Source organism: Dyadobacter luteus (assembly GCF_003383615.1).
In the GTDB taxonomy this organism is placed as follows: Bacteria; Bacteroidota; Bacteroidia; order Cytophagales; family Spirosomataceae; genus Dyadobacter; species Dyadobacter luteus.
The window spans coordinates 1-57,671 of record NZ_QNUL01000018.1 but is presented as its reverse complement, the minus strand read 5'-3'; the positions used below and the strand labels follow the sequence as shown (position 1 = coordinate 57,671).

At 42.7% G+C, this 57,671-nt stretch carries 45 protein-coding genes (1 of these 45 running past the window's edge); 18 read left to right on the top strand and 27 right to left on the bottom strand.

Annotated features, from left to right (window positions below):
- The 6 genes from DSL64_RS19450 to DSL64_RS19425 all read left to right on the top strand — a co-directional run.
- Positions 1-619, top strand: partial view of an ATP-binding protein gene (locus tag DSL64_RS19450; protein WP_115832600.1) — the end only. 812 nt of this gene lie to the left of the window's left edge; the window shows 619 of its 1,431 coding nt (coding positions 813-1,431); its start codon lies off the left edge, out of view; the stop codon is at positions 617-619.
- Positions 620-639: 20 nt separating this feature from the next.
- Positions 640-1,320: a response regulator transcription factor gene (locus DSL64_RS19445; RefSeq protein ID WP_115832599.1), complete on the top strand. Its 681-nt coding sequence runs from the start codon at positions 640-642 to the stop codon at positions 1,318-1,320.
- Between the two features lie 241 nt (positions 1,321-1,561).
- Positions 1,562-4,918, top strand: a complete 3,357-nt coding sequence (locus tag DSL64_RS19440) for a SusC/RagA family TonB-linked outer membrane protein (protein ID WP_229217151.1) — start codon at positions 1,562-1,564, stop codon at positions 4,916-4,918.
- Between the two features lie 35 nt (positions 4,919-4,953).
- Positions 4,954-6,438, top strand: a complete 1,485-nt coding sequence (locus tag DSL64_RS19435; RefSeq protein ID WP_115832597.1) for a RagB/SusD family nutrient uptake outer membrane protein — start codon at positions 4,954-4,956, stop codon at positions 6,436-6,438.
- Positions 6,439-6,452: 14 nt separating this feature from the next.
- Positions 6,453-7,379 (top strand): zinc-binding metallopeptidase, encoded by a 927-nt coding sequence (locus DSL64_RS19430; RefSeq protein WP_115832669.1) that lies wholly within the window; start codon positions 6,453-6,455, stop codon positions 7,377-7,379.
- A gap of 28 nt (positions 7,380-7,407) precedes the next feature.
- Entirely contained in the window at positions 7,408-8,718 is a 1,311-nt protein-coding gene (locus tag DSL64_RS19425) for a DUF4302 domain-containing protein (protein WP_115832596.1), read from the top strand.
- A gap of 70 nt (positions 8,719-8,788) precedes the next feature.
- Here the strand turns inward: DSL64_RS19425 and DSL64_RS19420 are convergent, their stop codons facing one another.
- The 5 genes from DSL64_RS19420 to DSL64_RS19400 form a co-directional block, all read right to left on the bottom strand.
- Positions 8,789-10,129 (bottom strand): RagB/SusD family nutrient uptake outer membrane protein, encoded by a 1,341-nt coding sequence (locus tag DSL64_RS19420; RefSeq protein WP_115832595.1) that lies wholly within the window; start codon positions 10,127-10,129, stop codon positions 8,789-8,791.
- A 35-nt stretch (positions 10,130-10,164) separates the two neighbouring features.
- A complete protein-coding gene (locus DSL64_RS19415) occupies positions 10,165-13,242 on the bottom strand; it encodes a SusC/RagA family TonB-linked outer membrane protein (RefSeq protein ID WP_115832594.1) in 3,078 nt (1,025 codons plus the stop codon).
- 255 nt (positions 13,243-13,497) lie between these two features.
- Positions 13,498-14,262 carry a glycosyltransferase family 2 protein gene (locus DSL64_RS19410; protein WP_115832593.1) on the bottom strand — a complete coding sequence of 255 codons (765 nt, stop codon included), beginning with the start codon at positions 14,260-14,262 and terminating at the stop codon, positions 13,498-13,500.
- Entirely contained in the window at positions 14,250-15,524 is a 1,275-nt protein-coding gene (locus DSL64_RS19405) for a glycosyltransferase family 4 protein (protein ID WP_115832592.1), read from the bottom strand. The genes DSL64_RS19410 and DSL64_RS19405 overlap by 13 nt, the downstream gene beginning before the upstream one ends.
- A 101-nt stretch (positions 15,525-15,625) precedes the next feature.
- Positions 15,626-16,432: an FkbM family methyltransferase gene (locus DSL64_RS19400; protein WP_115832591.1), complete on the bottom strand. Its 807-nt coding sequence runs from the start codon at positions 16,430-16,432 to the stop codon at positions 15,626-15,628.
- A 115-nt stretch (positions 16,433-16,547) separates the two neighbouring features.
- Here DSL64_RS19400 and DSL64_RS19395 point away from each other — a divergent pair, with 115 nt between their 5' ends.
- The 3 genes from DSL64_RS19395 (at position 16,548) to DSL64_RS19385 (ending at position 20,394) form a co-directional block, all read left to right on the top strand.
- A complete protein-coding gene (locus DSL64_RS19395; RefSeq protein WP_115832590.1) occupies positions 16,548-17,759 on the top strand; it encodes a glycosyltransferase family 4 protein in 1,212 nt (403 codons plus the stop codon).
- 26 nt (positions 17,760-17,785) lie between these two features.
- Complete coding sequence (gene wecB, locus DSL64_RS19390; RefSeq protein ID WP_115832589.1) at positions 17,786-18,886, top strand: non-hydrolyzing UDP-N-acetylglucosamine 2-epimerase; 1,101 nt, start codon at positions 17,786-17,788, stop codon at positions 18,884-18,886.
- A gap of 86 nt (positions 18,887-18,972) precedes the next feature.
- Positions 18,973-20,394 carry a lipopolysaccharide biosynthesis protein gene (locus DSL64_RS19385; protein ID WP_115832588.1) on the top strand — a complete coding sequence of 474 codons (1,422 nt, stop codon included), beginning with the start codon at positions 18,973-18,975 and terminating at the stop codon, positions 20,392-20,394.
- 15 nt (positions 20,395-20,409) lie between these two features.
- On the opposite strand, the gene DSL64_RS19380 is transcribed toward DSL64_RS19385, so the two are convergent.
- Complete coding sequence (locus DSL64_RS19380) at positions 20,410-21,294, bottom strand: FkbM family methyltransferase (RefSeq protein ID WP_115832587.1); 885 nt, start codon at positions 21,292-21,294, stop codon at positions 20,410-20,412.
- Between the two features lie 298 nt (positions 21,295-21,592).
- Between DSL64_RS19380 and DSL64_RS19375 the strand changes: the two genes are divergently transcribed.
- Positions 21,593-22,237: an FkbM family methyltransferase gene (locus DSL64_RS19375; protein ID WP_115832586.1), complete on the top strand. Its 645-nt coding sequence runs from the start codon at positions 21,593-21,595 to the stop codon at positions 22,235-22,237.
- Here DSL64_RS19375 and DSL64_RS19370 read toward each other — a convergent pair.
- Positions 22,234-23,205 (bottom strand): GNAT family N-acetyltransferase, encoded by a 972-nt coding sequence (locus DSL64_RS19370; RefSeq protein ID WP_115832585.1) that lies wholly within the window; start codon positions 23,203-23,205, stop codon positions 22,234-22,236. The genes DSL64_RS19375 and DSL64_RS19370 overlap by 4 nt on opposite strands.
- Positions 23,206-23,537: 332 nt before the next feature.
- Here DSL64_RS19370 and DSL64_RS19365 point away from each other — a divergent pair, with 332 nt between their 5' ends.
- The 4 genes from DSL64_RS19365 to DSL64_RS19350 all read left to right on the top strand — a co-directional run bounded on the left by DSL64_RS19365 (position 23,538) and on the right by DSL64_RS19350 (position 27,156).
- On the top strand, positions 23,538-24,158 hold the full coding sequence (locus tag DSL64_RS19365; protein WP_115832584.1) for a response regulator transcription factor: 621 nt from the start codon (positions 23,538-23,540) through the stop codon (positions 24,156-24,158).
- An 87-nt stretch (positions 24,159-24,245) separates the two neighbouring features.
- Entirely contained in the window at positions 24,246-24,776 is a 531-nt protein-coding gene (locus tag DSL64_RS19360) for a TrmH family RNA methyltransferase (RefSeq protein WP_115832583.1), read from the top strand.
- A 148-nt stretch (positions 24,777-24,924) separates the two neighbouring features.
- A complete protein-coding gene (locus DSL64_RS19355) occupies positions 24,925-25,344 on the top strand; it encodes a histone H1/H5 family protein, HCT subfamily (protein WP_115832582.1) in 420 nt (139 codons plus the stop codon).
- 117 nt (positions 25,345-25,461) lie between these two features.
- Entirely contained in the window at positions 25,462-27,156 is a 1,695-nt protein-coding gene (locus DSL64_RS19350) for a lamin tail domain-containing protein (RefSeq protein ID WP_158547951.1), read from the top strand.
- Positions 27,157-27,161: 5 nt separating this feature from the next.
- On the opposite strand, the gene pgeF is transcribed toward DSL64_RS19350, so the two are convergent.
- Positions 27,162-27,923 carry a peptidoglycan editing factor PgeF gene (pgeF, locus tag DSL64_RS19345; RefSeq protein WP_310587859.1) on the bottom strand — a complete coding sequence of 254 codons (762 nt, stop codon included), beginning with the start codon at positions 27,921-27,923 and terminating at the stop codon, positions 27,162-27,164.
- Positions 27,924-28,114: 191 nt separating this feature from the next.
- On the opposite strand from pgeF, the gene DSL64_RS19340 reads away from it, so the two are divergent.
- Positions 28,115-29,095: a glycosyltransferase family 2 protein gene (locus DSL64_RS19340; RefSeq protein WP_115832579.1), complete on the top strand. Its 981-nt coding sequence runs from the start codon at positions 28,115-28,117 to the stop codon at positions 29,093-29,095.
- 46 nt (positions 29,096-29,141) lie between these two features.
- Here the strand turns inward: DSL64_RS19340 and DSL64_RS19335 are convergent, their stop codons facing one another.
- On the bottom strand, positions 29,142-29,657 hold the full coding sequence (locus tag DSL64_RS19335; RefSeq protein ID WP_115832578.1) for a DinB family protein: 516 nt from the start codon (positions 29,655-29,657) through the stop codon (positions 29,142-29,144).
- A gap of 192 nt (positions 29,658-29,849) precedes the next feature.
- On the opposite strand from DSL64_RS19335, the gene DSL64_RS19330 reads away from it, so the two are divergent.
- Complete coding sequence (locus DSL64_RS19330; RefSeq protein WP_115832577.1) at positions 29,850-31,082, top strand: metallophosphoesterase family protein; 1,233 nt, start codon at positions 29,850-29,852, stop codon at positions 31,080-31,082.
- A 39-nt stretch (positions 31,083-31,121) separates the two neighbouring features.
- Here the strand turns inward: DSL64_RS19330 and DSL64_RS19325 are convergent, their stop codons facing one another.
- Positions 31,122-31,331, bottom strand: a complete 210-nt coding sequence (locus DSL64_RS19325) for a hypothetical protein (RefSeq protein WP_115832576.1) — start codon at positions 31,329-31,331, stop codon at positions 31,122-31,124.
- A 205-nt stretch (positions 31,332-31,536) separates the two neighbouring features.
- Between DSL64_RS19325 and DSL64_RS19320 the strand changes: the two genes are divergently transcribed.
- Positions 31,537-32,997: a gluconokinase gene (locus DSL64_RS19320; RefSeq protein WP_115832575.1), complete on the top strand. Its 1,461-nt coding sequence runs from the start codon at positions 31,537-31,539 to the stop codon at positions 32,995-32,997.
- Between the two features lie 101 nt (positions 32,998-33,098).
- Here the strand turns inward: DSL64_RS19320 and DSL64_RS19315 are convergent, their stop codons facing one another.
- The 16 genes from DSL64_RS19315 to DSL64_RS19240 all read right to left on the bottom strand — a co-directional run bounded on the left by DSL64_RS19315 (position 33,099) and on the right by DSL64_RS19240 (position 54,721).
- Entirely contained in the window at positions 33,099-34,703 is a 1,605-nt protein-coding gene (locus tag DSL64_RS19315; protein ID WP_115832574.1) for a PepSY-associated TM helix domain-containing protein, read from the bottom strand.
- Between the two features lie 3 nt (positions 34,704-34,706).
- Positions 34,707-34,988, bottom strand: coding sequence for a hypothetical protein (locus tag DSL64_RS19310; protein ID WP_115832573.1), 282 nt, complete (start codon positions 34,986-34,988; stop codon positions 34,707-34,709).
- Complete coding sequence (locus DSL64_RS19305) at positions 34,978-35,289, bottom strand: hypothetical protein (protein WP_115832572.1); 312 nt, start codon at positions 35,287-35,289, stop codon at positions 34,978-34,980. Before DSL64_RS19305 ends, DSL64_RS19310 begins: the two co-directional genes overlap by 11 nt.
- 2 nt (positions 35,290-35,291) lie before the next feature.
- Positions 35,292-36,503, bottom strand: a complete 1,212-nt coding sequence (locus DSL64_RS19300; protein ID WP_115832571.1) for a PepSY-associated TM helix domain-containing protein — start codon at positions 36,501-36,503, stop codon at positions 35,292-35,294.
- 3 nt (positions 36,504-36,506) lie between these two features.
- On the bottom strand, positions 36,507-38,873 hold the full coding sequence (locus tag DSL64_RS19295) for a TonB-dependent receptor (RefSeq protein ID WP_115832570.1): 2,367 nt from the start codon (positions 38,871-38,873) through the stop codon (positions 36,507-36,509).
- 71 nt (positions 38,874-38,944) lie between these two features.
- The gene (locus tag DSL64_RS19290) at positions 38,945-41,305 is read right to left on the bottom strand and encodes a TonB-dependent receptor (protein WP_115832569.1); all 2,361 of its coding nucleotides are present in this window, start codon (positions 41,303-41,305) and stop codon (positions 38,945-38,947) included.
- A 283-nt stretch (positions 41,306-41,588) separates the two neighbouring features.
- Positions 41,589-43,907, bottom strand: coding sequence for a TonB-dependent receptor (locus tag DSL64_RS19285; protein WP_158547950.1), 2,319 nt, complete (start codon positions 43,905-43,907; stop codon positions 41,589-41,591).
- A 140-nt stretch (positions 43,908-44,047) separates the two neighbouring features.
- Positions 44,048-44,761 carry a DUF4198 domain-containing protein gene (locus tag DSL64_RS19280; RefSeq protein ID WP_115832567.1) on the bottom strand — a complete coding sequence of 238 codons (714 nt, stop codon included), beginning with the start codon at positions 44,759-44,761 and terminating at the stop codon, positions 44,048-44,050.
- Between the two features lie 26 nt (positions 44,762-44,787).
- Positions 44,788-45,213 carry a DoxX family protein gene (locus DSL64_RS19275; RefSeq protein ID WP_158547949.1) on the bottom strand — a complete coding sequence of 142 codons (426 nt, stop codon included), beginning with the start codon at positions 45,211-45,213 and terminating at the stop codon, positions 44,788-44,790.
- A gap of 288 nt (positions 45,214-45,501) precedes the next feature.
- The gene (locus DSL64_RS19270) at positions 45,502-46,050 is read right to left on the bottom strand and encodes a hypothetical protein (RefSeq protein WP_147300386.1); all 549 of its coding nucleotides are present in this window, start codon (positions 46,048-46,050) and stop codon (positions 45,502-45,504) included.
- 69 nt (positions 46,051-46,119) lie between these two features.
- Entirely contained in the window at positions 46,120-48,471 is a 2,352-nt protein-coding gene (locus DSL64_RS19265) for a TonB-dependent receptor (protein WP_115832564.1), read from the bottom strand.
- 269 nt (positions 48,472-48,740) lie between these two features.
- Positions 48,741-49,145: a c-type cytochrome gene (locus DSL64_RS19260; RefSeq protein WP_115832563.1), complete on the bottom strand. Its 405-nt coding sequence runs from the start codon at positions 49,143-49,145 to the stop codon at positions 48,741-48,743.
- A 219-nt stretch (positions 49,146-49,364) separates the two neighbouring features.
- Entirely contained in the window at positions 49,365-50,546 is a 1,182-nt protein-coding gene (locus DSL64_RS19255) for a PQQ-dependent sugar dehydrogenase (RefSeq protein ID WP_115832562.1), read from the bottom strand.
- 85 nt (positions 50,547-50,631) lie between these two features.
- Positions 50,632-51,645 carry an aldo/keto reductase gene (locus DSL64_RS19250; RefSeq protein WP_115832561.1) on the bottom strand — a complete coding sequence of 338 codons (1,014 nt, stop codon included), beginning with the start codon at positions 51,643-51,645 and terminating at the stop codon, positions 50,632-50,634.
- 151 nt (positions 51,646-51,796) lie between these two features.
- Entirely contained in the window at positions 51,797-52,423 is a 627-nt protein-coding gene (locus DSL64_RS19245) for a DUF6934 family protein (protein WP_115832560.1), read from the bottom strand.
- 24 nt (positions 52,424-52,447) lie between these two features.
- A complete protein-coding gene (locus DSL64_RS19240; RefSeq protein WP_115832559.1) occupies positions 52,448-54,721 on the bottom strand; it encodes a GH92 family glycosyl hydrolase in 2,274 nt (757 codons plus the stop codon).
- Positions 54,722-54,986: 265 nt separating this feature from the next.
- Here DSL64_RS19240 and hslU point away from each other — a divergent pair, with 265 nt between their 5' ends.
- Positions 54,987-56,387: an ATP-dependent protease ATPase subunit HslU gene (gene hslU, locus DSL64_RS19235; protein ID WP_115832558.1), complete on the top strand. Its 1,401-nt coding sequence runs from the start codon at positions 54,987-54,989 to the stop codon at positions 56,385-56,387.
- Between the two features lie 187 nt (positions 56,388-56,574).
- Here the strand turns inward: hslU and DSL64_RS19230 are convergent, their stop codons facing one another.
- Positions 56,575-57,546 carry a phosphotransferase enzyme family protein gene (locus DSL64_RS19230; RefSeq protein WP_115832557.1) on the bottom strand — a complete coding sequence of 324 codons (972 nt, stop codon included), beginning with the start codon at positions 57,544-57,546 and terminating at the stop codon, positions 56,575-56,577.
- Positions 57,547-57,671 lie beyond the last annotated feature (125 nt).

Genomic DNA, 57,671 nt, shown 5'->3' with positions numbered 1-57,671 from the left:
GGAGGAAGAGCGTAAAAGATTCGCCAGGGAGTTGCACGATGGTATAGGGCAAATGCTTACAGGGCTTAAACTCCATGCTGAGAAATTGAGGCAGGTCCAGTTTCAGGATGAAAAACAAAGAAAGCGGTTTGACCAGCTTGTTAGTCTTATTCAGGACACAATTCAGACCACAAGACAAATTTCTTATAATCTGATGCCATCCGTACTTGCGGATTTTGGGCTCAATTCTGCTTTAAAACTTCTATGTGAACAAACGGCAGAGTCCACAGGTCTTCAAATTCGATATCAATCGAAAGTGAGTAGTCTGCCATTGAATTCTCAAATTGAGATCGGCTTATATCGTATTGCTCAGGAAGCGCTGAACAATGCAGTGAAGCATGCTGCTGCGGACAATATCACTATTATATTGGAAGAAAACCTGAATTGTGTCATCTTGCAGATTCAGGATGATGGGAAAGGTTTTTTAATTTGTAATTTGAAAAGCAAACAGGGTTCTGCTCTTTCTCAGAACGGAATTGAAAACATGCGGACACGGGCAAAACTGATGTCCGGAGACTTGGAGATTACCTCTGATCCTCTGAAAGGTACGCTATTGAAAATTTCCGTATGCCCTGAATAACGATTGAATATACTAAACCCATGTCCATTCGAATTTTAGTTGTTGATGATCATTCCGTTGTCAGACAGGGAATTATAACTCTTCTGGAAGATGAGGATGATATTGTGATTGCAGGAGAAGCTTCAGATGGTGATGAAGTAGCCGAAATGATAGATCAGGTTAATCCTGACGTCATTCTGCTTGATCTCACCATGCCTCGTAAATCCGGAATAGAAACGATCAGAGATATTGTTCCCGTGTATCCGAAAGTTCGGATTCTGGTTTTCAGCATGCACAACAATCCCGATTATATTCTTTCGGCCATGCATCACGGTGCATACGGGTATCTGGAAAAAGATACCAGCCAGGATGAAATACTCAGGGCAGTACGAAGTGTGGCCCGCGGAGAGTTTTATTATCCTCCCCATGCATCATCGATTATTATTAAGAGTCTGATACAGCATAATTCATTTACACCTTCCACAGAAGCCGCCGCCGGAGAACCAAAAGAAACATCTGTATGGAAACTGATCACACCCCGTGAGCAGCAAATACTTAAATGTCTGACCGAGGGGTTGAGCAGCAAAGAAATCGGAGAGCGGTTTGATATCAGCGCAAATACTGTCGCCAATCAGCGGGCCAGTATTATGAAAAAAGCCAACGTCAAAAATACAGCAGAGCTTATCGGCCTCGCCTTACGTACTTTGCCAAGGTCTGTGTGAGTTTAGTGGTACAAAATAATAATTGGTGTTTGAGGTAAATCTGAAGAACTTTTTTAGGATATTTAGCTTATAGTCAGCCTATTTTATAGGTTGACTTTTATATGTAACCACTTTTGTGGAACATAAGTACGCCACCCCTCTCATTATTTGTAGTTTTATATGTATAATTGAGTGCTTTAACGTAAGTTTTGCAATCAATTATAGCAGCCCATTCTTATAGCGTATACTCTATACATCTCGTATGAAAGTTTTTTATCGGATTTGCAGTCAGGACTGGTCGCGTTTTGCCATGATGCATGCGCTTTTACTATCTGCCTTTATTTTTTCCGGTTTTTCAGTTTGCACGGCTCAGGTTATTCCTGTGAAGGGAACTGTTAAAAGTACAACCGGTGAAGTACTGATCGGGTCAACCATCAGAGTGAAAGGAACTCAAAATGGGACAGTCACCAACTCAGAAGGACAATATACGCTGGAAAACGTTGGTACAGGAGCCACTCTTGTTGTCACGATGATCGGGTACGTAACGAAAGAAGTACCGGCAGCGCGAGTTGTCAATATTGAACTAGCCGAAGATGCCGTAGGTTTGCAGGATGTGGTCATTACAGGGTTTCAGCAAATTGATAAAGATAAATTTACAGGTTCGGCGGTTACTCTGAAATCAGAAGACGTGATTATTGATGGCTTACCTGACGTAAGTCGAATGCTTGAAGGTCGTGCTGCCGGAGTTTCTATTCAAAACGTGTCGGGTACCTTTGGAGCGGCCCCCAAAATACGCATTCGCGGTGCAACTTCGCTGAATGGCGCTAATAAACCATTATGGGTGGTGGATGGAGTTGTATTAGAAGACATTGTTAATATTTCCAACGATCAGCTTTCCAGCGGTGATCCTACTACGCTTTTGGGCTCTGCTGTGGCTGGATTGAATCCTAATGATATTGAAACCTTTGATATTTTGAAGGATGCTGCCGCAGCGGCTCTGTATGGTGCCAGAGCCATGAACGGAGTAATTGTGATTACAACCAAAAAGGGTAAAAGCGGGCGTCCGGTTATTTCCTATTCAGGAAATTTTAGTACACAGCTAAAGCCATCTTACAGGAATTTTAATATCATGAATTCTGGTGATCAGTTATCCGTCCTTGGAGAATTGGAAAGGAAAGGATACCTGAATACAGATATTTTATCGGCGTCGGATTACGGGATTTATGGCAAGTATTACAGTCTGGTTTCAGGAGACGATCAAGGAAATTTTCCGGTTCAGAATACTCCTGAAGCGAAGAAGGCATTTCTTCAGAGGTACGGAATGGCTAATACGGACTGGTTCGATGTTCTCTACAAGCAAAATCTTGTGCAGGAACACTCCCTGAGCGTTTCTTTCGGAACAGATAAGTCGCAGTCCTATTTCTCTACCAGTTTTTTGAATGATAACGGTTGGACAATTGCAGATAAAGTGAGTCGGTATACGCTCAACTTTCGAAATACCTATAAGATGTCAGATCGTATTACATTGGGTTTCTCCACACTTGCGTCTATCAGAAATCAGCAGGTACCTGGTTCACTCAACCGTGTAAGTAATCCGGTAGAAGGGCGTTTCGATAGAGATTTTGACATTAATCCTTTCAGTTATGCACTCAATACGAGCAGAACGCTGACGGCTTATGACGAAAATGGTAACCTTGAATTTTTCAGACGTAACTATGCGCCTTTTAATATTATCCACGAACTGGCAAATAATAAAATACATCTTAATGTTGCAGACATCAGATTGCAAGGAGATTTTTCCTTCAAAATTACGAAGCATTTGACCTACGATTTCCTCGGTGCACTGCGTTACATTCAGACAGGAAGAGAACATCGGATCTCTGAAAATGCGAATATGGCGAATGCATATCGCGCCGCAGATAATGCTACTATTGCTGATCGTAATAAATATTTATATAGAGACCCTGACGATCCTAATGCTTTTCCGGTAGTGGTACTGCCAAGCGGTGGGTTCTACAATCGGAACGAAGATCAGATGAAGTTTTACAATGTAAGAAACAACCTGAGATACAACCGCACATTCGCCGAGAGGCACAATATCAGTTTGTTGGCAGGGCAGGAGGTGAAGTTTACAAATCGCCAGAGCTTCAATTCAACGGGTTATGGATTTCAGTATGAGCAGGGAGGTACTCCATTCGTAGATTACCGTATTCTGAAACAAACAATAGAAGCTAACTTTCCTTACTATGGGTTGAGGGAGGATTATGAGCGTTTCGCTGCATTTTATGGTAGCGCCGGTTATACCCTTGACGATAAGTACAATTTTACGGCCTACCTGCGCTACGATGGATCTAACCGTTTCGGTAAATCTGCTGCAGCACGATGGCTGCCAACCTATACGGTGGCAGGTTCATGGAATTTTGACAGAGAGAATTTTCTAAAGAAATTTAAGTGGCTTAGTATGGGGCGCCTGCGCGCAAGCTATGGTTTGTCCGCAGATACAGGTCCGGCTGCCAATGCTGCTGTATTGTTTAAAAGCCTGATTACCAATCGCCCGTTTGCCAATGAAAAGGAATCAGCTTTACAGCTTGAAGCCTTGGAAAATACCGAGCTGACATGGGAAAAGCTATACAGTGGGAATGTCGGTCTGGATTTAGGATTATTTGCCAACCGTATAAATCTTACCATGGATGGATACGTCCGTCAGAGCTTTGATCTGATAGATTTTATCCGGACGTCCGGAGTAGGAGGCCAGATACAAAAGGTGGCCAATTATGCAGATATGGAATCAGCAGGCGTCGATTTTTCACTTGGTGGTGTGGTAGTTAAAAAGAAAGGGTTCAGCTGGAATACAACGATCAATTTTGGTTATTCGCAAACATTGATAACCAATGTCAGCAATGATCCGGGGATATTCGACCTGGTAAAAGCGGAAGGTGCGAACGTGAAAGGGCGGCCTGTAAGAAGTTTATTTTCCATTGATTACAAATCGCTTGATCCTTTGTCGGGGGTGCCAATATTTGTAAATGAGAATGGAGAACAGAGTTCGGATGTATATCTGCAGGATCAGAATGTGAGGTTTTTGAAGTATGAAGGACCTGTTGATCCGCCATTTACAGGAGGTTTTAATAATACTTTTAATTATAAGGATTTTACTCTTAATGTTCTTTTGACAGGACAGGCAGGGAATAAAATCAGAATGAACGCGCTTTACCCCAAAGCATTCAGCGATCTGGATGCCACTCCAAAAGAATTTGCAGACCGTTGGGAGATGTCGGGTGAGGAAGAAGTTACCAACGTCGGCGCAATAAGCGATAAGCTTTATCAGCAGTATCTGGCAGGAACTTATCCCTACAATATTTATAACTATTCACCGGAGCGCGTGGCAAAAGGTGATTTTGTAAGATTGAAATCTGTCTCTCTTGCCTATAGGGTTCCATTGACAACTGTACAAAAAATAGGATTGTCAGCAGCGAGTCTTCAGTTTTCTACGAGCAATCTGGCATTACTCTATTCTGATAAGAAGTTGAAAGGTCAGGATCCGGAGTTCTTTAATGCCGGAGGTGTTGCTCAGCCGCTTCAGAAGCAATTTACCCTCGCATTAAAGCTTACGTTGTAACAAAAACTGGACATGAGTACAAATCCGCTTGAAAAATGAAGAAGTCTATCCTATATAAAATACAGAAAGTAGCCGGAGTATTTCTGCTAGTGTCGCTGCTGACGGGCTGTGAAGAATTTCTCTCCAAAGAACCTGACAGTACACGCGCATCAATCTCAACTCCGAAGCAGGTTTCCCAGCTTTTGACAACGGCATATCCTAACTCCGGATACGTTGTCATGGCTGAATCCATGAGTGACAACATTGTGGATAAAGGAGTGGGCGAAGATGACAAAACGAACCGCTTCTCATTTCTTTTTCAAGAGGTAGATGCGACAGTGGGGACCTCCGATGCACCAGATAGTTATTGGGCAGAATGTTACCGGGCTATTTCAGTAAGCAATGAGGCACTCCAGATTATCAGGAATTCGCCCGATCCCTCTCAATTCAGCGCTCAGAAAGGGGAAGCATTGGTTGCGAGAGCATATGCTCACTTCATGTTGGTCAGTTTTTTTAGCAAATTCTACAATGGACAAACAGCTTCCAGTGATCCGGGAATCCCCTATGTAACTGAGCCGGAAAATGTCGTTATAAAGAAGTATGAACGCAAAACAGTAGCCTATGTTTACGAAATGATTGAAAAGGATTTACTGGAGGGGCTGCCATTGATTAGTGATGGATCCTATACTGTTCCGAAATATCATTTTAATCTGGCCGCTGCTAATGCATTTGCTGCTCGTTTTTATTTGTTTAAAAAGGATTATGCAAAGGTTCTGCAATATACCAATGCTGCATTTCCTGGAAGCTCGGTGGTAGATAATCTCCGTCCCTGGAATACTACCATGGAGAGTATGTCACCTGATGAATTACAAACTATTTATTCTCAGGCAACTCAACGAGCCAATCTCCTCTTGGTCGAAACGGCATCCCTGATAGGTCGTTTTATGCCACGATATCGTTTTGGACTTTCCTTTGGAAAACAGCGAGAAATATTTGCTTCGGATGCGATTGCAGGTGCAACAGCCAACTGGTCGTACCCCGTATACTACCAGGGAGATAACAATTATTTTGTACCGAAATGGTATGAGTATTTTGTGAGAGAAACAGTAAATGCTGAAACTGGTATTCCCTACGTGATGCTACCATTGTTCACGGCTGAAGAGGTTTTGTTTAATCATGCGGAAGCAAGCGTGTACCAGAATCAGACAGCTGCCGCACTCGCTGATCTGAATTTGTTTCTGAGTAAAAGAATATCAGGATATAATGCTGCCGAGCATACGGTTACGGCAGCGAAATTAAGTAGCTATTACGGAACGAATAATCTTGCAAATAATTTGTTGAATGCGATTCTGGATTTTAAAAGAGTTGAGTTCCTGCAAGAAGGTATGCGATGGTTCGACTTACAGCGATATGCTATCCCTGTAACGCATACGGACAACGTAGGAAATGTTATCGCATCTGTGACTGCGAATGATCCGAGGCGAGTATTCCAATTGCCACAAAGTGCCACATTGTCAGGTTTAGAGTTGAATGCCAGATGAGAAATACTATGAAAATGAAAAGACTTTCAGGGCTGTTTTTTTCTTGTTTATTACTGATAGCCAGTGTTGTCATGATTTCCTGTAAGAAGGAAGAGATTGGTAATGTCGACAACATCCCGGGACTAGGTGGAGACGACTGGGCTAAAACTCCTGTAGATGACTGGATATTTACGAATATTACAACCCCGTATAATATAGCGGTCAAGTATAAGTGGGATCAGTTCGAATTTGATAATGTAATCAAAACTCTCGTTCCGGCTGATGAAGCACAAGTCATCCCATTGCTGACGAGTATAGATAAAGGTTGGGCCAAGCCGTACGTTGAGGAGGCCGGGAAAGTCTTCTTTAACAAATATTCGCCCAAACTATTTGTGCTTTCAGGAAGTGTGGAGTACAATCTGGATGGTTCTGTGACGGGTGGTCAGGCTGAGGGTGGACGCAAGATTGTGATGATGGGGATCAACCGTTTCAAAATTAAAGGTATGTCCGGGTATTCTGCTGCGACGGATTCAGTGTATGCTAAGTTTTTTATTTTCCACGTCATTCAGCACGAGTTTGGTCATATTCTGCATCAAAATAAAAACTATCCTCAGGAGTATAAGACAATTAGTGCAGGTAAGTATTATGGTGCTAACTGGATCAACTATAATGACAGAGATGCGCAAAGGGACGGCTTTATATCAGCCTATTCCGCTTCAAATTTTGACGATGATTTTGTGGAAATGATCGCTGTGATGCTCATGGAAGGAAAAGATGGGTTTGATAAAATTATCAACTCAATTCCCGAAGGTACTACAGCTAAAGGTACTACCCGTGCGCAGGCACAAGCTGCATTACGCCAGAAGGAAGCGATGATCGTTGCTTATTACAAAAACTCATGGAGCATCGATTTTTATGCATTACAGAAGAAGACGCGTGCGGCAATGGTCAGCATGTTCTAAGATAAATTTGTTTTAAAATATCTGGTAAATGAAAAATTCTATCATATATCTACTCCTGGTTTCAATAGGATTTTGGTCCTGTGAAAATAAGGATGAGTCCGTATTTGAAAAAACAGCTGATGAGCGTCTCAACGAAGCCTTGGGGACGTACGAAACGCAATTGGCAGGATCGACTTATGGCTGGAACGCGGTTATATATCCTGGCAATGGAGGTAGTTATGGTCTTTACATGAAATTCAATGACCAGAATAGGGTTACGATGTATTCAGACTTTAAAGACGAATCTGCAAAAACTTCGAAAGAAAGCAGCTATCGGCTTAAGGCGATGCAAACACCTACATTGATTTTTGATACGTATGGTTACCTGCACGTCCTTGCAGATCCGGACAGCGATGCCAATGGCGGTTCTGACGGTGTAGGATTGGCTTCGGACTTCGAATTTGCCATCTTTCCGGATTCCATTTCGGCGGATCGTATGGTTTTTGTTGGTCGTAAAAATGGAAGCAGACTTGTACTTACCCGTGCTACTCAGGCGCAACAGACAGCCTATAACAATGGAGCTCAGGCATCCGCAATGGCATTCAATAATATCTCAAAGTATAAAGTTTACTTTAAGAGAATAACCATCGCCGGAGTAACTTATGAAATTACAGTAGGTCAGGATACGAGGTCATTGAAAATGACATGGCTGGAAGGTACCACTGTCAGAAACTTTAACACAACTTACTACTTTACGTCGGAAGGGTTGAGGTTTAAGAATTCGTTGGTGAATGGCTCTACTACGATCAGTGGTTTTAATAATGTCACCTGGGATACATCTCGTTCACAGGTTTCAGTCTCGGTAAATGGGGCAACATCTGTAATTGGCACAGCTATAAGGCCTTTGGCAATTGACCTGAATGCTGCGAGAAGATGGTATAATGCCCCTGTTTCCACAGGTGGAGAGTGGCGTTCTGTTTCAGGATTCCATGTGAATGGTGTTGACGATGCCTTTGGCCTTAGAGCGCTTACATCCGATTCATTTCCTTACGTCGTCTATCTTTACATCCCGGCTTACGGTTCTAACTACGATTTATTTGCCCCTGCTTTTTTTGAAGATGGAAGCTTATCTCTACATTATGGCAATGCGGTTAGAACACCAAGTTTTCCTGCCGATGGTCGTATCGTTTTCTCTGAACGTGGCACCTTAGGAGATGTCCCTACAACGGGTCCTGTAGCTCAAATGGCTGCTCAGTTGTACGAATCCACCGGCTACTACCTTATCCAGACATCCGAAAAAACCTATGACATGGTGAATGCCAAGGATGCTACAGTTTGGATCAACTGGTTCAGGATATAGATTTGGAATATATAGGGCACAAAAAAACACGCTTCATAACGAGGCGTGTTTTTTGCATTCAGAGTAATTTTTAGTATCCTTTATTCTGCACGATTCCTGATGCATCTACCTCGCGCTGAGGTATCGGCAACACCAGAGAATTGGCGTCATAAGCAAGATTGTCAGAGTTCTGTTTCAAACGTTTCAGGTCATGAATACCTTGTCCTTCGTGGGCTAGTTCAAGCTTACGTTCTTTCAGTATAATATCTAATGTAGGAGCAGTAATGGCAGTGAGACCAACACGTCTGCGAATCAGATTAAGATCTGCAGCAGGCGTTGCACCAAGCTGTGATGAAAGTCTTTGATTGGATTCAGCGCGGGTGAGATAAAGCTCGGCTAAGCGGAAAGCTGGAATATTCTTGAATTGTAACATCCATTTACCACTTCTTACAGCTCCTGACCCCTCGTAAAACAACTTCAGACGTGCATCTGCTGCTTCGTAAAGGTTAAGGTGTTTGGTCTGCACGGACACATCCCCGTCGCGTCCTCCATACTGGGGAATTGACCAGAAAAGCTGCATGTCGTTGTCTCCGTCCTGATCACTCACCTGAATAGCGAAAATGTCTTCTACAGAGTTGGCAGCGTTATTGAAAGCAGCTGCGTAAGTTGTAGTTAGTGCCATTCCATTCGAAGTAGCGAGTGAAATCCCTTTGTTAGCAGCAGCCAGTGCCTTCGCATAGTCCGCTTTTTGAAGGTAAATTCTTGACAAATAGGCATTGGCCGCAATCTGGTTCAGATAGATCCCATTGGTTTCAGGCAGTAAGCTTTCAGCTTCTACAGCATCCTGAATGATTTGTGCATAAGTTGCTTCTACAGAAGCTCTTGTTACAATTTTTCCAGGTTCTGCTGCAATAGTTGGTTCCAGCACGAGTGGGAGTCCGGGATTGGAACCTGTGTTGCCTGCACTGTAAGGTAAAGCGTATAGTTGAACAAGCTCGAAATAGGTAATAGCACGCAAGAGCAGAGCTTCTCCCTTTACACGATCCTGATCTGCTTCGTTTACTCTGTCGATAGCGCTCAGAACATTGTTCGCAATATTGATGGTTTTGTAGGATTCCAGCCAAATATCACGTACGAAGCTATTATTTACCAAAATTGATTTCCGGTACACATCTCGTGGCTGGTTGTAGGTACCTTCCCAGGCTATCTCGCTATTGGAAGCAAGAAGTTCAGAAAATAACGCCATGTCGCCGCCGAGTACAAAGGCGTCGCTGATTGCGTCGTAAGCTCCGGCCAGGGCTCTTTTAATGTTGGTGTCGGAATTGAGTACAGTTTCACTATCTACCTCCTGTTGCGGCAACAGATCAAGCTTTCCGGCGCAGGATGAAAGAAGGAGCATGGTACCTAGTATGATTGCATTATATCTTTTCATAGTCTGATATTTTCGGTTGTTAACTTTGTTCAGGATTAAAGTCCGAGGCTTAATCCAAATGTCAGGGATTTGATTTGCGGAGCAGCGTAAAAATCACTACCCTGGTTACGGTTACCTGCACGGTAGTCGGTGTTTACCTCAGGATCCCATCCCGGATATTTGGTGAAAGTGAGCAGGTTTACACCCGTAACATATAACCGAAGTGAACTAAGTTTCATTTTCTGCAATACTGCCTGAGGTAATTTGTAGCTCAGGGTAATATTTTTAAGACGAACATAGGAAGCGTCATACACGTATCTGCTGGAAGCAGATGTACCATTTCCTCCTGCAAGACGAAGTTGTGGCTCATTGGTGATATCACCTGGTTTCTGCCATCTGTCCAGCGTTTCAAGAGTCTGGTTGTCGTACCAGTCAAAGCTGGAAGTCATAAATCCGCCGGCACCATTGGTTACCTGGTTTCCGAATACCCCCTGAAACAGGAAGCTTAGCTCTACGCCCTTGTATCCCACTGTATTGGTAATCCCGCCGATCCAATCCGGATTAGGATTCCCTACTACGAAATTACCGGCAGCGTTGTAGTCGTTGGTTGTTTCTCCGTTTTCTGTATAATACAAGGCATCTCCGTTTGCAGGATCAACACCTGCATATTTCGGGCCGTAGAATACGCCGATCGATTCACCCACAATAAGGGAGTTCAGGAACCTTCCGTCGTTACCTGGCAGCAGCTGAGTTTCTCCATCCAGTTTGGTAAGCTTATTGATGTTTCTGGAAAGATTCAAACTGGTTGTCCAGGTTACTGGCCCGCCACTAAGGTTGGTAGAGTTCAACACAAACTCAACTCCTTTGTTTTGCATAGAACCGATGTTGGCTGTTTGTGTCGCAAATCCGGAAGTTCCGGCAACAGGTACATTGTAGATCAGATCCTTGGTGTCTTTTACGTAGTAATCGATTTCCCCTGAGAGACGGTTTTTGAAAAGACCAAAGTCAAGACCGAAATCAATCTGGTTTGATTTTTCCCATTTCAGATCAGGATTGGCCAACTGTGTGGGAACAAGTCCTGATGAACCGCCATATTTAGATCCTCCCCAAAGTGCCAGTTGTTTGAAATCTCCGAATCCGTCAGCATTCCCGGTGATACCCCAGCTACCTCTCAGTTTAAGGAAACTGATTGTATTGTTTGTAGCCAGGAAGGATTCTTCTGAAATCACCCAGCCTCCCGATACGGCAGGGAAGAAACCGTATTGGCTGTCTTTTCCGAATTTGGATGAACCATCAACACGCCCGCTTACAGATAGCAGGTAACGATCGTTGAATTTGTAATTGGCTCTTCCGAAGTAAGAAAGGAAGGACGATTCTGTTGAGGTAGAATACCCCGCTGTAATTTTTCCGGCACTTTCAATTTTCTTCAGGTCATCAACAGGGAAATCTTGTCCTGTTACTGAGTTACGGTCATCTTTATAGTTCTGGAAAGACATACCAGCTGTCAGGTCGATGCTGTGCTTGTCTTTCAGGATATTATAGTTGAAATAGTTGTTCGTGTTGTAGTTAACTGTACGATAAAAATAGCTTGAACCTTGTCCGTTAACAGATTGTCCTACCTCAGTTTTTACACCTGAAAAAATATCTTCATCCTGGTTTAATATATCAAAACCGAATTCAGTTCTGAACGTAAGCCCTTTGACAATGTTGTAGGCAAGATAAGTGCTCCCGATATTTCTGTAACCGGTTGTCTGGAATTTCTTGTTGCCCAACTCCATCAAAGGGTTGTAATAGGTTGTTACCGGGCGGTCGTTGATCTCACCGGCAGCATTACGTACAGGTGTAATCGGTGCCAATGCGATGATCTGCATAGGGGATGCAAACTGGTTGTCTTGCGCCAAACGGTTTGCAATGGTTCTCGACAGACCCATGTTGAATCCGATTTTCAGACGCGAATTGATATCGTGATCAAGATTGATACGTCCTGAAAGTCTTTTGAAGTCGTTACCGATCAGAATACCGTCCTGATCATTGTAACCCGCGCTGATGTAAAATCTGGTTTTTTCATTTCCGCCGGATGCATTGATGTCAAATATCTTGGTTCTGGACGCGTCGTTAAATGCCAGTTTCTCCCAGTTGGTATTTGTTTGCTGCGTTCTCCAGTCCGTTCCTCCTGAATATCTGTCCAAACGTCCTTCAGCTGATTCAAGCCATGAGTCTTCATATTGAGCAGGATCTGTAGAGTTAATACCTTCCAGTGCATCAGAGTTAATGGCTGCTTCACGGAGCAATTCCACATATTGCTTCGCATTCAGGAATCCGCGTAAATGCGTTGGTTTGTTGAAACCATACTGAACATTGGCTGTAAGGCTTGTTTTACCTGATTTACCCTTTTTCGTAGTAATCAAAACTACACCATTCGCAGCTCTTGATCCGTAAATAGCTGCTGCTGATGCATCTTTTAGTATTTCAAAAGATTCAATATCGTTGAAGTTGATATCTGCCAGAGGGTTTCCCGAAGGTGCCGGAGAATTACCTGATGTGGCTGATCCTGCAAGTGCGGAAGAGTTTACAGGTATACCGTCAATTACGTACAATGGATCATTAGATGCGCTGATCGAACCAGTACCGCGGATACGTACTTTGATGCCTTCACCCACCTTGCCGCTATTGGATTCTACAAATACACCTGCTGCACGGCCTTGCAGTGCCTGATTGAAGTTAGGAACAGGAGTATTCTGGATATCCGCACCTTTAATACTGGCGATATTCCCGGTCAAATCTCTTTTGATTTGCGAACCAAATCCGGTAACCACAACCTCGCCTAAACTTCTGGAATCTGAGGTTAGTTTTACATCGATTACACTGCGGTTACCTACCAGCTCTTCTTTTGAAACCATACCTACAAAGCTGAATATCAGCGTTGCATTGGGCGAGCTTACCTGAAGAGAATAACGTCCTTCAGCATCACTCTGACTACCATTTGTAGTTCCTTTTTCCTGAATTGTTACACCCGCCAGCGAAGTTTCATCCTCCGATGTGACGATTTTTCCACTCACCGAAAATGATTGTCCATACCCATAGAGGCACGTGATCAGGAGACAGAAAACTGTTATAATAAAGGTTTTCCTCATAATTGTTAAATTTGGTAATTAGGATTTGTTACGGAACAAATGTAGTGTTAATGTTAGACTCGCGAAATATTTGTCTTTTATTATTTAGATTGTAACGAATAAAAATTGTCAGTTAAATAATATTTGTGCAAGCTTTTCAGGGAATATTCTTGTATTAGTACAATACTGATCCATACAAGCGTATATACACCTGCCCGAATCGGGGGGTATGGAAGGTAGCTAATCGTTGTCTGGATGATGTTTAGGGATAGTATTTTACCAATACTTCCCATTTTTCTGTACAAAGCGATAACCCCGCCAGAAAATAAAAAAATGATTAAATAGGGTAGGGAAGAGACCGAAGTGTTTACGGAGTACTTTGAAGCGATCGGTGAGGGAACGTTTGTGGTTTTGTACAGATGTGCCGCCCAGAAGGTACTTGCAGAGTACAAAGTGGAGCGAAACAATGGTGTCCGCCTTTTTCAGACAAGTAATTTCCCAGTCGATATCGGCGCTGAGGTTATTAATGTCATATTCGGGAGCGAGCGATTTTTTGACAATGAATGCCTGATGACAGACTTTCATACCAAACTTGAAATCTTGCCAACGCAGATTTGTTGGTAAGTCGTGAGGTGTAAATTTACTGCGAAGGCCCACTTCGCTACCATCCTCCCGAACGAACATCGCATCACTGTAACATATGTCAGGATCAGAATGGAGTTGTTTATTCAGTTTCTGTAATACCTCCTCATCGTACACTTCATCTCCTGCATTCAGGAACCAGATATACTGCCCCGTAGCAAACCGAAGGCCCTTGTTCATCGCATCGTATAAACCTTTGTCACGTTCAGAAACGATGCGGGTAATAAAATCATATTGCTGAGCAATGGCGAGCGTGTTGTCTTTGGAGCCACCATCTATGATCATGTATTCCAGTGATGCAGGATCAATGTGAGCTAACGCACGCTGAACGCTTTCTAAAGTTCGATCCAGGTATTTTTCCGCGTTGAAGGTGATCGTGACAATCGTTAGGAGTGGCATTGCGAAGCGGTTTGGTTGTTCAACATCACTTCATACAATTGGCTGTATTGGCTGGTAATAGTTTCTTCACTATAGGTATGTATCACTTTTTGGCGTGCTGCTATGGAAACCGATAGGTCTGCGTTTTTTTTCAATATCCAATCAATTCCAGCTGCAAGAGAGTCTGCAGATTTGAGATCTGCTACATATCCGTTGTCGAGATGATCAATCATTTCGGGAATGCCGCCTGTCGCAAATCCCACAGCTGGTGTGCCGCATGCCATCGCTTCCATAATGGTATTTGGAAGATTATCTTCCAAAGAAGGGACTATAATCATATCAGCCGCATTGTAAACATTCACCATTTGCGCCGGCTCCGTAATTTTTCCCAGATAATGAACCGGTACGGGAAAGGTGTCAAAACTATTGTTGCCCGACTTTCCGAAGATGAGCACTTCGAGATCCTGTCTTTCGGTATTATACTGCTCCATCGCCTTTTTGAAATAAACAAAACCCTTTCTTGGATCCTGGGTATTGGCACCAGCGAAGAGAATCAGCTTTTTATCAACTGGAAGTCCCAGTTTTTTTCTGATTTCATTCTTGTCGCCACGGGCAAAAAAATCAGTATCAATACAATTGGGTATACAAACTGATTTCAGATTTTGGGTTAATGCCGCCTGTCTGGTCAGACTGGTAAGCCAGTTGCTGGGTGATACTAATGCCAGATTTACATTTTTATATAGCTTCGCCTTTTCTTCAAACTGAGAAAAGGAAATGTCATAAATATCCGGTTTGGCAAGATATGGACAATATTGGCAATGCGTCAGGTAGTTATCGCAGCCCCTGCTGTAATGGCACCCACCGGTGAAAGACCACATGTCATGCAACGTCCACACAACCGGTTTGCCCAAAGCAAAAAGCTTGTCCAGCGAAGTCATGGACAAAAATCCGAAATTGATCCAATGAAGATGAATAATATCTGCCTGTTGTACAAGCGGATGTTGGCTGATATCTGTTCCCGCAGCGGCTGGAGAAAATGCGAAACGTACGCTGCTGTCTTTTTCCTGAGGATAAAAATAGAGCCGTTCTTCAACAAACCTTATAAATGACTTACGCGATTCCCATTTGGAAGTATTCAGATCTGTGACGTGTTCTTCAGGGTTTTTAACTCCCGGAATCAGCATATAAGAATCTTCACCATTCCGAAGTAAAGCGCGGTGCAAGCGCGTGGCAGCGACGCCGGCCCCTCCTTCAAGGTGAAAAGTACTTAAATGCAAAATCATAAATGAACAGGCTAAACAGGGATGTATCTGCTGTACGAATGGTGCAAAATTAAACAGATATAATGATTATTTTTTTTCCATCTGTCAGATGAGCAAGCAGACTACTCGCGCCATCCGAATATATTGAGTTGCAAATCCATCACATCATTTCCCCGGTAACGATGATTCACAAAAGGTTTGTTTCGGTGCTGATTGGTGTCGATAAAATACCTGAAGCCGTTTTCTTCAAAAATCTGAATGGTCTCTGCCAGTCCCTGCGGATTGCCTATATAAGAGTGGAATTCAACGAAAAGATTTTTGACATGACTCAGTTGGTCGCGGCAATCCTTTAGCACTTCCTGTTCGGCACCTTCAATATCTATTTTCAGAAAATCGATCTGCTTTTCTGCCATCAGGAAATCTTTCAAACGAACTGAAGCAATTTTCTTCTTAGCAGCGGTAGAATAAATAGAAGAAGAATCAGCAGATTCACTGCCAAACATGATTCCGTCCTCATTGGTCCAGACGGCCTTGTCCACAATCCGGACATCCAGAATGCCGTTCGTTTTGAGATTTTTGCTTAGTAATGAAGCGATTTCAGGTTCGGCTTCAAATGCCGTAATGCGTGCTTGCGGGAACAACTCTTTGAAATACAGAACACTCATGCCGATATTGGCTCCGCAATCAAGAATAACGGGAGATATATGATCAGTTTTGAAAAAATAGAACTCGTCGGCATAAATTTCCTTGTACTGCCACAGGAACGACATCACATCAGGTACTTCAAAAGTGTGCTTGTCGAACTTTACAACGGTTCGCTGGTGTCTTTTTGCATCGCCATATTTCAAGAGAAGTTTGATAAATTCTCTGTCGCGGGCGGTACGTAACGCCTGAAAAGGTTCTTTTAGTAAATAGCGCAGCCAGTACATGAAATTGGATTAGGCATTAAATTTCAGGGCGAAGATAGGGCAAAGATTGAAGCTGTCCTTAAAATTACTTTCGTTTGTGTACTTTTGCACCCACTATCCAATTTTGATCTGGCACATGCGTGTTTGTTTTGTAATGGCGGGTTTGCCGCACTATTTCACTTTGATTCTGAATAAAATGGTTTCTGAATACGGAACCGATCTGATTCTGATCAAACCCAGCCAGAAAAGCAAAGCAGTGGGTTCAGGTGTGAAAGAGGCGGATTCGGCCACGAAGTTCCGGTTGATTGAACTTCCCGAATACAACACATGGTATGGCAAGCCATTTTTTAAAGATCTTATTCCTACTCTGGAGGAAGTAAAGCCGGATATTATTGTGATGTCAGCATGGCCTTACTTTCTGCAATTAGTGCTTAATCCTTTTTTTTATTCCAGACTCAGAGGGATAGGGGCAAAGCTGATATGTCGCGATATTCCATTTAACATTTCGTATTGGGGTAAAAGCAAAGAATACTACTATTCAGGACAGAACCTGACCGAAGATCTCCAGACTGAGGGCAAAAACTGGAAAGGATATCTGGCCTTTTATTTGATCACCTGTCTGCGCAAAATTTACCTGCCTCTGGCCGATGCGCATATCAATTATTTCGATGAAGCCCGTAATATCACCGGAAGCTATGGTGTGCCCGACGAAAAAATATTCATTGCTGCCAATTCTCCTGATACAGATGAGTTGCTGGCTACTTATGAAGAGGTATTAAAACAACCAGAGATCCTTCCTTACAATCCGCATCGTATTATCCATGTGGGGCGTTTGGTGAAATGGAAAAGGGTAGATATGCTTATTGAGAGCATTAAAAATATGTCTGCTGATTTACCTGAGTCTGAATTGGTGGTAATCGGTTTTGGTCCTGAGGAAGAAGCTTTGAAGAAACTGGCTTCGGAACTGGGTGTTGCTGATCGCGTCCGGTTTATTGGCGGGGTATATGAATCGCTTACCCTGGGGCGTTACCTGCATACCTCGTCTGCATATGTGTTGGGAGGAATGGGTGGATTGTCCATTAACGACGCCATGTGCTTTGCCAAACCTGTGGTATGCTCGGTGGCAGACGGAACAGAGAAGCGGTTGGTGAGAGAAGGCTATAATGGTTATTATTTTAAAAACGGAGACCAGGCAAGTCTTGACGATTCCATCAGGAAACTGTTGAAAGATGCCGAAAAGGTCAGAATCTTCGGCGAGCGTTCTCTGGAAATTATTAAAAAAGAAGTAAACATTCACACGGTACTACGGGAATACAATGTTGCATTTCAATATGTGATGAAACATTAGTTTTTCCGGTTATACGATATCAAAAAATGAAAATTCTCAGCATCGTTGGCGCTCGCCCTAATTTCATGAAGGTGGCTCCGCTCCACAGAGCTTTTTTGAAACATCCTCAGATCGAATCAAAGATTGTTCATACAGGGCAGCACTACGATTCCAAAATGTCGGATGTGTTTTTCAATCAGCTTGAATTACCTCGCCCGGATTACTTCCTGGGTGTGGGAGGAGGTTCACATACACAGCAGACGGCAAAAATTATGGTGGAGTTTGAGCAGGTGATGCTTGCCGAAAAGCCGGATATCGTACTTGTAGTAGGTGATGTGAATTCAACCATTGCCTGTGCAATGGTGGCTGTGAAGGAACACGTGCCGGTTGTACATGTGGAAGCTGGATTACGAAGTGGTGACCGTCGTATGCCTGAAGAAATCAACAGAATCATGACAGATGCTATTTCTGATGATCTTTTTGTAACGGAAAATGCAGGGATAGTAAACCTTAAAAGAGAAAGTATACCTGACGAGAAAGTGCATTTCGTAGGAAATGTAATGATCGATTCGCTGGTACATTACCGTGAAAAGGCTTCTCAATTGAACCTGCTTCAGGAGCTGGGAATCGAGTCGGGGGAATATGTGCTGGTAACCATGCACCGCCCAAGCAATGTGGATGATGCTGAAGGTTTGAAAAATATCCTGGCAATTCTGAAAGATACGGCTGCGAGAACTAAAGTGCTTTTTCCGGTTCATCCGCGTACGCTGAAAAATATAGAAACGAACGGTCTGTTGGCAGAGCTGGAATCTATCAACAATGTAACTTTAATGGAGCCACAAGGTTATCTGGAATTCCTGCACCTTATGGCCAACGCAAAGCTTATTGTAACGGACTCAGGTGGAATTCAGGAAGAAACCACGTTTTTGAAAGTGCCTTGTATCACATTCCGTGCGAGCACGGAGCGCCCCGTTACTGTTGAAATGGGAACTAACTATTTGCAAAGCGATCTTAATCCGGCTTCAGTAAAAGAATTGGTTGGTGCAGTGCTGGATGGGAAGTCCAAAAAAGGTGAAACTCCTCCATTGTGGGACGGACACGCTGCGGAACGTATCGCGGCTATATTGTTACAGAAATACGCTAAATAGAGCCTGAGGTGGGAATAGTTGTTCGTCAGAGTCTAAAGGCAGGATTGGGTTCGTATATAGGAGTAGGGATTGGAGTCATAAATCAAATGTTTGTGTCTACCAAATTCCTGACTGTGGAAGAGTTGGCGCTTTCCAGGCTTTTATTTGAAAACAGTTTACTTTTTGCTGCTTTTGCACATCTCGGAACGCCGTTTATAGTTGATAAGTTCTTCTCCCTTTTCAAAAGTGATGACGAGCAGCACAGAGGTATTCTTGCGTTTCTGCTTTTTATGCCTTTTGTAGGGGTGTTGTTGTTTACTGCAACCTACCTTTTTTTTACCCCTGAAATCAAAGGATACTTTGCGGAGCAGTCGCCAATGATCCTTCAGTACCATTTTCTTGTGGTACCGCTCACTGCTTTCTGGATATATATTACCGTTCTTGAATCCTATTGCAGAAACAATGCGAGAATCGCCATTCCTAATTTTATCCGGGAGGTATACCTGAGACTTTCCAACATGTTGCTGGTTCTGATCTATGGACTAGGCTGGATCAGCTTCAATGTGATGTGGGGACTGATGATCGGTACTTATGCGCTGGCAGTTGTATTATTGCTGGTCTATATCAAAAAACTGGGAAAGCTTTATCTCCGGTTGCCCGATCGCAATTTTCTGAATGGTAAGCTTCTCAAGCAAATGCTGGGCTACGGTAGTTTTACAATTTTGGGAGGGATCGGAGTTAATCTGGTTTTGTTTATTGATAAATCCATGCTGGCAGGGGAGGAAGGGCTGATAAGTACCGGTATTTTTATTATTGCCGCCAGTATTGCTTCTATCATTGAAATTCCCAGAAAAGCCATCGCACAGATTTCTATCCCACTTTTGGCAAGTGCCCTGGTCAGAGAAGATCATAATCATATCCGCACCATGAACCAGAAATCGGCGTTAAACCAACTCATCGCAGGTGGCTTCTTTTTCCTGTTGATCTGGGCAAGTATCGATGATATTTTTTATCTTATTCCCAAAGGAGAAACCTACAGCCAGGGAAAATATGTAGTGCTGCTGCTAGCAATTGTGAAGGTTTTTGATATTGCTACCGGACTGAATTCCGAGATTATTATGTATTCCCGCTATTTCAGATGGTCTACATTGTTCATTATCACTACTGCCATTCTGGGTGTAACATTCAATTTATGGCTTATTCCTTTGTACGGTTTCATTGGTGCCGCGCTGGCTACAGTTTTTACCACACTGGTCTATTCCGTTACAAGGATGACATTCGTATGGATGAAGTTTGATGTAATGCCGTTTACTGCAGGAAGTTTCAAAGTAGCGCTTATTCTGGCTATTTTATATGGATTAACGCTTCTCGTACCCCATTACGACAAAACAATGGTTTCGGCCATGGTAGCACTGGTGGTACGTTCGGGTATAATATCCCTGCTTTTTGCTGTGGCCGTGATAGGACTTAATGTCTCTGAGGAGATTAATGGTTTGGTAAAAGGTTTACAGCAGCGGTTTTTGAAGTAGCAATGAGATTTAACTTTAAATCGTTAAATCTCCTATTTTGATTTTTGCGCCGCTCTTCAGTCTTTGACTTACAAATTCTATGTTTCTGATGTAAATTGTATTATCAGGGTTCGGCTTAGAAATTGCTGTAATTGTTCTGTGGTAAGGGTCATAATCATGCGGAACAAACCCTGCAGAGAGTAGCTTGTTATGGATATAATCCTGTCCGAACTGGTATTGATCTGACAAGCCATTTGTTTCCATTACAATTACATTCAGGACTTTGTTTTGTAATGTTTCTGTTGCTCCGTTAATCACATTGGCTTCAAAACCCTCCACATCAATTTTAAGAAAATTGGGGGTCAAACCTTTCATAAGATTGTCAAGAGAGTTGACGGGCACTTTCATGACAGAGCCTGAGAAATTTTTGCTGTCAGTAATAACATGATTGATAGCATCAAGAGAATTGGAAAACGTTAACGTTTCTTCTTTGTCGCCCACACCCATGTTGAAAAGCTTTGCTTTCTCAGTCAGGTTATTATAAACGATGTTTCTACGTAAACGATCAAATGTAGAAGGGATGGGTTCAAACGCGAGGGATTGTGCTCCGCTAACTCCTGATGCCAGGACAGAATATACCCCAATATTGGCTCCGATATCAACGAAAGTATCTTCGGAGCGTAGATAATGCATTAAAAAGAGCATTTCTATATGATCATACAAACCAGTGTATATCTGTAGCTCTGCACTTGACATTCCCTTTTCAACCACGAGTGAAGTACCCGATACAAATGGGTATACCATCGGATGTCTATGGAGCCGAATCATGAGCCCCCTTTTGAACAACGTAAGTAGTGCCTGTACTTTTCTTTTCTGGTTCAAAGGATGACCAAGTACGGTCTTTATGGTTTTGATCTTCATGGCTGTTATAATAAGGCGATCGTTGGCGTTGAGCTTTGATTTTAAAGCGGGCAAAGTTACTGAAAATCCTCACATTGGTTGCATTGGTATTCTCTTATATACTTAGGTCGTTTTTGCTGAGTTGGCATGTGCCTTGGAAGTGGTGATATGAGTGGAGAATAGTTTATTTACGTGTTTTTATTGATTTTTTTACATATAGTATTTAGCGGCAGTAAATACCTTGCTTAAGGCATTTATCTTTGCCGGTTCTTAAAGAATAGAGTGTTCAGTTTTAAATTTTGTCAGGTAAAAGAAGGAAATGATTCGGTCTATCAAAAATGTAGTTTGGAGTGGGCTCAGAGCTATTGGTCTGGGAGGAAGTTTTCAATTGGGGATAGACAGTGCCCTTACAAAGTATGGTTGGTTCAGAAGCTACCATTCAGGACGCTCGGAAGATGCTGGTGGTAATCCTCTACCGTGGTATACCTATTCTTTCATTTTGTTTTTAGAGCCACGAATTAGAAAAAGCTTTCAGGTTTTTGAATATGGATCAGGAAATTCTACCCGCTGGTATGCTTCCAGGGTAGATCGCATCTCGGCGGTGGAGCATGATAAAGAATGGATCAAAATTGTGAGCACACTTATTCCGTCTAATGCGAAAGTGATACCGGCAGAATTAGGTGACGAGTATGTTCAGGCAGTAGGTCAGGAGAAAAAGCTTTATAATATTATCGTAGTCGATGGCAGAAAACGGGTAAAATGTACTGCTTTCGCAGTGGATTATCTTACTCCTGATGGCGTGCTTATTCTTGATAATTCAGAGCGTAGCTGGTATCAGGAAGCCAAGGATCTGATGGAGAAGAAAGGGTTCAGAAAAATAGATTTTTATGGAATGGCTCCTATCGTCGGTCATGAAACGTGTTCTACGGTGTTTTACAGAGAGGGCAATTGCTTGGGAATCTAATTCAGCCGGATACAAAAACTTTTCTTCACACTCCGCACGCCACCAATATTCTCTTTAAATCGAATCAGGCTTGCTTTCTCTCTGCCGGATTGATCCAATGAGGTGCCAAGATCAAGGATTTCTATTTTTTGTTGCTGACAGTATTGATACACACAATTCACCAGCATAACGGTAGGGCTATACTTGTTGAACTCAGGAAGGCTATCGATAAGAAAATTATAGAGTATCCGGCTATTGACACGTATAGTAACAACCATTGCAATTATTTTTCCGGCGAGTTGCACAGAAAAAGTCCGGACATGGTTTGGGAAATGAACTATTAAAGTCGTCAGCTGAGATTGACTCAGGGGTAACACATAGCCTTTTACCTGCCGGCAATAACTCAAAAACTGATAGATTTTTCCAGGATCTGAATCGGTGTCCATTTGTGCTATGAGTGCAGACCGTTCGCACTTTTTTAACCTGCGATGCTCAGCAGGCACAATAAGCTCACGAAAATGTTGTGCTGATACGGGAATGTGATGATTGATTTTCTCTTTGCTACATCTGAAACCGTTAGTTGCGTACAGGCTGGCTATTACTTCTGCATGAGGTTCGGAGTAACAATATGCATAGTGGTTGATCTGTAGGTTTTTAACTCTTCTGAAATTCAATTGCTCAATGATTGATTTGATAAAATAATCTATTTCCTCTTTCGAGCAATCATCCTGGCATTGAATACTACCAAACGGAGCGGATGGAGCAGAATGGCAGAGCCCGTCGAGAGGAGCAGTACACTGGAAAATAGCAATTGGGGTAGGATAAGTATTTCGATAAAACTGAAAATAAATAACCGGCTTTCTAGTCTGAGCAGTAAGGTGGGTAGTAGTTAAATAGAGAAAAATATCGAACTCAACTTTATTTTTTTCTATATTCCCATTGGAAATAATTTTATAGTAATTATTTTTAAGGTTCTTATATTCAGGCATATGTGTGTGAGTGTGCGTGTAGTCATCCTGTTATTTGCGAAAAATCAGGTCCGTTGAATGGAACGATGTACGGATTGGCCTGGTTGTCGTTATTAAATTTACGTAAGTTGAATTTGTTCGTCACAGGTATAGCACAGATACTAAATTTAAAATAATTCTGTTAATTATGGTGTCTATTGTTATTTTTGTGTAAAATGAGAGCGAAACAGGCGTTGGAGCACACTTTTGACGGCTTCGTAATTTTCCTTTTTAAGATCTATCAGATGGACAGCTTACGCTGAATTAATAAAATAGAAAGAAGTCCCTTTATTTATTTGCATCTAACCCGTTACATGAAACACATACTTATTGCCGAAGATCATGCTGTTGTAAGAATTGGTACCAAACATTTGTTACAGTCCCTTATACCGGATTCCGAAATTGCGGATGTTGAGGATTTTGATGCACTGATCAATGAACTTGGTGTGAAACAATACGATTTGCTGATACTTGATATCAATATCCCTGGTGGTAATAATACCAAGATGGTGGAAGCGATTCGTACGAAATCCCCATTAACACGAATTCTTATGTTCTCCAGCTATGATGAGCAACTCTATGGGTTGTTGTATCTGCAGGCTGGTGCAGACGGGTACCTATCCAAGGATGCTCCTGAGGAAGAATTTAAAGCAGCTGTATTGAGTGTACTGAATAACAAAAAGTACATGAGTGAAGAAATGCAGCAAATGAACATTAACAGACTTATCAATCCGAAGGAATTCCTGCCGGATCCTATTGTGAGTTTATCACCAAGGGAAACGGATGTAATGAATTTGCTTAAGGAAGGATTAGGCACTGCTAAAATTGCTGAAAAACTGAACCTCCAGTTATCAACTGTCAGCACCTATAAAGCCCGTATATTCGAAAAGCTCGGTGTTAAAAATATCGTTGAGCTGATCACGAAAATAAAGTAGAACAATACATTCTGCAATGAATATCGATAACCCTGTCTTAGTATAGGGTTATTTTTTTATACCCGTATAATTTGAAAATAAGGTTACATGAGAAAGTTAGAGGTTGATGAGATGGACCGGTTGTCGGTAGAGGAATTCAGGGAAGCTGACAAATTTCCCTATACAGTTATATTGGATAATATACGAAGTCTCAATAATATAGGGTCCTTTTTCAGAACAGCAGACGCGCTAAAAGCTGAAAAGATCATTTTGGGTGGCTACACACAGCAGCCACCTCACAGAGAGATTACGAGAAGTGCACTGGGAGCTGAGTTGTCTGTTGCATGGGAAAAAGCGGAAGACGTTACAGTGGCAATAGCTGGTTTGCAGAAAAAAGGTTATAAGGTGCTGGCAGTAGAACAGGCCGAGGGTAGTACTTTACTGGAAAAGTATGACTTTATTGTCGGTGGATCTTACGCTTTCGTTTTTGGAAATGAGGTGGAAGGGGTTTCTGATCAGGTAATGGCAATCGTAGATGGGTGTATTGAAATACCTCAGTTCGGTACCAAACATTCTTTCAACGTTTCCGTGTCGGCAGGCATCGTATTGTGGGAATTTGTGAAAAAAAATATAACATAAATATAACACAGAAAATTTGGAATTAATGTTACATTGAGGTGTAATTGCATGTTGAATTAAACGGTTTCGAACAGAATGCTAATCGTTTCAGTATCAGCAATTTTTCGCCAGCCTTATTATTCATTTACTGGAATTTAAATTTGAAATCATGAAATCCGCGACAAAAAAGTTAACTTCTGAGCTTGCTGAAACATTATCTGTAAAAATCGATTCTGTAGCATCTGGTTCCAAAAAGATAAAGAAATCGATTGAGAAAGCTGCGGCTAAATTGGCAAAGAAGGTAGCGAAGTTTGAGAAAGAGACAGAAAAAGCCAAGGCAAAAGCTGCGAAAAAAACTGAGAAAAAAACGAAAGATAAAAAGGAAACCAAGAAGGGCAAGAAATCGGTAAAGTCTGAAAAATTGGCTGCTCTCGTAGCTGCTGCAACCAGCAAAGCGCCTGTTGCTGCTCCTGCAAAACCAGCCGCTGCTCCGAAAGCAGCTCCGAAGGCTCCTGCCAAGGCTACTCCTGCTAAGCCTGCAGCGAAAGCTCCCATAGCTGCCGCTGAGAAGCAGGAAGAAGCGAAATAATCATTTTCTGACGATATGATGGGTCAATCTGCTTAGGTGGGTTGACCTTTTTTTATATATACTTGTGTTTGTTACCGACAACTGTCCTTTACGTATCTACGTTAAATGGGTTTCGGTATGGCAGCAATCATTCTGCGATTAGTAATCGCCCTCGTTCTGTGCCCGTTGTTTAGTTCGGGGCAGGCCTATCAATCGGTCATTATTACGGAAATTATGGCGGATCCGACACCTGTTATCGGACTGCCCGAAGTGGAATATATTGAAATCTACAACAACTCTGATAATTCCATTTCCCTTAAAGACTGGAAGCTGGAGATGGGAAGCAGATCAGTGAAGCTACCGGATTCAATTATTCCTGCCAGCTCATACGTCATCGTTTGTCATAGAAATAACAGTCCAGTTCTGCTACCGTATGGTGCTGTGGTAGGGCTGAACACATTTTCACTCACCAATGATGGGATGTTATTGTCTTTATTTAACGTGAAAAACCAGCTCGTTTATTCAGTAACGTATCAGGCCAGGTGGTGGGAGGCAGGCAAAAGAAATGGTGGGTACGCGCTTGAAATAGTGGACGTTGGCCATCCCTGTGGGGGACAGGAACTCTGGCAAACATCTGTCAATGAAACCGGTGGCACGCCTGGTAAGCCCAATAGTATACAAAAGCAGCTGATTGATATTTCGCCTCCTGTATTGGAAAGAGTCGATATTTCGGGGAATAAAGAATTTTCACTGTTTTTTAATAAAAAGCTGGATAGTCTCAATGCTGTCTCGGCTGCGATTATTGAATTTGCCGGTAGAAAAATTATCCGCAGAGAAGTTCATTTACCAGATTTCAAGACACTGACTTTTGTACTGGATGAGCCTATACTGGCTGATCAGGAATACAGGCTGACTATCAGGAATCTTGCAGATTGTGCCGGAAATATCTTGCGGGACGAGGAACGAATGATAGCCTTGCCGGTGGACGCAGATTCTGCTGACGTGGTCATTAATGAGATTCTTTTTAACCCATTCGAAGGTGGGGTAGATTTTGTTGAATTTTACAATACCTCGTCCCGACATGTTACGCTTAAAAACTGGTCATTAGGATCGAGGAGATCTGATAATTCTATTTCATATGTGACTATAACCGATCAGAATGTCGTGCTGCCAGCTCATGGATATCTCGTGCTTACTTCTGATGTAGCTGTTGTAAAAGCGCAGTATCCTTCCGATAAATCGCGTTCTATGTTGGAAATGCCTTCTTTCCCTGCCTACGCAAATGCTTCAGGTGAAGTGCTTCTGCGGAATCAAAATCAATTGATATTTGACCGGTTTTCCTATTCGGAAAAAATGCACCATGCTCTTCTTTCCAACTATAAAGGTGTATCTCTTGAAAAAATGAATCCTTGTAAATCTTCGGATGATGCGTCCAACTGGCATTCCGCTTCATCGACCTCTGGATATGCAACTCCAGGCTTTGCCAATTCTCAATTTAACGAAGAAATCGCGGACGAGACGTTTTCCGCTGTTCCTGAAATATTTACACCGAACGGAGATGGAATAGATGATAGCATGCAGCTTACTTACCGGCAAAATGTAGCTGGTAGAATGGCTGCCATCCGTATTTTTAATGTTAACGGAAGGATGGTCCGGTTCCTTGCCAATAATCAACTGATGGGTACCAGTGGTTTTATAGAATGGGACGGAACTGATGACCGGGGTGTGGTGGTGGAAACAGGCTACTATTTTATTGTTGCGGACATGTTTACTACAGACGGAAATATAAAGCGTTTTCGATGCAAGGTGGTGGTTGCTACCAGAGAACGATGAGACCATCAGGGTACTAAACCTATTGTTGCCAACATTCTTCCCGTAGTGCCATTTTCAGCCCGGTAAGAAAAATAGTCGTCGTTATGAAGTACAGTAGAGAACATGGAAATTTCTATGTTTTCCTTTTTTAATCCGGCTGAAAGCAGCTGATCCGCATTCGCTTTTTTGAGGTCAATGAAAAATTTATTCCGGTCGTTGTCCCATCGTTTATGTTCAGACTGAAAGTGTTCTGCAACTTCTTCTCCTACTTCAAATGAACATTCATCAATACATGTTCCTACATAAGCCAAGCAATCTTCCGGAGCAGTACCGAAGCTATCCTGCATTTTGGCAAGTGTTTTAGCTACGATTTGCTGAACGGTTCCTCTCCAGCCTGCATGAATGGCTGCAACTGCTTTTCGGGCAGGGTCAAAAATGAGAATAGGTGTACAATCCGCTATAGTCACAGCGAGCTGCACGCCGGGAATATTGGTGATGAGCGCGTCATAACCTTCGTACCGTCCGGCTTTGTCAGCTGTCAAAATTTCTGCTCCATGTACCTGGTGAGATTTGGCAACCTGTTCAAAGTCAATTCCCAATGCGTTGAAGAAGAGATGATTGTTTTTGATCACATTGTCGGGCTTGTCAGTAGTAGAACCTCCCAGATTGAGTGAGTCGAACGGAGCAGTGCTTACTCCGCCATTACGGGTACTTTCAGCTGCTATGATATTTTTCAACTCAGCGAAAATTGCAGGCTTTCTGAAAAGAGGTTTATCTGTTTGTGTCAAAATAATATAGTTTTAACGGGGTGCCAAAGTTAAGGTTTTAAACGGGTGGTTTGCATGGAGTATTATGTAGCCGGTTGGTTTTATTGCTAACAATTAAAGTAACTTTGTGGCGTCAGCGCAATTCAAATATCATCGTAAAGTGTTTCGTAGACATATGGATTGGTTTGCCTGGCCGTCTAAAAACCAGATTTATGATAAAAGTTAGTGTTTGCGTTGTAACCTATAATCATGAAAAGTTCGTACCTAAAATGCTGGATTCTTTGCTTATGCAGGAGACCACATTTGAATACGAGATTGTTGTAGGCGATGACTGTTCCAGGGATAATACGGTAGCTATTCTGAAAGATTATCAGAGCCGTTACCCTGATAAGATAAGATTGTTGCTTCAATCTAAAAATCTCGGGTTGAACGGGAAATACAATGCGCTGAATACATTTGCGAATGCCAAAGGAGAGTATATCGCCCAGTTCGATGGTGACGATTATCTGACCTCGCCGCACAAGCTTCAGAAACAGGTGGAGATGCTGGATGCAAATCCGCATTATTCTGCCAGTTATCATAATGCTATGGCCATTTACGATGACAATTCTGCACCTTCGCATCTGGTCAATACGTTGACTAAGCCTGAAGTTACTGTAGATGATCTGATCGGGGAGGACGAGCTGTGCTTCATTGCCACGTCCAGTCTGATGTTCCGTAGGGAAGATTTTGCTAAAAATCCTGATCCGGAATGGACCAATTTATCCACCAGCGGAGATATCCCACGTAATATTATGCTGGCAAGCCGCGGCCCTATCGGTTATATAGATGAGGTCATGTCAGTATACAGGAAGAACAGAGGAGGAGCCAGCTTTGCAGATAATCATTATGGAGCTGACTTTCTTTTTAACAGAATTCAAATGTATTCGAACATCAATAAAGAGTTCAACTACAAGTATGATGCGGTTCTGCAAAAGAATATAGCTACTTACTATTATAAGTTGCTGTTTTCGAAAGAGTATGGCGACAGCTACTGGCCGCGTGCAAGGTATGCGCTGAAATATATTTCCCTTGCGCAGCCTTCTCAGCAAAAGAAAAGAGAAATCATCAGAGACTTTGTGTTGCCTCCTTTTGCGATGAAAATTTACAGTTTTCTGGCGCTATCTCTGTATAACCTGAAGACAAAATCCTGAGCTGATACCGAAACAAAAATGCCCTTCGAAAAGGGCATTTTTGTTATCAGAATAATTTTTCTTTCGGGGGCGTAACTCCTTTCAGGCGGATGTAAACGGTAGTTTGTCCGCGGTGGTGAGTCTGGTGCTCAAAGGATTTTTCGAAAGCAGTGCCAGATTTCATCGTCATTCCGAACAGCGCTACATCTTTATTAAAATCCTCATCACTCATTGCTTTAAGTGCATCAATCGTAAAGTCGTAACTGTTCATTACTACTTTTTTTACAGCACTCTTCGACTGATCAGTCATCTTTTCCGCAGAGCCTTCCATCGGACTTTTTTTGCCTGAGGCAGCGGCAGCAAATGCAAAATTAGCGTCGGCGATATGATCCATTTGTTCAGCGAAAGAACGGATATCGGCTACAGGTTTGAAGGCATATCCGTCTTCCGGCATTGCATCCAGGTATTCAAGTGTATAAACTTTTGCACGTTCCCATTCAGCAATCTGCTTTTCCTTTGGAGTTTGGGCAAACAAAGTTTGAGCAATAAGCCCTAACATACAGCTTAGGATTATCTTTTTCATATTGGTTATTGTTTGGTGGTTTTGAATTAAAATAGGACGAAAGGTAATTCGATCTTATATTATTACCAATATTGAAGGCATTTATTGATTTCACGGTGGAGCATAAATCCGTTAATTTCCGATCTGGCGTGATTTTTAACTCTTGTGAAATACAGTTCGATATCATTTAGTAGTTCGAGAAAAAAATAATCTATGGGTAGTAACGAGTCTCCCGATAAAAGGAGTGAAAAGTATCTTGACCTGGGGCACAGCGAAGCGGAGAATCATGCAAAAACGCAGCTGGAGCTTTATGAAGAACATGTTAAAAATACCTCAGAAGTAACCAATAAGATATCCGGGTTCTTTAAGACCAATTTGTTCGGGTTTGCCTGGCATTATATCAAAAGTCGTTTTGGGCCAAGACATGCGTACCAGGCTTATCCCCGGAACGGAGACAACGGCGTGTATCGACTTCAATCTTCCATTCCGGCCAGGGAAGGAATTTCTATTGCATTACTTTCGGATTGGGCCAGCGACACGGCTGAATCGGATGCGGTGGCGCATCTGGTAGCCAGGTACGCGCCTGACTACACCATTCACATGGGGGATATCTATTTTGTGGGTACGCCGAAGGAAATCGAAGTAAATTTCACTGCTCCTCATGCCAGCTGGTATTATGGCGCTTCGGGTAGTCTGGCGTTGTCGGGTAATCATGAAATGTATTCAAACGGCGATGCCTATTTTCAACATTTGTTGCCCGCCATGTATGTGCAACAGGGCGAAGTCAGAAAAACCCAGCAAGCCGGTTTCTTCTGTCTGGAGAATGAACATTGGCGAATTATCGGTATTGATACAGGTTACACATCGGTAGGTCGTCCATTTCTGGAAGTATTATCTCCGCCTGATTGCCATTTGAGGCAGGAGCAGATAGCCTGGCTGCGTGATATAGTGAAAATAGGTGACCCTGACGATAAGCGGGGCATAGTTATTCTGAGCCACCATCCTTATGTATCTGCATTCAGAGAGCAATATCACAAGCCTGCAGAGCAACTACAGGAATTATTGGGTGATGCTTCGCGGGAGATTATCTGGTTCTGGGGGCATGATCATCGCCTGGTCGTTTACAAGAAGGCTCAGTACGGCAAAGGCCCCGGCGCTTATGGTCGGTGTATCGGGCACGGAGGTTTACCGGTAGAGATTAAAATGCCGGATTCTGAAGAGGATGTTCTAAAGATTATGCTGTATGACAGGCGCGTTCGTAAAACGATCCGAAGACATCAGCTTGGCTATAACGGATTTGTAAAATTGAATCTGGAAGGAGCGAAACTAACGGCTGAATACCGTGATTTGGAAGACTCCTGTGTGATTGAAGAGCAGTGGGAAGTGGATACGACAAACGGTCAACTCATTTGGAATATAGACAGTAAACTGCCTGATTCATTGTGAATTGACCGCCCGGTATATATAACCCGCAAGTAGCGGAGATTAGTGATGATCGTCGTGAGAAACGGTCTCTCTGTAAAGAGCTGCAAAAGTTACGATCAGACCCAAAGTTCCCAAAATGAAAACGAACAAATCTGCGAAAACAGCGAGTATAAGAAAAAGTGCTATAAATGTAAATACGTATGCTCCAGCTGAAAGCCTTTTAGGCGCTTCTTCCGAGTGGCTTGGTGCTGTATGAGTTGAATCAGACATGGTTCTTTGTAAAATTTGAATCTTTAAATGATACTGCTGCGAAAATAATAAATAAAGGCCATTTTTCAGTAGACAGTTTAATAATTTGTCGTTGTAAGTGTATGGAATTCAATTTTTCGGTTTTGGTAAGCGGATCAATCCTTACATTTGTTTCTGACAAAATCTTCCGGTTTATTCACCGGTTTATCTTATAAAAGCAGTTGCAATGCCCTACATTATTGGTTGTGATATTGGTACTACGAATGTAAAATCTGTCGCTTTTGATGCGGAATCGGGTGAAATCCTGACCATGCATAGTGAGACCTACGACATGAATCATCCGAAACCGGATTGGAGTGAACAGGACCCTGAGGAGATTTTTAATGCCGCCTGTAAGACAATTAAGACTGTTTTTGATACCTGTGCAAAAAAAGGAGAAGTACTGGGGATTAGTTTCAGTGCAGCCATGCACGGTGTTTTAGCACTGGATAAAAATGGGAAAAAGTTAAGCAACCTCATCATTTGGGCTGATAACCGCAGTTCAGAAATCGCGCTGAAGTTAAGATCGTCTCCTATTGGTAAGAAAATATATCAGCACAACGGTACACCTATTCACGCCATGGCGCCGGTTTGTAAGTTGTTGTGGATTAAGAAAAACGATCCTGAGCTTTTCAGGAAAGCAGATAAGTTTATTGGCGTCAAAGAGTATATAGTTTACCGTCTTACGGGTAAATTTCTGGTAGACTACTCCATCGCTTCGGCAACGGGCATGTTCAATATCCGGGAAATGAAGTGGGATGAGTTTACTTTAAAAAAAGTAGGTCTTAAAACATCGAAACTGTCGGATGCGGTTTCTCCTTATCATACTGAAAAGCTGACAGCTGATAATGAGGCAGGACTACCAGAAGGCACCGCTCTGATCATGGGAGCGAGTGATGGCTGTCTGGCAAACCTGGGTAGCGGAGCAATCAGAACCGGTTCTATGGCAGTGACGATAGGAACCAGTGCTGCCGTTCGTATTTGTTCTGAAAAAGCGTATTCAGATCCGATGATGCAGACTTTCTGCTATATATTGGATGAACAGACTTATATATTGGGTGGTCCTTCCAACAATGGTGCAGTCATTTTTGAATGGCTGATGAATACATTTTTTGTGAACGAAGAATACGATACTGTTTTCAAATCCGCTGATAAAGTGGCTGCCGGTTCAGATGGCCTGCTGTTCTATCCCTATATGCTGGGTGAACGTGCGCCTTTGTGGAATTCCGAAGTTCGGGGTGGATTTTCAGGATTGGATATACAACATACAAAACCTCATTTTGCCCGTGCAGTGATGGAAGGTATTTTGCTCAATTTGAATACCATTGGCAAAGTGCTGCTTGAAATGCAGGAAATTGATACGATTTATGCCAATGGTGGTTTTGCGAGAAGCCCGATATGGGTGCAGATGTTGTCTGATATTTTTGGTAAAAAAGTAGTTTTAAATGAAACGGTAGAAACTGGTGCCGCCGGCGCAGCCATGATGGGGTTGAAGGCCTTAGGCGTTTATCAAAACTATTCGGAAATGGAGGCTTTTACATTGGTAGGGCAGAAGTTTGAAGCAAGTTCCCAAAACAACAAGGTATATCAGGTACTTACGGAGAAATTTATCAAAGGTTCAAAGCTGATGCTGAGTCACGCGGTGTAGTGGGCCAATTCTAACCGCAAAGTAGAGAAAGGTTTGCGCTGAGGACGCAGAATTTATGGGCCGGTTACCTGGGCGAGTGCCAGGTTACCGGCCTTTGTGGTTTACTGAGGCTGGTAGGATTTGCTTTTAGAATGAACAACCGCTTCTTTCTCCGTTTGGTTGGTACGTCTCCGGGTGAGATTTGCAAAGAAAAGTGATGTGGCTCCGGTAACAAACCAGCAGAAATCTGTAACGGCTACAAAGTGATATCCTTTTTGCATGGCAATCCATATCCAGTCTCCCGTCATGACGCCATTGACTACCGGAACCAGCATTGAGAGTATTCCTCCGAGAAATAAGTAGAGTTGTGTAATTCTAATCTCGTTTTTGGCAAACAATCCGATGATGGTGAACAATAACCAGGAAACGAAAAATGCTGTTCTGGTATAGAAAACGTGGTCTATTGTGTCCGGAATCGCCAGCTCCGCACTGAACAAAATGGCCACTGCCGGGAACAATCCGAAACAAATCGCCAGATAAGACATCGTAACTCTGTGATGAAAACGTTTCTGCTTATCGGTATAGCTCTTTTTATTTCTTGCCTCTTTCCATAACAGCACCCCGCTGATGATCACGAAGCAGGTGAACAGTGCCATGAAAAAGTAAATAGTTTTGAGTACAAGCCCTCCAAATGTAGCAAAGTGTAAACGTGCAATGCCTGGTAGTATGGATTGGGCATAACTTCTGTTTCCCGGTAAATCATTGGAAATTACCTTCCCGGTTTTAAGGGAGAGTGCAATGCTGCCATCCCCCGCAAACGTTTTAGGATTATCCATTGAAATGGCAATCACGCCGTCTTCCTTCGGATAATTTTTGATCTGCATGTAACTGGTTTCGAGCTCGGGATGCTGTTTGCGGACATGATCCAGCAGAGATGTTATTTTCTGATTTTGAGAGGAAACAGGAGAATCCCCGCTTGTAACCATAAATCTTTCCGGTAATAAAACTTCGAACGCTTTGTTTTGGTCTCCGCCAAAAAACACCATAACTACCGGTGCCAGGACAAGTAAGGATAGCATGTAATAAGCGCCCGTAATCGCATACATAAACTGAAAGGGCAATCCCAGCAAACCGAAAACCGTATGTGAGTTGGTCCAAATGTTCTTTAGTGAGCCTTTCAGTGAAAATCCGTTGTATTTGGTCAGAATATTTTGCCAGTGGATCATGACACCAGTGACAACGGCGAATGCAAAAAATAACGCAACAAAGCCAGATAGATATCGGCCAATAAAGGGGATCTGGTCAAAGAAATGTAGGCGGTACAAGGTCTCACCTATGGTTGTTCTTTCTTCTTTGTCAAATTCTCCCGTTGCAGGGGAATAGGTAGTATAGTAATGTTCCTCAGGTTTTCCTTTCGGTACAATCACGTGGCCATAAATTTTGACAAGTGGTCTTTCCCTGGTTTCAGTTCTGATGGTGATATCCTCCGAAAAATCGAATTGTGGCACTTCTTTTTTCAGGTCGGCCAGCATTTGATCATAGTCGATAGAATGAGCAACAGGTTGCCGTGCCTTCGGATTTTCCCATTGATAAAACTCATCCTTGAAAAGGGTAAGAGCCCCTGCGAAAAAAATGACATACAGGGCAAAGCTGATTACAATACCTGACACGGTGTGCGTGTGAAAGGTGATATTGTACAGTCGGTTAGATAGTCCTTTTAGTTTCATGGGCTATTTGAGTAAATAAATGACAAATCCGCAAATTGCAATTCCCGCGAGGTATATCCCCCAGATCACCCAGCCGTTTCGGGCCAGGAAAGCCAGTACCATCAGTGCCACCCACATTATAAAAACTGAAAATGCGCCTGTCAGGATTACAGCTGTCTGGTAAGGTAGCATGGTGGCGATCATCATCTGAAACGTGATGGCAAGAAAATAGCCTCCTATGAGTCCGGCTGTGATCTTCAGAGCCCGTTGCCCTTTGGTGGTCAGGTATTCTTTTTTAGCTGGCATAAGAGAAAAGATCAATCAGTAAAAGAAGGTGAATTACAGCCAGTAAACTGTAGAAATAAACACGGCCTGAAACGGCAAAAAGCTGTAGTAGTCCTAATGCCAGTGAATACGCTACCACAGAAAGCAGGAGGCCTGAAGCCCAGCCTTCGTGACTGATGTACAGACCCGGGCCTGCGATCAGTAAAAGCGTTCCTACCCATTTTGGAACAGGATAAGAAATGTTTTTCAGAAAATGAGGGAAATATTTTGATTCAGTGTAAAACAGAAATGCCCCCCAAAGGATTAAACAAAAAGCTAACATAATTACGAAGAAGTAACAGGTTTTCGTTTTGGATTAAATGGTTTTGCCGGATGAGCAGAATTTGCTTTAGATCCGGTGTCTCTTTTAGATTTTTTCCTGCGGCCCCACCATATGGCAAAGCCAGTGACAGGCAAACTTGCTGCGACAAAGCTTGCTAAAAAGGCCAGAATTTTGCCAGGCAGCCCAAGGATGCTTCCTACATGAATATCGTAATTCATGTTCCTGAGTTTTTCGGCTGCTGGTTTTGATTCGTACCGACGGTTTTGTAAGAACTCTCCTGAATGCTGATCATACTGATGAGTAACGAATTTAAATCTTTTTGTTCCGGTGAACAATGCGTTGACGGTGAGAGCATCTTTCTTTTTTTTCGGTATGATATAAGAATAAGATGTTGCGTCAGGAATTCTTTTGGTAATATCCTGATCAATTTCGTCAACTGCCAGTTTGCTTGTGTAAGCTGTTGTATCTGAATATACAATGGTGGTAGATGCTAATGGACTTCCTCCATTTACCAGATATTGAACTGATTCGTTGAACCAGGAAAATGCCCAGACAAGGCCTGTAAGGGCAATGATAAGACAAATTCCAAGGAAATAGAATCCGACTACATTGTGTAGATCATAGTTTTTTCTTTTCCATTTTGTGCCGGCTTTCCATTGAAACCAAACGCGCTGTTTGGCAGCAGCTTTGTTTTTGGGCCACCACAATACCAGACCTGACAGAAGGAGAACAATAAAAATGATTGTACTCCACCCCACAATCTGCTTACCGATTTTGCCGAGAAGCAGGTCATAGTGGAGATAAAGGACAATTGTAAAAAATTCATATTTGTTGTTTTCTACTTTCAGTACGGAACCTGTGTAGGGGTTGAGATAAATATTGTAAGCATATTCCCGCGAACCAAAATAGGTGATTGCCTCTTCATCAGCCTTGTAGGCAAAGAAACGGCTGGAACCGTTGGGCGTATTGCTGATTTCAAAATTGGTAAAATCGAATGCCCTGCCAAGTGTTTTTTGAGCGATATTGAACTGCTTGCTTACGGGAAGTTTGGGTTGTTTCAGCGGCTGTACATAAAGGTGATTTTGATATACAACATCTCTTATTTCCTCCTCAAAAGCGTAGATGCACCCCGTGATTCCGAGTATAAACACAACAAGCCCGGACGCAAGTCCGAGCCAGAGGTGCAAAAGGCCGATAAGCTTTTTGAATGTCATAGATTAAAACTTGTAGGTAATACTTGCTGAGAAGCGCCTCGGGGTCTGTGGTTGTAACGAAGTGTTCCAGTATCTTTCATTTTTGATATTATCCAGTTTCAGACCCAGACGGTATTTAGGCTGATCGTAGAATACCGTGGCGTCCCAAACTGTGTAGGCCGGAATTGTAAACTCGCGCGTTGTGTTGTTGATCACGAATTGTTCACCACTGTGGTTGACCCCTGTTCCGGCGCCTAATCCTTTAAATGTGCCTGCAGTGGCGCGGTAACTGATCCAGAGATTGGCAGTGTTTTTGGCTCCTGAGTTGGTTGGTCTGCGGCCATTCACATTTTCGTTTGCTTTTTCCAGCTTGCTTGCATTGTAGGCATAGCCCGCCAGTATATTCAGTCCGTTTACAGGATTCATAATCAGTTCAAAATCCAGCCCTTTACTGGTTTGGTTACCGTCCTGAATCTGGAACCTGGTTCCATTCACCGGGTCACGTTCCATATCAGTACGGACGAGATTGATCACGTTGATGCTGTAATAGCTGATTGTAGCGTTGATCTTGTTTTCCAGAATGTCAAACTTGATACCGCCTTCGGTTTGATTGGCAAACTGAGGTTTGAAATTAGAAACTGTTGCATCAGGCTGATTGACAGGAGCTATAAACTGATAACCGTTCATGTAGTTGGCAAACAGAGAGACTTTGTCTTTAATTGGCTGATATACCACCCCGAATTTCGGAGATAATGCAGTTTGCTTGTAAACTCCCGTTGTAGCATTAGAATTGTAGTTGTAAGAACCACGGTTGTCAAAACGATCTACACGTAAGCTGAGCATCACCATCAGGTTTTCAGCCAGGTTGAATACATCCGAAACATATGCACCCATGTAGTTGTACTTTCCTGTACTTCCGCTGTTGACGGTTACACCGGCTACTTTGTTTTTGATGTCATTGATACTGATGGCTGCATATCTTTTGCCGGGATTCAGGAAATTGACCGTGTCATAAAGGGCACCACGTGTATTAGGGAAGTCGAAATTCATGGAACTGTAATCCAGTCCTGCAACTACTCTGTTGCGCTTGCCGGCAATTTTGAAATCTCCGATAAAATTCTGCTGGATCTGAGTTGCAACCTGGCGTGTATACTGATCCCAGATGTTCCGTGTTACAGTCGAATCAGTAATGGTATTCAAGGTAAGGGCGGGAAATTCGAATTCGACAAGGCTTGTACCAATGTTGGTTTGTGACGTCCACGCACTGTTGATTCTGTAATTGATCTGAGAATACAGGTTTTGGGTACGGGTAGAAGCGATGATGGAATTATTGGTAAAAGATTGTTTGTATCCTATTCCAAGCTGATCAATACTGTTTGCTGTAACGCGGGTGGATGCGATTGTATTCCCGTAAATGTTGGTGCCTTTGCGTCCGTAAAGTTCGGCGTCAACAAGTACAGTCAGTTTATCAGAAAGTTTAAGCAGCAGAGAAGGAGCGACCAGATACGTTTTTGAAAAACCTGCATCCTGAAAACTTTTTTCTCCATGTAAGGCCGTGTTCACGCGCAGCAAAACTGTTTTGTCTCCATTCAGAGGTGTATTGATATCGGCTGTAAATCTATTCAGATCCCATTGCCCGGTAGTGAAAGAAACGTTACCCCCAAAAGTTTCAAAGGGCTTTTTAGTAACGCGGTTGTACAAGCCACCAAAGGTAGAAAGGCTTGCTCCGTACAGCGTTCCCGACGGACCTTTAATCGCTTCAATACGTTCAAGATTAGCGGGGTCAATTTCTGAAACGGAAGATGTGCCCAGACCGTTGCGCGCTGCATTTCCCAGGTTAAAACCTCGTGTGACATTCATGTAACGTCCATTGCTCGAATGTGCCACACCGGCGTTGGCTCCCGGAATATTTTTGAAAGCACTTTTATAATCCGTCACAATTTGCTCCTGCATAATTTCTTTGGACACAACATTATACACCTGAGGATTTTCGATGTTTTTCAAAGGGAGCCGGGCGATGTGTTCCGATTCTTTTTGTGCAAAACGGTTGATATTACCTTTAACTAAAACTTCCTGTAAAGCTTGTGTGTCTTCATTAAGTGAAATAGGGGGAATCGTAGTTTCTCCCTTTACTTCGATCGTTTTCTCAATAGCTCCGTAACCAAGCAGTTGCACGTACAACTTATGCGTGCCGTTCGGTACTTTTTTGAGGCGAAAATGACCTTTGCTGTCCGTAACTGTGCCCAGCTGAAGTTCCTTAATGCCTACAGTAACGAATTCTGCCGGCTGGCCGTCGGAGGTCAGTATTTGTCCTTTAATCCCAGAATTCTGAGCAAAAACGTTGAACGTTAAAGAAAGTAATAGTAATAGGGTGAGTGATAATTTTTGCATTTGTGTTGGATTGATGTTTTCAGTTTTTTTTTCAAAAATGTGGAGGAGGGCTTTAATTAGTCGGGATGAGATTATAATCGGAGGCTGGTTTGCAATCTGAAATTGAGCGGAGTACCTGGTGCGTAAATAAATTCGTCAGGAGTCGGATTGTAATAACCGTTGCTGATGTATTTCTTGTTGGTCAGGTTGTATACATTCAGATTGAAAGTCAGCCTTTGCACACTGTAAGAAACCGAGGCATCGAAGATGTTGTAGGTAGGTAAGCTTTTGTTCCCGAATTCGCTTCCCCAACCCGAATACACAGCACTTCTCTTGCCCATGTATTGAGATCCGGCACCTATAGCCAGTCCGCTCAATGCCCCGGAAGTAATTCTGTATTTCAGGAATGCATTCAGTGTATGGTCAGGCGTTCCGTTGTTTTTGATACCGATCAGTGAGGCATCTTTGTCTTTTGTGATCCTTGCGTTCGTGTATGAGTAATTGGCGTTTACAGACAGGTTTGAACCGATTTTCCCAACAAGGTCGAAGTCGATACCTGTACTGGTAATTTGTCCTGTTTCGAGCATAAAGCCTTCATGGACCGGATCGGACGTACCGACATTATTCTTCCTGATATTGTAGAATGAAGCATTCATAGCCAGCTGTTTATTGAAAAACAGTCCTTTAATACCAAACTCCGTATTACTTCCACGCAGAGGGCGTAACCGGCCTTTGCCCCAGATAGCACCTCGTTGAGCTACAAAACTTTCGTCATAAAGGGCGAATACGGACAGTTTGTCGGAGAAAAGATAAGTAAGGCCGAGTCGTGGAGTGAATGCATTATCCTTGATTTCGTAAGCCGGGTCGTCCACACTGTTGTAATCCTGACCGGTAATGAGATGTGTAAAACGTCCGGCAAGCGTTACGATAAGCTTATTGGCAATTTTGATATGGTCCTGGAGGTAAATAGCCTGCCATTTGTTTGTCGAAATCCACGAACCAATGTTTTCTACAGGGATCTTGCGAAGGCTGTCTTTTGGTAAATAGTAGGATGGGTTTTTGATTGCAAGTTTGAGTCTGTCCGGTTCACTGTAATCGCCACCATAGGTACTGCCTTCACTACCGTCGCCATAGTCGATACCAGCCAGCACTTTATGTTCAAAAGCGTGTCCGGTATTGAATTTTCCATCTACAAATACCTGCATGTTGTAAAGGTTGCCAGTCCAGTCACTTTTACTGCTCGATCTGATAATGCTGTCTTTGGCAGGTGTTAGTCCCTGTACATAAAGCGACATTCCATCCCAGTCTGTGCTCATGTAGGCGGCCTGTACATTCAGGTTCCAGTCATTGGCAATTTTGTGTTTGAGATTGGCTCTGGTGTATACATCGGCACCCATATAATTGCCAATATTCGGATCATTCATGGCCATATCAATCGGCAGTGCGAAGTACTTTTGATTGATCGTAATTTGCTGAAAACTGTTGTGTGCTGTGGTAGCTTTCACATAATTGTGCTCAATAGTGAAGCTTGTGTTTTTACTGAAATCGTAGGTTAGGGCAGGGCAAACGAAGAAACGATTGAAATTCCCCATCTTGTAAAACTGTGCACTGTGCTGGGTTCCTACGTTGAGGCGATAGGTAAGTTTGCCGTCACGCGACATTTCGCCTCCGAGATCCAGCGATCCGCGAATCAGGTTGAAGCTGCCCATCCCAAAACTGATTTCGTTAATTCTCTGATGTGTCGGCTGCTTGGTGACGGTATTGACGAGTCCGCCGGGTTCAGAGTTGGCGAGCATAAAACCAGCCGGTCCCTTCACAAATTCGATCCGTTCGATCATGGCAGCATCTTCCTGTGCATTCCACCAGATCGGGCCGCCTACACCATTACGGTAAGTACCATAAGTGGCATTTGTACCACGGATGAGTAAACTTGCATCCAGATCGTTGCCATAAGTTTTGGTAATTCCGCTTACCGAACGGATCATATCATTTTTGGTCAATGCTCCCATGTCGACAATCGTCTGGCGGGTACTGACCATGATGTTCTGCGGAATTTCAATCAGGTCGGCATTGACGCGCAATGATGAGGAAGCTTTTTCGGCTACATAATTTCCTGCTGTTCCATTCACTACCACTTCCTGCAGACTATTGACATTTTCCGTCATTACAAAATCTACAACCGTTACTTCTCCGGCTGCTACTGCAATTTTCTTTGTCTGGGTATCATATCCGACAAGACTTGCCTGTACGAAATGATTACCCGGTTTTACACGATCAATCTTAAAGCTTCCGGTAGAATCTGTGATCATACCAAGATTTGTTCCTTTTACCAACAAGGTGATATAAGGCGCTGGTTTGCCTTCCTGGCTGGTGATTGTTCCCTGTATTGTTCCCATTTGTCCATAGACAAAGTGGGTAGAGATCAAAAATAAAGTGATGTAAAGAAGTTTCATGTTTAGTAAGGTTGCGTTGAAATTGTGAAAACTAATGCGTCAAACGTATTGCACAGTTACAGACTCAGTTGTGTATGGCTTAGTTGATTGATGAAACCCTTTTGATCAGTTGATTGTGATGCTTTACAGCATCAGTTAAAGTTTGTGTAAGAAAAATGGAGTAAATATTTTGTTGATGTTAGTCAATTAAGCGGGTAGGCCTCTGCCGGCGGTCGAAATCCGGACGCAGGAGTTTTATCATGCGGAAACTTTACTCCTGCGATCCGATTTCATTTTTTATCTACTAAAACTTGAATGACAGAGAAGTAGCAAAATTTCTTGGATTCATTGGGTTGTTGTTGAGTCCCCACATTTTAGTATTCGAAAGGTTATTGACTTTCAGTGCCAGTCTCCATTTGGGTTTATCATAAAATACTGTCGCATCGAATAGTGTATAGGCTGGTATTGTTAGTGAGCCATATTGATTGTCGGAATAAGCTTCGCTTACATAGTTTCCACCGAAACCTACACCCACGCCGCGTAACGCTCCTGCTGGTGCTTTATAGCTCATCCAGAAATTGACAAAGTCGTTAGGCAAACCTGTAGTAATACCCACCTGGCCTTCATCGGCGATCAGGTATTTGTAGTCGTTCATCCCAAAACCTGCAATGATAGATAATCCCGGCAACGGATTGGCGATGATGTCGGCCTCGATTCCTTTACTGCGTTGTTTACCATCTTGTCGTGAAAAACCACCCGCATCTTGCCTGATCGCATTGGTCAGGTCAATGTTGTAATAGCTCACTGTTGCGCTCAGTTTATGATTGAAAACATCCAGTTTTACACCCGTTTCCCACTGGTAGCCATTCGCAGGTTTCAGTACGGTAATGCTTCCGTCCGGCTGGCGGGCTGAGCCATTGTTCTGGAAACCATTCATATAGTTTGCAAAAATGCTTACCTGATCTTTGACCGGCTGGTATACCAGTCCAAATTTGGGAGACAAAGCAGTTTGTCCGTAACCTCCTGTGTAATCTGAGAACATAACTGCCGCTCCTTTATATTCGTAGCGGTCTACACGCAAACTGAGCATAGCCAGTAATCGATCGCTGATATTCAATACGTTGGATGCGTAGGCGCTGTAAGTTTCTGTCTTTGAAGATTCACGGGCGTGTATCAGGTTGGAGCGTATAGCACGGATCTTATCAAGCGAAACTGGGCTGTAAAGGCGGTTGATATTGATTACGTCGTAGGGCGCCTGTGTCGCAAATTCGGCATTTACATAACCCGTACTTAGGTTTTTGCTGTAATAATAATCAACTCCTGCCACGAGACGGTTACGCATTCCGGCAATTTTGAAATCACCGTTAAAGTTCTGCTGGAATTGCAGATCGGTGGTTCCTCCGGCTGACGTTTCTACGCTGCGGTTAATGGTTGAGTCGTTTTTCCAGCTTGTCCACAGTGCAACAAATTCATCGTCATGCCCGGCTGCATAGGAAAACAGGGTATTGGAAGTCCAGTTTCCGGGAAACTTGTAAGTCGCCTGCGCATAAAATAAATCACTTCCGCCAGCATTAACCGGATCGTCGGAGTTGATAGATTGGTTGTAGCGAATCGGAAGTTTAGAAATATTTTTGACCGATACACCCGAGAAATCCTGTATGGGTAAAAGTGTCATTTTCGACCTCAGAATCTCGGCTTCAAAGTTCAGGGTAAGTCTGTCGTCTACTTTATAAGAAAGGGAAGGAGCCAGCACAAAACGTTTTTGAAAACCCCAATCCATAAAGCTTCCTTCAGAATGAAGTGCCGTGTTCACTCTCAATAATAGCGTTTTATCTGCGTTGAGAGGTGTATTTACATCGGCCGCAAGGCGAACCAGATTGTAGCTCCCGGTGGTGAATGTCACATTCCCCTGAAAAGTATCCAATGGTTTTTTTGTAACCAGGTTCGTAAGTCCTCCGAATGAAATCAGGCTTGATCCGAATAGTGTTCCCGATGGACCTTTGATCGCTTCTGTCCGTTCTACGGTGACAGGATCTATACCATTGAATTGCTGGGTAGCAAGTCCGTTTCTCATACGTGCGCCTGTCCAGAATCCCCGGATGATCGAATAGGTGAAACCGTTGCTGTAACCGCCGTGGGCGACAGCAGCTCCAGGTACATTACGAAGTGATTGTTTGTAATCTGTGATCAACTGTTCTTCCATCAGGTCTTTGGAAATGACATTGTATACCTGTGGATTTTCAAGGTTTTTCAATGGCAGGCGTGAAACGTATGGAGTCTCTTTTTGAGAGAATTTGTTGACATTACCTTTTACGGTAATCTCCTGTAATGTTTTGGCATCTTCACGCAGACTGATATCCGCCACGTTCAAAGTGCTTTCCTCTGTTGTTTCAATGTCATATTCAGTAGATTGGAAACCTACTATGCTGATCACCAATATATGCTTTCCCGCCGGAACATTGCGTAACTGGTAATTACCGTTTTCGTCAGTTACGGTAGCTGACTTTCCGTTTTTAATTTGAACGGTAACAAAAGAACCTGGTTTTCCGTCACTGGTTTGGATATGTCCTTTCACATGGGATTTTCCGGTCTGTTGGGCATGAGCCAGCAGTGTGACTATCATGCATAGCACTGTAAAAATGTATTTCATGTCTGGTTGAAGTAAAAGGGGTATGTTGGTTTATCAACAGAGAAGAGGATGACTGCCAGTTTGAAGTGCCTGGCAGTCAGGTAGTGGTTGCAGGGTATTGAAAAGTAGATGGCTTATTTAGCTACATCAACAAGTAAGGTCGCGCATCTCCAGATTGCTTTATACGGTTTTCCGAAATGATCGCCGTTCGTTTCTTCGCTTGTAGAAACTTCCAGCTTGTAAGTACCTGGCCATACCGGCGTGAAAGTAGCTATACCATTCGCTTCTGAGGAAATATTTTTGTTCCATCCGCTTGGTGACGCTACACCAACGTGCAGATTTTCAGTTGGTTTTCCTTTTAGCAGGGTGGTAAGGGTAAATGGCTGATTTACCTTGAAGTTCTTTGAAGCATCAGTGAAAACGCTGATGGCATTGGAATTAAACGATGCGTCGTTGCCGGTTAACGATTTACCTACTTTCACAATGGCGCTGGCATTGAACTCGTAAATGGTAGTACCCCCCAGATCTTTAGCGGCCTTGCTAACGGATAATGTATATACGCCATCTTTTTCAGGAGTGAACTCAGAAGTGAAGTGATCTTCGCCGGCTACAGTAGCCAGTTTTACTTTTTGTTTATCAGGAGTGATCAACCAAAGCTCAAAATCCTTCACGTCGGAGTACCAGTCTGCCAGTTTTTCAGGCTTATCGTCAGGTTCTGAGTATACGATTTTTACAGATTGCTTTTGCCCGATCTTACCGGTAGTACCGGTCTGGATCCAAAGTGCATGCGCGAAAAGGTTTCCGATTGAAACCAGAACGAAGGCAATTGCTAACAGAGATTTTTTCATTGAAATTGGATTGAAGTAAAAGTAAACTAATTGAATTTGCGGGAAAGAACAGCATCCAGACTATAGCGGCCCGGACCTACCAGGAAAATAACCAGATAGCCTATCAGGTAGAAAAAACCAGATGAAGCATCACCAAAAATATCGCCATCGTGTGCAGCGAAAACGATGACCAGTGCTGTTATAATAAGCGGAATGCAAACCAGTCGGGTGAATAAGCCCGCAGCCAAAAGTGCCGCACATACCAGTTCAGCAAAAATTGTCAGAGCCAGAGAAACAGGACCACTAAGTCCCATGAACTCCATGAATTTATGCTGACGTTCTTCAAAGCCCTGGAACTTGGCATAACCATGAGGTACCATCAGAATACCGAAAGTAAGGCGAAGAATGAGCATCGAAAAATCTACAGAAAAAGTGTTGTAGATGGTACGGGTAAGCTTATTTAAAACTGTCATGCTTAAAAATAAAAAACGGTCGGAAGAAAAGTGGATGTAACTGCATTGTTTGCAATTCATTATGGTTTCGCAAATGTAGAAACAGGATTTTATTTGTCAAATTTTATTTAGACTTTTTTTAAATAATATATTATTGCTGACTTTGAGAGAGTTGGAGTGCTGAGTATGATCATTATACTGTAAAGTATTTTGGATTATTTTGATGGGTGCTGATTTACAGAGCAATCCGTTGCCTGTGCCTGATGGTGATCTTTATGTAGCTTTTGGGCACATTGTGTCCGCTAACATTTAGATAGGAGACCAGTGGGCTATGCCATTTAGCCTATCCTTTTCGTCGAACAACAGGAAAATGGAATCATCAGATGTTCCTATATTCAATTCAATAGAACATGTGGCATATATGTTGAATGATGTACCCGGGCTGTATCTGGCCTTATAATTTTTGAAGTTATCAGATTTTAAACCATCTCCAACCCGAACTTCCAATCCGTTATCCAAGCCAACAACCAAAGAAGAATCCACAATTGTGAAGCCACTGAGTTTATCGTCCATGAAAAACACATGACTTTTTCCATAATGATAAAGTTTTCCGGTTTTTTCATCGGCTTCAAAATAATAGTCTTCAATCTTGTCTGGCTTTCCAAGTACAGGGATTGCTTGTAGGATGGATTGACCGAAAAGTATTTTACGTTCAGCTTCCTTACTTTTTTTCAGATATATCTCTTTGGTAATAATGTTTTGAGCAATGGCTGAAGGGGTATAGCCTACCGACAAACATGTGATGAGGAGCGTTATAGACAGGGCGCGAACGAAGGAGTACATGAAGCGTTGAGCCATAGTTAATAGAAAAAGGCCATTCCGTTTTTAGAACTGAAATGGCCTCTTTGTTATTATTGTTGAATGTAATTAAAACTTGTATCCGACAGATAAACGGAAATTGGTGCCAGGCTCTGTCTGCCAGTACGTGAACCCGCTATAAGTGTAAATACCACCTGAATACAGATACTTGTTTAAAATGTTATTAACTAACAGATTCACAGCAAATTTGTCTTTCTTGTAAGTAACTCCGCCATCCAGTCGGAAATAGTCAGGAAGGTTATCCTGAGCAGTTTCAGATACGAACCATGGGGAACGTCCTACCTGGTACTGATAGCCTACCGAAAGTCCGAAACCTTGTGCCGAGCCGCTACCGATTGTATAGCTCAACCACGTATTTTGCACGTGTTTGCTTGATCCTTCCACTTGTTTACCTATTGCAGCTTCATCGGAATGTTTTGAGATTTTCGCATCGGTATAGGCATAGTTGATCATTACATCAAGGTTCTTTACAATCTGCCCGCGTATATCCCATTCGATACCCTGAATTTTGTGTTGGCCTCCCTGCTTGCTGAAGAAGTTTCCACCCGAAGAAGGGTGTTCCAGGTCGGTTACAAGGATATTGTCCTTCGTGATCTTGTAGAAAGTCAGTGTTGAGCTCCAGCTATCGTTTAGCCAGCCCCTTTTCAAACCAACTTCCATGTTGTTACCGGTTTGAGGATCAAAGCTTTTTCCCTGCCAGTCGGTACCGAAATTTTCATTGAAGGATTGGTCGTAAAGCGCATAGGCTGTGGTACTTGGATTGATAGTTACGCTCAAACCAGCGCGTGGAGTAAACTTACCTTTCGAATAACTGCCGTCATACGGGTTGGATACTTTCAGCTCAGTGTAACGTGCAGCAAGCGTCAATCTCAGTCGGTTTTCCCAGAATCCAAGTTCATCCTGTACATACAGCGCACTGTATCCGTTTTTATATTGTACAGCTCTTTCTCTGATATCTTTACTTCTGTCAAATACCGGTGCAGGTGTAACGCCATGAACAGGATTGTAAATATCGATCGGAGCTCCATATAGCTTCCACTGGCTCCAGTCGTGGTAGTATTCTTTGCTGCTCATATCCAATCCACCAAGGATTCTGTGATTTACAGCTCCTGTTTGTACTTGTCCGTTCAGGAAAATTTGTCCTGTTTTACTTAGTCCCAGAATATCCCAGTTGTTAATAGCACGTTGCAGAGAGTCAGTTCTTCCCGTAACAAATCCCGATGGCCAAAGGGATGAACCTTCCTGCGTATAGTTGAAATAGGAAGCCTGAGCGGTCAGACGCCAGTTGTTGTTCAACTGATGTTCGAAAATGGCCAGTATGCTCTGGTCGTGGTTATTGGTAGGGGCAAGGTTGGCTTCGGATGTCGAGAAGCTACGAGGCAATACGCCGTATCCGCCCGTTTTGGAATATACATAATTCGATCCGATTGCATTCATCTGAGAAAACTGATGCGTGTATTCAAGGGTTATAGAACTCTTATCATCAATCAGATATTTCAGGACAGGTACGATGGAATACCTGTTGTTATAGTCAAAGTCTCTGTGGGAGCCTTTCAACTGACCCATCAGATTAAGGCGGTACAATAATTTACCGTCTTTGGAAAGTTTACCATCCAGATCAAGCGTCGTACGGTACGTATCGAAGCTTCCCAGTGTGAAGCCTACTTCCCCTCTGGTTTGTCCTGTAGGTTTCTTGGTTACAACATTGTAAAATCCGCTTGGATTACCGTTTGCAAGCATAAATCCGGCCGGACCTTTTACGAATTCTATACGGTCAACCATACTCATGTCTTCAGCAAGTGGTCCCCATGGCATCTGCACATTCATACCATTACGAAATGCACCTACCTGACTTCCACGCATGTTGATACGTGCATAATTATCCCAGTGTTCCACTTTGGTTGCACCGCTTACGTTACGGGTAACCCCTTCCAGCATATCAAAAATCTGCTGATCTGCGATCACACGTCTTCCAATAACCTGAATATTCTGCGGCGCTTCAAGAATTGGAGTAGCAAGTCTTAAACTGGGAGATGTCTGGTCTGTTTTGAAGCTGTTTCCGCCTGTAACGACTACTTCCTGTAGTTGTTGAGAAGATTCATCAAGGATGAAATCGGAGTTGGTTGTTTGTCCGTCAGTAATTACAACTTCCTTTTCAACTGGCTGTAACCCAACAAGCGTAACTCTGATGGTGTAGGCACCGGGAATTATTTTGTCAATCTGATAGCTTCCTTCCGTGTTACTCACTGCACCGTGGCGAGTGCCTTTCACGGATACCGATACATGTACAGCAGGATGTCCGTCGGCAGTATTCACAATACCTTTTAAGTTGCCTGTTTGCGCTAATGCAACAGAAGTCGCGGCAAGAAACAAGGCTATAATAGCGTATAATCTTTGCATATTAAATTATAACTGGTCTAAATAGAGTAAAAATTGGCTGCAAATATCATACACTGTTTCGGATCAAACAAGTTTATCTGGATTTATTTTAAATAATAAGTAAGTTGGATTATTACTGTTGAGAATAATTTTTAAATGGATGATTTTTAGTAGGTTGTGTTTTGAGTTTGTATTGTAAATAGAATTTATTTAATATTTACATAAAATATAATACTAAAAAAGGCAGAGCCTTTTGCAAAGCTCTGCCTGATTCAAGGTGTACCTTTCGGTTACTCTTCTATTTCTTCAACCATCTTTTCGGTCACTATTTTTTTATCAGATGAATTGCCCCATGAATTTCGAATGTAATTCATCACATCGGCTATTTCGTTGTTGTCTAAACCCGGAGGGGGCATCATGCTGTTGTATTCGGTACCATTAACCTGAATTTTGCCTGTAAGACCGAACTTCACGGCATAGATCGCCTTTTCAGGATTTTTAGTTAAATAGTCGGATTTTGCAAGCGGAGGAAAGGTGCCAGGAGCACCGTCTCCATTACCCATGTGACAGGTTATACAGTTTTCAACATAGATAACTTTTCCCCGGTCAATACTCTCTGCCAACTCCTCTTCCGGACCGGAAAAGACTGTGAAGCTGAAGATAGCGAGAGAAAGTAGGAGGATGAGGAATTTCATTTTTTAAGTTAAGGTGGTTAAGTAGGGTAGTAGTTAAGAAGTTATAGGATTTAAAGTAGTTAGCTGACATGGGTAGTGAAGTCTTAACTTCTTCATTACTGTAACTTCTTGCTTCATGAGTTCAAATAGGAGTTAAGAAGTCAGAGGAGTTAAGACTTCGTTGTTTCAGGATAACATAACTTCTTTAACCTCTATAACTTCCTCTAACTTCTTTCTGCCTTATCCTTTTCTACTTATTCTCACAATCTGTCCGGAGCTTTCCAATACCACGTATAAATTCCCGTCTGGTCCCTGGCGTACGTCTCTTACACGGCCTATTCCCTGGAACAGAACTTCACGTTTGGTTACTTTATTTCCTTTTACAACAAGGTGTTGCAGTTGCATAAATTTCAGAGAACCAACGATCAGATCACCGTTCCATTCTTTGAATTTCGGGCTGTTTACAAACGTCATTCCGCATGGGGCAATAGAAGGCTTCCAGTAGGTGACAGGTTGCTCCAGACCCACCTTTGCAGTGTCGTTAGAAATGATGCTGTTATCGTAATCGATTCCGAAAGTAATCAGCGGCCAGCCGTAGTTTTTCCCTTTCTCTACAATATTAAGTTCATCGCCACCCTGGGGACCATGCTCATGTTCCCAGATTGTACCGGTAGTAGGATGGATTACCAACCCTTGTGGGTTTCTGTGGCCGTATGACCATATTTCTGGTCTGGCTCCTGCTGTTTTTACAAACGGGTTATCAGTAGGAATTTTTCCATCTTCATGTAACCGAACTACTTTCCCCTGGTCTTTTCCCAGATTTTGTGCATTTTCTTTTTGTCCGCGTTCGCCAAGTGAAAGGAATACATATCCTTTTTTATCAAATATAATCCGACCTCCGAAGTGTACATTTCCCTTTACATTAGGAATCGCCTTAAATATTTTTTGTACATCTACCAATGCGTGATCTTTCAACTTAGCACGTATCAGCGCGGTGTTGGCACCACCATCATCTCCCTCTTCGCCCTCGGCCTTCGGTGAAGAATAGCTGATGTATATCCAGCCATTTTTTGCGTAGTCAGGATGAAGAACCACATCCAGTAATCCGCCCTGCCCCTTATACCATACCTCTGGTACGCCGGTTATTTCCTGAGGATCAAGTTTCCCGTTTTTAACCAAACGTAGTTTCCCGCCCCGTTCTGTCACCAACAAATCTCCATTGGGCAGGAAAGCAGTTGCCCACGGCATTTTCAGTCCTGTTACAACGGTATCAAGTTTCAGATTTGCTTCGGTTAGTTGCTTTGGTGCGTTGCGGTCATCAGCGATACCGCTATTACTCATTAATGCGATGGACGACGTTAACAACATACCTCCAAGTGCCAGAGGAAGGCTCTTTCTTAGAAAAGTAATTTTTTTGTTCATGGATTCGGAATGAGTGAAAAAGTTTGGTTTAAGGTTAATGTGACTTCAAAATTAAAAAAAGAAAGGTAGCCTTGGCTACCTTATCTTACTTAACTAATTCGAGTTCATTTAAATGCCCGTTAATGAAATTAATTTCGTCAGGTTTGAGATCGAAATCCATAGCGGCAGCGTTCTGAAGAGCCTGTTTGGCGTCTCGTGCCCCCACCAATGCAATCGTAATACCAGGCTGTTCTACAGTCCAGCGTAATACGAGTTGCGAAATTGAAGCATTCTTCTCATCTGCCAAGAGCTTGATTTTGCTAAGGAACGCGTTCACTCTGTTTAGATTTTCATCTGAAAAATAATGAAGTGAACTGCGGTTATCATCTTTACCAAACTGATGTCCGGGATTCATTTTTCCAGTAAGCAATCCACGCTGCAAAGGGCTGTATGCCAGAATTGCTTTTTCATGTTCAAGACAATAGGGAACCAGTTCGGTTTCAATATCCCTGCGAACCATACTATACGGCACCTGATCAGAAACCAGATTGATATGTTTGGATGCTTCTCTCATCAGATCTGCGTCGTAATTGCATACTCCTGCAAATCGAACCTTACCCTGTTTGATCAATTGAGAAACCGCTTCCATAGTTTCTTCAACGGGCGTAGTTATGTCAGGCCAGTGGATCTGATACAGGTCGATATAATCCGTTCCCAAGCGCCGCAGACTATCTTCACATTCCTTGATAATGCTTTCCTTAGAAGCGAATTTATAAATGTCTATATCATTCCCGTCGTTGTCCTTACTATGCATGGCGAGGTCTCCGTCGGTACCGTCCCACCGCATACCAAATTTGGTCAGTATCTGTATTTTATCCCGGGGGATGTCCTTAATCGCCTCACCTACAATCTCCTCGCTAAGCCCCATGCCGTAAATAGGTGCTGTGTCAATGGATGTTACTCCTGCATCATAGGATGCCTGTATGGCTTTGACTGATTCATTTCGCTCAGTACCTCCCCACATCCATCCACCGGTTGCCCAGGCTCCAAAGGTGATTACGGATAATTCGAGGTCTTTGTGTTCAGCATCTTCTGAATTTGCAACTTTTCTGTAAATCATATATTTGAAAGCTATTCGCTGAGAGCTTCGTGCCTTAGCGTAGTTGTTTTAGATGGAAGAATCAATAACTGTGCCATTTGCGAGATACATATCACGCTGGATTTTTTAGGCAGAAGGAATAGATTGGGGAGAAAGGAGTGACTTGGTAACCTTATTTTTTGGCTTTAAGGATAGCAGGTAGCTTTACAGTATTCAAAATATGATTTGCTTTTTCAATTTTATCCTTGAAAAATGGATCATTTGCATAATTGTTGCTTAGGGAATGATCAGTATCAAAACCTTTGGGTGAGTCTTGTATGTGTGATTTCTTCGTTTTCATAGATATAAATTTATAGTTTTTGAACAAGAAATGCATCATAGCTGACATCCTTTCGAAAAATTTCCCAGCTTTCTTTCTTTCTTTCTTTAATCCCCAAACAGTGAAATCTTGCTTAATAGTTTCAATGTTATTTGCGATTCCCATTTGATAAAGTCGGGTTCTGGCAGGAGTACTTCCAGTAGCTACAACGATGGCGTCAGGAAATTCAATCATAAAAGTGTATAAGGTTGCAGCGACGGTGGACAACATCTTTTTGCTATCTCCATTGTCTGTAACAGTTACATCGCTTATCAGACCAGTATTTGGGTCTTTATCTCCAAATCCCAGATTATAAAAGCCTTTTTGCTCCAGCTCTGTATACTGAACTACCTTCAAGAACCGACCTTTTGGCCCCAAACTTTCAAATTCAAATGTTTGAAAATCCGGAGCCATATCAAGCCTATATATATCGTTTAGCATTTAGTGTGTGTTGCTATGTCAAACCTACTTCGTCAACGAGAACGGAGCGTTTTCAGGTTTTACACCCCATGTCTTTGATGGTTGGCTCGTGAGGTTAAACTGCAGGTTACCGCCCTTCAGAATATCGCCATGTTCCAGGAACGTATTTGCATAAGGTTTGCCATTGAGCGTAGCGCCCTGGATATACATATTTTTATCACTTGTAGCCGGTGCATTAATCTCAAATTTCTTTCCGTTTTCGAGCGTGATAGTTGCTTTTTTGAAAAGAGGAGAACCAATTACATATTGTGTAGTACCAGGAGTTACAGGATAGAATCCTAATGCCGAGAATACATACCAAGCCGAAGTTTGCCCGTTGTCTTCATCTCCGCAATAACCATCCGGTGCAGCCTGGTAAAGCTTACGCATCACTTCACGACTCCAGTATTGCGCTTTTGACGGAGCTCCTGCATAATTGTACAGGTATATCATGTGCTGGATCGGCTGGTTTCCATGTGCATAATTTCCCATGTTCATGATCTGCATTTCACGGATTTCATGAATTGGGAATCCATAGTAGCTATCGTCGAAAATAGGAGGCAGGGTAAATACGGTATCCAGTTTTTGTACAAATGCTTCACGCCCGCCTATCAATCCGATCAAACCTTTTACATCCTGGAACACCGACCAGGTGTAGTGAATACTGTTTCCTTCTGTAAATGCATCGCCCCATTTAAACGGGTTGAACGGTGTCTGAAACTGGCCATTCTGATTCTTTCCACGCATCCATTTGGTTTCAGGATCGAAGAGATTGCGGTAATTCTGGCTGCGTTTCAGATACAAATCCACTTCAGATTGTGGCTTCTTAAGCTCCTTTGCAAGCTGTGAGATACAGAAATCTGCATAAGCATACTCCAGAGTTCTGGCTGCATTTTCATTCACTTTTACATCGTAGGGAACATATCCAAGCTTATTATAATACTCATGCCCAAAACGGCCTACTGAACTTACAGGACCTGCATGTTCTGTATTTTTTAGTACTGCTTCGTATAGCTTGTTAATATCATATCCACGAATCCCTTTAACATAAGAGTCGGCAATCAGAGAGGCAGAGTTGGAGCCGATCATACAATCGCGGTGACCCGGACTTGCCCATTCAGGCAGGAATCCGCTTTCGTCATACGCATTGGCCAGCCCCTGCATAATCTGGGAGTTCAGAGTAGGGTACATCAGGGTAAAGAATGGGAATACAGCGCGGAAAGTATCCCAGAAACCATTATCCGTGAACATATAACCCGGGCGAACTTCGCCATTATATGGGCTGTAATGTACGATCTGATTTTTGGCATCATATTCGTAAAACTTACGAGGGAATAACAGCACACGGTACAAGCAAGAATAAAAAGTGCGGATCTGGTCAATATTGTCTCCTTCTACTTTGATTTTTGACAGTTCGTCATTCCATGCCTTGTAGCCTTTTTGCATCGTCACATCAAACGAGTCAGAACCGAGTTCTCTTTTCAGGTTCAATTCTGCCTGTTCGGGGCTAATGAAGGAAGAAGCGACTTTCAGGCCGACTTGTTCACCTCTTTTGGTTGCAAAACCAACCACGGCGCCAACATGTCCGGCTTTCAGTTCCAATGTATCCTTAGCAAGGGTTTTGCCGTGAAATGCAGATGAGAAAGTAAATGCTTTGTCGAAAATCAGGACAAAATAATTCTTGAAATTGGCTGGAACACCGCCACTATTTTTAGTGGTATAGCCAATGATCTTTCTCTCAGAAGGAATAATTTTAACGTAAGAACCCTTGTCAAAAGCATCTACCAAAACGAAGGAGCTGTCAGCTTTAGGGAATGTAAAACGGAATTGCGCCGCTCTTTCGGTTGGAGCAATTTCTGTTGTTACGTCGTAGTCAGCTAAATATACTTTGTAATGATGAGGCTTTGCAACTTCGGCTTTATGCGAAAACCAGCTGGCCCGTGAGTCCTCATCGATTTTAAGTTTGCCGGTCATTGGCATAATGGAAAACTGACCGTAATCGTTAATCCATGGACTGGGCTGGTGGGTTTGTTTGAAGCCGCGGATTTTTTCAGCATCGTACATATAGCTCCATCCGTCACCCATTTTGCCGGTTTGGGGCATCCAGAAATTCATTCCCCATGGGAGTGCTATGGCAGGATAAGTATTTCCCGCTGACAGGCTAAACTTGGATTGGGTACCCATCAGAGGGTTCACGTAATCAACAAGATTGGCGGAGTTCTGAGCGAAAACGGGAGTGAAACTAATCAGACAGAAAAGGCTGAAGAGAATTTTTTTCATTGAAGTAGACTAGGTAAACGGTTAGGAATAGGATGGAAAGAAAAGTAGAATTTCCATCAGGCGCGCAAGTTAGTAAAAGATTCACTTCGCAGACCGGAACCTGACAATTTGTACGGGCATAGTTCTTTAACCTGTAAAGTAGGGTTACTCAGAATAGAATGTTATACATCCTGAGCAGCAGATTTGTCTTACTAGTTAACAGACTCTTCCTGCGTTTTATACCTTTGAAATCAAATAATCAGTAAAGCATTTTTTATAACTTACAATGACTGAACACTTAAACCGGTTAACGCCACGTCAGATTGTGTTTGAGCTTGATCAATACATTATCGGACAAAATGACGCAAAACGAAATGTAGCCATTGCATTGAGAAACAGGTGGAGGAGAATGAACAGCCCTGAGGACATTCAGAAGGAGATCATTCCCAATAATATATTAATGATAGGTGCTACGGGTGTCGGTAAAACAGAAATTGCCCGCAGACTTGCCAAAATAGCAGACGCGCCTTTCGTGAAAGTGGAAGCTTCCAAATTTACCGAAGTGGGGTATGTTGGCCGTGATGTAGAAAGCATGGTACGGGACCTGGTGGAGCAAGCTGTAAATATGGTCCGGACGCAAAAGAAGGAAGATGTAAAAATAAAGGCGGAACAGGCGGTAGAGGATATTATTCTGGATGTTCTGATTCCTCCTGTACACGGTGCATCTGCTTCAAAACCGAGATTAGATAGTAATCCTGATAACAATAATATTCCGGATGACGATGGTGAGCTGAACCAGCGCACCCGCGAACGTTTCCGTGAAAAGATAAGAAACGGAGAATTGGACGAGCGCAAGATTGAAATTGAAGTACAGCAGAATCAGACGCCTAACGTGGGTATGATCGGTGGAGCGATGGACGATGTTTCAATGATGAATATCCAGGAAATGATCGGGAACATGATGCCGCGTCGTGGAAAAAAACGCAAGGTGTCTGTTGGAGAGGCCAAAAAGCTATTGCTGGATGAAGAGGCATCCAAACTGATTGATATGGATGAAGTGAAGATTGAAGCGATTAAAAAAGCTGAAAATCTGGGTATTATCTTTATTGATGAGATTGATAAGGTAGCTTCGAGCCGTTCCGGCGGAAGTGGCGGACCTGATGTGAGCCGCGAAGGTGTGCAACGGGATTTGCTTCCTATTGTAGAAGGAAGTGCGGTAAACACCAAACATGGTGTGATTAATACGGATCATATTCTTTTTGTGGCAGCCGGAGCATTTCATGTTTCCAAACCTTCAGATCTGATTCCGGAATTACAGGGACGTTTCCCGATTCGTGTGGAACTGAACAGTCTGACAGAGGCTGATTTTTACCAGATTCTTAAGACACCTAAAAATGCACTCACCAAACAATATGTAGCCATGATGGATGCAGAAGGTGTGGAATTGCAGTTTGAAGATGGTGCGCTGAAAGAAATGGCTCGTATCGCTTTTGAGGTAAACAGCGAAGTGGAAAATATCGGCGCAAGAAGATTACAAACCGTAATGAGCCTTTTGCTGAACGACTTTATGTTTGATATTCCAGATGAAATCGGTCCGGATTCTACCATCGTGGTTACAGCAGATCTGGTGAAGGAAAAATTGGCCCATCTGATTAAAAACAGAGATCTGAGCCAGTATATTCTATAATAATTACAGATCAGGGTAGCTGATATATTTAAAAGATTAGAGAAATTATCCTTTTTTATAAATTTTCATGTGACGGATCGGTTGATCTACGTCTAACAAATCAGAACATGAGATAAATTAATAGAGGAGGGTTTCAATAAAAAGGTGGGTGCAGATTGCGCCCACCTTTTTCTCATTTATTACCATGTCAGAATTTACAATACCACTCTACCCAGTTCCTGATCCAACCGAGGCGTTCCTTTTTGAAGCGGAGCGTATAGAAGGTATTGGACCAGTCCTCAAAGTGAAGCTGATAGAATTCAAGGAAAAACAACCAGAATGCAAATCCAAGGTATGGAATTGCAGCAATTTCTTCCCCGGAAACCGGACGTACGGCCCGATACGCTTTTAAGAAAATATCAAATTTGAGATTGGCTTCTTCCTGCGTCATTTTTTTGAATTGTACATCAAAGAAGAAGTGAATGAAAAAGGTCATCAGATCATTGGCAATAAGCCCCTTACCGGCGAAGTCAAAATCGAAGAAAGTGATCTGGTCGTGCTCGTCGAAGTGAAAATTGTGAGGCAGGAAGTCATAGTGACAATATCCATAGCTGAACTTTGTAAGATCAAACTGGCTGATCTTTTCCGCAGTCTTTGCCGTTATTTCTTCCAGCCAGGCGTACTCGTGGGGCAATTCCGTGAATTCGCTTTTGATATATGCCAAAGGCCCAAGCAAGGTGGAATCGATATCGTAAGTCCTCCTCGGATTTTTAAGCTCAATCTGAGTAGTTATCTGATGAATCAGTGCCATTTCCCTGCCAATGGCTTCCAACCGGCTGTCGTAAAAATCATGTGTCGGTTTCCCGTTCGCAAAGCTGAATAAGACACCATTCCGTATACCTTCAGCACCCTGGAACGACTGTATCTGACTGCCTGTAAGATCAGCTATCGGTAAAGAAATACGGGTACCAGCTTCTTTCAGCGCATTCAGCAATTCTATTTCCCCGTTTATCTCTTCAAGTTTACGATGTGAATCGCGGTACAGTTTGAAAATGTATTTTTCACGATCATTTTCCAAAAGATAAGTATCACTGACATTATGCACTAAAAGCCTGCATCTCATATCCGGCAGACCGTAAGTCTTTATCAGATAAGATCTGAGTGCTTCCGTTGAAAACATGGAGTATTGTGTGGGGAAGAGATGCACAGTCAGTTTACGATTTAGGATTAGTACTGATGCGTTAAGTTTTTTTAATTAAATAAGTCCCATTGTTCATTGACATTTTGATTGATTTGAGATTCTGT

What these genes read in the sequence shown, in the direction of transcription:
- DSL64_RS19445 (WP_115832599.1), top strand. Translation starts at nt 640, where the DNA reads ATGTCCATTCGAATTTTAGTTGTTGATGATCATTCCGTTGTCAGACAG.
- DSL64_RS19440 (WP_229217151.1), top strand. Translation starts at nt 1,562, where the DNA reads ATGAAAGTTTTTTATCGGATTTGCAGTCAGGACTGGTCGCGTTTTGCC.
- DSL64_RS19435 (WP_115832597.1), top strand. Translation starts at nt 4,954, where the DNA reads ATGAAGAAGTCTATCCTATATAAAATACAGAAAGTAGCCGGAGTATTT.
- DSL64_RS19430 (WP_115832669.1), top strand. Translation starts at nt 6,453, where the DNA reads ATGAAAAGACTTTCAGGGCTGTTTTTTTCTTGTTTATTACTGATAGCC.
- DSL64_RS19425 (WP_115832596.1), top strand. Translation starts at nt 7,408, where the DNA reads ATGAAAAATTCTATCATATATCTACTCCTGGTTTCAATAGGATTTTGG.
- DSL64_RS19420 (WP_115832595.1), bottom strand. Translation starts at nt 10,129, where the DNA reads ATGAAAAGATATAATGCAATCATACTAGGTACCATGCTCCTTCTTTCA.
- DSL64_RS19415 (WP_115832594.1), bottom strand. Translation starts at nt 13,242, where the DNA reads ATGAGGAAAACCTTTATTATAACAGTTTTCTGTCTCCTGATCACGTGC.
- DSL64_RS19410 (WP_115832593.1), bottom strand. Translation starts at nt 14,262, where the DNA reads ATGCCACTCCTAACGATTGTCACGATCACCTTCAACGCGGAAAAATAC.
- DSL64_RS19405 (WP_115832592.1), bottom strand. Translation starts at nt 15,524, where the DNA reads ATGATTTTGCATTTAAGTACTTTTCACCTTGAAGGAGGGGCCGGCGTC.
- DSL64_RS19400 (WP_115832591.1), bottom strand. Translation starts at nt 16,432, where the DNA reads ATGTACTGGCTGCGCTATTTACTAAAAGAACCTTTTCAGGCGTTACGT.
- DSL64_RS19395 (WP_115832590.1), top strand. Translation starts at nt 16,548, where the DNA reads ATGCGTGTTTGTTTTGTAATGGCGGGTTTGCCGCACTATTTCACTTTG.
- wecB (WP_115832589.1), top strand. Translation starts at nt 17,786, where the DNA reads ATGAAAATTCTCAGCATCGTTGGCGCTCGCCCTAATTTCATGAAGGTG.
- DSL64_RS19385 (WP_115832588.1), top strand. Translation starts at nt 18,973, where the DNA reads ATGTTTGTGTCTACCAAATTCCTGACTGTGGAAGAGTTGGCGCTTTCC.
- DSL64_RS19380 (WP_115832587.1), bottom strand. Translation starts at nt 21,294, where the DNA reads ATGAAGATCAAAACCATAAAGACCGTACTTGGTCATCCTTTGAACCAG.
- DSL64_RS19375 (WP_115832586.1), top strand. Translation starts at nt 21,593, where the DNA reads ATGATTCGGTCTATCAAAAATGTAGTTTGGAGTGGGCTCAGAGCTATT.
- DSL64_RS19370 (WP_115832585.1), bottom strand. Translation starts at nt 23,205, where the DNA reads ATGCCTGAATATAAGAACCTTAAAAATAATTACTATAAAATTATTTCC.
- DSL64_RS19365 (WP_115832584.1), top strand. Translation starts at nt 23,538, where the DNA reads ATGAAACACATACTTATTGCCGAAGATCATGCTGTTGTAAGAATTGGT.
- DSL64_RS19360 (WP_115832583.1), top strand. Translation starts at nt 24,246, where the DNA reads ATGAGAAAGTTAGAGGTTGATGAGATGGACCGGTTGTCGGTAGAGGAA.
- DSL64_RS19355 (WP_115832582.1), top strand. Translation starts at nt 24,925, where the DNA reads ATGAAATCCGCGACAAAAAAGTTAACTTCTGAGCTTGCTGAAACATTA.
- DSL64_RS19350 (WP_158547951.1), top strand. Translation starts at nt 25,462, where the DNA reads ATGGCAGCAATCATTCTGCGATTAGTAATCGCCCTCGTTCTGTGCCCG.
- DSL64_RS19340 (WP_115832579.1), top strand. Translation starts at nt 28,115, where the DNA reads ATGATAAAAGTTAGTGTTTGCGTTGTAACCTATAATCATGAAAAGTTC.
- DSL64_RS19335 (WP_115832578.1), bottom strand. Translation starts at nt 29,657, where the DNA reads ATGAAAAAGATAATCCTAAGCTGTATGTTAGGGCTTATTGCTCAAACT.
- DSL64_RS19330 (WP_115832577.1), top strand. Translation starts at nt 29,850, where the DNA reads ATGGGTAGTAACGAGTCTCCCGATAAAAGGAGTGAAAAGTATCTTGAC.
- DSL64_RS19325 (WP_115832576.1), bottom strand. Translation starts at nt 31,331, where the DNA reads ATGTCTGATTCAACTCATACAGCACCAAGCCACTCGGAAGAAGCGCCT.
- DSL64_RS19320 (WP_115832575.1), top strand. Translation starts at nt 31,537, where the DNA reads ATGCCCTACATTATTGGTTGTGATATTGGTACTACGAATGTAAAATCT.
- DSL64_RS19315 (WP_115832574.1), bottom strand. Translation starts at nt 34,703, where the DNA reads ATGAAACTAAAAGGACTATCTAACCGACTGTACAATATCACCTTTCAC.
- DSL64_RS19310 (WP_115832573.1), bottom strand. Translation starts at nt 34,988, where the DNA reads ATGCCAGCTAAAAAAGAATACCTGACCACCAAAGGGCAACGGGCTCTG.
- DSL64_RS19305 (WP_115832572.1), bottom strand. Translation starts at nt 35,289, where the DNA reads ATGTTAGCTTTTTGTTTAATCCTTTGGGGGGCATTTCTGTTTTACACT.
- DSL64_RS19300 (WP_115832571.1), bottom strand. Translation starts at nt 36,503, where the DNA reads ATGACATTCAAAAAGCTTATCGGCCTTTTGCACCTCTGGCTCGGACTT.
- DSL64_RS19295 (WP_115832570.1), bottom strand. Translation starts at nt 38,873, where the DNA reads ATGCAAAAATTATCACTCACCCTATTACTATTACTTTCTTTAACGTTC.
- DSL64_RS19290 (WP_115832569.1), bottom strand. Translation starts at nt 41,305, where the DNA reads ATGAAACTTCTTTACATCACTTTATTTTTGATCTCTACCCACTTTGTC.
- DSL64_RS19285 (WP_158547950.1), bottom strand. Translation starts at nt 43,907, where the DNA reads ATGATAGTCACACTGCTGGCTCATGCCCAACAGACCGGAAAATCCCAT.
- DSL64_RS19280 (WP_115832567.1), bottom strand. Translation starts at nt 44,761, where the DNA reads ATGAAAAAATCTCTGTTAGCAATTGCCTTCGTTCTGGTTTCAATCGGA.
- DSL64_RS19275 (WP_158547949.1), bottom strand. Translation starts at nt 45,213, where the DNA reads ATGACAGTTTTAAATAAGCTTACCCGTACCATCTACAACACTTTTTCT.
- DSL64_RS19270 (WP_147300386.1), bottom strand. Translation starts at nt 46,050, where the DNA reads ATGGCTCAACGCTTCATGTACTCCTTCGTTCGCGCCCTGTCTATAACG.
- DSL64_RS19265 (WP_115832564.1), bottom strand. Translation starts at nt 48,471, where the DNA reads ATGCAAAGATTATACGCTATTATAGCCTTGTTTCTTGCCGCGACTTCT.
- DSL64_RS19260 (WP_115832563.1), bottom strand. Translation starts at nt 49,145, where the DNA reads ATGAAATTCCTCATCCTCCTACTTTCTCTCGCTATCTTCAGCTTCACA.
- DSL64_RS19255 (WP_115832562.1), bottom strand. Translation starts at nt 50,546, where the DNA reads ATGAACAAAAAAATTACTTTTCTAAGAAAGAGCCTTCCTCTGGCACTT.
- DSL64_RS19250 (WP_115832561.1), bottom strand. Translation starts at nt 51,645, where the DNA reads ATGATTTACAGAAAAGTTGCAAATTCAGAAGATGCTGAACACAAAGAC.
- DSL64_RS19245 (WP_115832560.1), bottom strand. Translation starts at nt 52,423, where the DNA reads ATGCTAAACGATATATATAGGCTTGATATGGCTCCGGATTTTCAAACA.
- DSL64_RS19240 (WP_115832559.1), bottom strand. Translation starts at nt 54,721, where the DNA reads ATGAAAAAAATTCTCTTCAGCCTTTTCTGTCTGATTAGTTTCACTCCC.
- hslU (WP_115832558.1), top strand. Translation starts at nt 54,987, where the DNA reads ATGACTGAACACTTAAACCGGTTAACGCCACGTCAGATTGTGTTTGAG.
- DSL64_RS19230 (WP_115832557.1), bottom strand. Translation starts at nt 57,546, where the DNA reads ATGTTTTCAACGGAAGCACTCAGATCTTATCTGATAAAGACTTACGGT.